The organism is Actinomadura sp. NPDC048032 (genome assembly GCF_040653175.1).
Classification (GTDB): Bacteria; Actinomycetota; Actinomycetes; order Streptosporangiales; family Streptosporangiaceae; genus Spirillospora; species Spirillospora verrucosospora.
In genome coordinates this window covers 1-45,858 of record NZ_JBEZJP010000013.1, presented here as the reverse complement: position 1 = coordinate 45,858, position 45,858 = coordinate 1, and the positions used below count along the sequence as shown (strand labels likewise).

At 73.0% G+C, this 45,858-nt stretch carries 36 protein-coding genes and 1 pseudogene; 13 read left to right on the top strand and 24 right to left on the bottom strand.

What is annotated here, in order from left to right; translation table 11 throughout:
- Positions 1–94: 94 nt before the first annotated feature.
- Complete coding sequence (gene secA, locus AB0C69_RS03735; protein WP_360349317.1) at positions 95–2,962, bottom strand: preprotein translocase subunit SecA; 2,868 nt, start codon at positions 2,960–2,962, stop codon at positions 95–97.
- Between the two features lie 182 nt (positions 2,963–3,144).
- Between secA and AB0C69_RS03730 the strand changes: the two genes are divergently transcribed.
- Positions 3,145–3,483: an HGxxPAAW family protein gene (locus AB0C69_RS03730; RefSeq protein WP_345177780.1), complete on the top strand. Its 339-nt coding sequence runs from the start codon at positions 3,145–3,147 to the stop codon at positions 3,481–3,483.
- A gap of 247 nt (positions 3,484–3,730) precedes the next feature.
- Here the strand turns inward: AB0C69_RS03730 and AB0C69_RS03725 are convergent, their stop codons facing one another.
- The 7 genes from AB0C69_RS03725 to mtrA all read right to left on the bottom strand — a co-directional run bounded on the left by AB0C69_RS03725 (position 3,731) and on the right by mtrA (position 12,530).
- A complete protein-coding gene (locus AB0C69_RS03725) occupies positions 3,731–4,951 on the bottom strand; it encodes a crosslink repair DNA glycosylase YcaQ family protein (RefSeq protein WP_360349314.1) in 1,221 nt (406 codons plus the stop codon).
- Positions 4,952–5,005: 54 nt separating this feature from the next.
- On the bottom strand, positions 5,006–5,662 hold the full coding sequence (locus AB0C69_RS03720) for a response regulator transcription factor (RefSeq protein ID WP_230298685.1): 657 nt from the start codon (positions 5,660–5,662) through the stop codon (positions 5,006–5,008).
- Between the two features lie 373 nt (positions 5,663–6,035).
- Complete coding sequence (gene raiA, locus AB0C69_RS03715; protein ID WP_353832110.1) at positions 6,036–6,713, bottom strand: ribosome-associated translation inhibitor RaiA; 678 nt, start codon at positions 6,711–6,713, stop codon at positions 6,036–6,038.
- 653 nt (positions 6,714–7,366) lie between these two features.
- Positions 7,367–8,032 (bottom strand): phosphoribosyltransferase family protein, encoded by a 666-nt coding sequence (locus AB0C69_RS03710; RefSeq protein ID WP_360349310.1) that lies wholly within the window; start codon positions 8,030–8,032, stop codon positions 7,367–7,369.
- 313 nt (positions 8,033–8,345) lie between these two features.
- Positions 8,346–10,142: an LpqB family beta-propeller domain-containing protein gene (locus AB0C69_RS03705; protein WP_360349307.1), complete on the bottom strand. Its 1,797-nt coding sequence runs from the start codon at positions 10,140–10,142 to the stop codon at positions 8,346–8,348.
- Positions 10,139–11,776, bottom strand: a complete 1,638-nt coding sequence (gene mtrB / locus AB0C69_RS03700; RefSeq protein WP_345177769.1) for an MtrAB system histidine kinase MtrB — start codon at positions 11,774–11,776, stop codon at positions 10,139–10,141. The genes AB0C69_RS03705 and mtrB overlap by 4 nt, the downstream gene beginning before the upstream one ends.
- Positions 11,777–11,852: 76 nt before the next feature.
- Positions 11,853–12,530, bottom strand: a complete 678-nt coding sequence (mtrA, locus tag AB0C69_RS03695) for an MtrAB system response regulator MtrA (protein WP_021598338.1) — start codon at positions 12,528–12,530, stop codon at positions 11,853–11,855.
- Positions 12,531–12,827: 297 nt separating this feature from the next.
- On the opposite strand from mtrA, the gene AB0C69_RS03690 reads away from it, so the two are divergent.
- From AB0C69_RS03690 to AB0C69_RS03670, 5 genes are read left to right on the top strand one after another with little or no spacing between them, the layout of a single operon-like run.
- On the top strand, positions 12,828–13,943 hold the full coding sequence (locus AB0C69_RS03690; RefSeq protein WP_360349302.1) for a hypothetical protein: 1,116 nt from the start codon (positions 12,828–12,830) through the stop codon (positions 13,941–13,943).
- On the top strand, positions 13,940–14,617 hold the full coding sequence (locus AB0C69_RS03685; RefSeq protein WP_353832115.1) for a DUF4129 domain-containing protein: 678 nt from the start codon (positions 13,940–13,942) through the stop codon (positions 14,615–14,617). The genes AB0C69_RS03690 and AB0C69_RS03685 overlap by 4 nt, the downstream gene beginning before the upstream one ends.
- On the top strand, positions 14,611–15,810 hold the full coding sequence (locus AB0C69_RS03680; RefSeq protein WP_360349298.1) for a DUF4350 domain-containing protein: 1,200 nt from the start codon (positions 14,611–14,613) through the stop codon (positions 15,808–15,810). The genes AB0C69_RS03685 and AB0C69_RS03680 overlap by 7 nt, the downstream gene beginning before the upstream one ends.
- A 56-nt stretch (positions 15,811–15,866) precedes the next feature.
- On the top strand, positions 15,867–16,835 hold the full coding sequence (locus AB0C69_RS03675; protein WP_345177884.1) for a MoxR family ATPase: 969 nt from the start codon (positions 15,867–15,869) through the stop codon (positions 16,833–16,835).
- On the top strand, positions 16,835–18,127 hold the full coding sequence (locus tag AB0C69_RS03670) for a DUF58 domain-containing protein (protein WP_345177758.1): 1,293 nt from the start codon (positions 16,835–16,837) through the stop codon (positions 18,125–18,127). Before AB0C69_RS03675 ends, AB0C69_RS03670 begins: the two co-directional genes overlap by 1 nt.
- Before the next feature lie 16 nt (positions 18,128–18,143).
- Here the strand turns inward: AB0C69_RS03670 and AB0C69_RS03665 are convergent, their stop codons facing one another.
- Positions 18,144–19,139, bottom strand: a complete 996-nt coding sequence (locus AB0C69_RS03665) for a stage II sporulation protein M (RefSeq protein ID WP_360349294.1) — start codon at positions 19,137–19,139, stop codon at positions 18,144–18,146.
- 70 nt (positions 19,140–19,209) lie between these two features.
- On the opposite strand from AB0C69_RS03665, the gene AB0C69_RS03660 reads away from it, so the two are divergent.
- Both AB0C69_RS03660 and AB0C69_RS03655 read left to right on the top strand, forming a co-directional pair.
- Complete coding sequence (locus AB0C69_RS03660; protein ID WP_360349291.1) at positions 19,210–20,247, top strand: RDD family protein; 1,038 nt, start codon at positions 19,210–19,212, stop codon at positions 20,245–20,247.
- 63 nt (positions 20,248–20,310) lie between these two features.
- Entirely contained in the window at positions 20,311–21,720 is a 1,410-nt protein-coding gene (locus AB0C69_RS03655; RefSeq protein WP_360349289.1) for a cellulase family glycosylhydrolase, read from the top strand.
- On the opposite strand, the gene AB0C69_RS03650 is transcribed toward AB0C69_RS03655, so the two are convergent.
- The 4 genes and pseudogenes from AB0C69_RS03650 to ahcY (AB0C69_RS03635) all read right to left on the bottom strand — a co-directional run bounded on the left by AB0C69_RS03650 (position 21,717) and on the right by ahcY (AB0C69_RS03635) (position 26,317).
- The gene (locus tag AB0C69_RS03650) at positions 21,717–22,709 is read right to left on the bottom strand and encodes a hypothetical protein (RefSeq protein WP_360349286.1); all 993 of its coding nucleotides are present in this window, start codon (positions 22,707–22,709) and stop codon (positions 21,717–21,719) included. The two genes, AB0C69_RS03655 and AB0C69_RS03650, sit on opposite strands and share 4 nt — an antisense overlap.
- Before the next feature lie 59 nt (positions 22,710–22,768).
- On the bottom strand, positions 22,769–23,344 hold the full coding sequence (locus tag AB0C69_RS03645) for a hypothetical protein (RefSeq protein WP_360349283.1): 576 nt from the start codon (positions 23,342–23,344) through the stop codon (positions 22,769–22,771).
- A gap of 3 nt (positions 23,345–23,347) precedes the next feature.
- Positions 23,348–24,604, bottom strand: coding sequence for an adenosylhomocysteinase (ahcY, locus tag AB0C69_RS03640; protein ID WP_360349280.1), 1,257 nt, complete (start codon positions 24,602–24,604; stop codon positions 23,348–23,350).
- A gap of 283 nt (positions 24,605–24,887) precedes the next feature.
- Positions 24,888–26,317: pseudogene (ahcY, locus tag AB0C69_RS03635) on the bottom strand (adenosylhomocysteinase).
- A gap of 158 nt (positions 26,318–26,475) precedes the next feature.
- Between ahcY (AB0C69_RS03635) and AB0C69_RS03630 the strand changes: the two are divergent.
- Positions 26,476–26,832, top strand: coding sequence for a MerR family transcriptional regulator (locus tag AB0C69_RS03630; RefSeq protein WP_360349277.1), 357 nt, complete (start codon positions 26,476–26,478; stop codon positions 26,830–26,832).
- A 7-nt stretch (positions 26,833–26,839) separates the two neighbouring features.
- Here the strand turns inward: AB0C69_RS03630 and AB0C69_RS03625 are convergent, their stop codons facing one another.
- The 7 genes from AB0C69_RS03625 to AB0C69_RS03595 form a co-directional block, all read right to left on the bottom strand.
- A complete protein-coding gene (locus AB0C69_RS03625) occupies positions 26,840–27,511 on the bottom strand; it encodes a response regulator (RefSeq protein ID WP_353835381.1) in 672 nt (223 codons plus the stop codon).
- Between the two features lie 33 nt (positions 27,512–27,544).
- On the bottom strand, positions 27,545–29,095 hold the full coding sequence (locus AB0C69_RS03620) for a histidine kinase (RefSeq protein WP_360349273.1): 1,551 nt from the start codon (positions 29,093–29,095) through the stop codon (positions 27,545–27,547).
- A gap of 394 nt (positions 29,096–29,489) precedes the next feature.
- Entirely contained in the window at positions 29,490–30,449 is a 960-nt protein-coding gene (locus tag AB0C69_RS03615; RefSeq protein ID WP_360349270.1) for a cation diffusion facilitator family transporter, read from the bottom strand.
- Complete coding sequence (locus AB0C69_RS03610; protein ID WP_360349267.1) at positions 30,450–31,589, bottom strand: SIS domain-containing protein; 1,140 nt, start codon at positions 31,587–31,589, stop codon at positions 30,450–30,452. It lies immediately after the preceding gene.
- Entirely contained in the window at positions 31,586–31,768 is a 183-nt protein-coding gene (locus AB0C69_RS03605; RefSeq protein ID WP_089315918.1) for a Trm112 family protein, read from the bottom strand. Before AB0C69_RS03605 ends, AB0C69_RS03610 begins: the two co-directional genes overlap by 4 nt.
- 42 nt (positions 31,769–31,810) lie before the next feature.
- Positions 31,811–33,166, bottom strand: a complete 1,356-nt coding sequence (locus AB0C69_RS03600; protein ID WP_360349264.1) for a phosphomannomutase/phosphoglucomutase — start codon at positions 33,164–33,166, stop codon at positions 31,811–31,813.
- Between the two features lie 134 nt (positions 33,167–33,300).
- Entirely contained in the window at positions 33,301–33,681 is a 381-nt protein-coding gene (locus AB0C69_RS03595) for a DUF3499 domain-containing protein (RefSeq protein ID WP_179846169.1), read from the bottom strand.
- Positions 33,682–33,853: 172 nt separating this feature from the next.
- Here AB0C69_RS03595 and AB0C69_RS03590 point away from each other — a divergent pair, with 172 nt between their 5' ends.
- Positions 33,854–34,282, top strand: a complete 429-nt coding sequence (locus tag AB0C69_RS03590) for a metallopeptidase family protein (protein WP_345177726.1) — start codon at positions 33,854–33,856, stop codon at positions 34,280–34,282.
- Between the two features lie 8 nt (positions 34,283–34,290).
- On the opposite strand, the gene AB0C69_RS03585 is transcribed toward AB0C69_RS03590, so the two are convergent.
- From AB0C69_RS03585 to AB0C69_RS03570, 4 genes are all read right to left on the bottom strand, one after another.
- Positions 34,291–35,733: a DUF5719 family protein gene (locus AB0C69_RS03585; RefSeq protein WP_360349259.1), complete on the bottom strand. Its 1,443-nt coding sequence runs from the start codon at positions 35,731–35,733 to the stop codon at positions 34,291–34,293.
- The gene (locus AB0C69_RS03580; protein ID WP_360349256.1) at positions 35,733–39,026 is read right to left on the bottom strand and encodes a glycosyltransferase family 2 protein; all 3,294 of its coding nucleotides are present in this window, start codon (positions 39,024–39,026) and stop codon (positions 35,733–35,735) included. The genes AB0C69_RS03585 and AB0C69_RS03580 overlap by 1 nt, the downstream gene beginning before the upstream one ends.
- 180 nt (positions 39,027–39,206) lie before the next feature.
- Positions 39,207–39,470, bottom strand: a complete 264-nt coding sequence (locus AB0C69_RS03575) for a WhiB family transcriptional regulator (RefSeq protein ID WP_021594342.1) — start codon at positions 39,468–39,470, stop codon at positions 39,207–39,209.
- 222 nt (positions 39,471–39,692) lie between these two features.
- On the bottom strand, positions 39,693–40,640 hold the full coding sequence (locus AB0C69_RS03570) for a hypothetical protein (protein ID WP_360349251.1): 948 nt from the start codon (positions 40,638–40,640) through the stop codon (positions 39,693–39,695).
- 117 nt (positions 40,641–40,757) lie between these two features.
- On the opposite strand from AB0C69_RS03570, the gene cofD reads away from it, so the two are divergent.
- From cofD to AB0C69_RS03555, 3 genes are all read left to right on the top strand, one after another.
- The gene (gene cofD / locus AB0C69_RS03565) at positions 40,758–41,711 is read left to right on the top strand and encodes a 2-phospho-L-lactate transferase (RefSeq protein WP_345177717.1); all 954 of its coding nucleotides are present in this window, start codon (positions 40,758–40,760) and stop codon (positions 41,709–41,711) included.
- Positions 41,708–43,039: a coenzyme F420-0:L-glutamate ligase gene (locus AB0C69_RS03560; protein WP_360349247.1), complete on the top strand. Its 1,332-nt coding sequence runs from the start codon at positions 41,708–41,710 to the stop codon at positions 43,037–43,039. The genes cofD and AB0C69_RS03560 overlap by 4 nt, the downstream gene beginning before the upstream one ends.
- A gap of 146 nt (positions 43,040–43,185) precedes the next feature.
- Positions 43,186–45,750, top strand: a complete 2,565-nt coding sequence (locus tag AB0C69_RS03555) for a bifunctional FO biosynthesis protein CofGH (RefSeq protein WP_360349244.1) — start codon at positions 43,186–43,188, stop codon at positions 45,748–45,750.
- Positions 45,751–45,858: the final 108 nt, after the last annotated feature.

Sequence of the window (45,858 nt, the reverse complement as noted above, 5' to 3'; positions counted from 1 at the left end):
CGGCGACGAGTACTCCATCCTGGAGATCCTGCTGCACCAGCTGTCCCGGCAGGGGAGGCCGCTTCCGCGCGTCCTGCTCGTGCTCGCCGGCGCCCTACTTGGCCTTGCTGCGCGGGTCGCCGTGGCAGCGCTTGAACTTCTTGCCGGAACCGCAGGGGCACGGGTCGTTGCGGTTGACGCCCGCGTACTCGTCCGCGGTCTCCTCGCTGTGGTGCTCGACGCCGCCCTCGCCGTCGACGGTCGGGGCCGAGTACTCCAGCTTCTTCGGACGCTTGGGCTGGTCGAGGCCCTTCGCCTTGATCGAGACGGCCTCCTCGGCCTCCTCGACCTCGGCCTCCTCGGCCTTCTCCATGTCCACCGCGGGGGCGGACTCGGCGACCGCCACCGGCTCGGCGCCCACGACCGGGGTCTCCGGCTGCTCCTCCACCTCGACCTCGAGGTTGAACAGGTAGCCGACCGACTCCTCCTTGATGCCGTCGAGCATCGCGTTGAACATGTCGTAGCCCTCGCGCTGGTACTCCACCAGCGGGTCGCGCTGCGCCATGGCCCGCAGGCCGATGCCCTCCTGGAGGTAGTCCATCTCGTAGAGGTGCTCGCGCCACTTGCGGTCCAGCACCGACAGCACGACGCGGCGCTCCAGCTCGCGCATGACCTCCGCGCCGAGCTCCTCCTCGCGCTTGTCGTAGGCCGCCAGGGCGTCCTCGCGGATCTTCTCGGCGAGGGTCTCGGCGTCCAAGCCGGAGATGTCGCCGCCGATGTCCTCGACCAGCTCGTCCACCGTCAGCGAGATCGGGTAGAGCTGCTTGAACGCCTTCCACAGCTTGTCGAGGTCCCACTCCTCGGCGAAGCCCTCGCCGGTGGCGCCCGCGACGTAGCCGGCGACGACCTCGTCGATCATCCGGCGGACCTGGTCGTGCAGGTCCTCGCCCTCCAGCACCTTGCGGCGCTCGGCGTAGATGACCTTGCGCTGCCGGTTCAGCACCTCGTCGTACTTCAAGACGTTCTTGCGCATCTCGAAGTTCTGCTGCTCGACCTGGCTCTGCGCCGACTTGATCGCGTTGGAGACGATCTTGGACTCGATCGGCACGTCGTCCGGGATGTTCAGCCGGGTCATGATCGACTCGACGCGGGCCGAGTTGAACAGCCGCATCAGGTCGTCCTCCAGCGAGAGGTAGAACCGGGACTCGCCCGGGTCTCCCTGCCGGCCGGAGCGCCCGCGCAGCTGGTTGTCGATGCGCCGCGACTCGTGCCGCTCGGTCGCCAGGACGTACAGGCCGCCGACGTCGACGACCTCCTCGTGCTCGCCCTTGACGTCCTCCTTGGCCTTCTCCAGCGCCTCGGGCCAGGCGGCCTCGTACTCCTCGGGCGTCTCCAGCGGCGACAGCCCGCGCTGGTGCAGCGCCAGGTCGGCGCGGAAGTCGGGGTTGCCGCCGAGCATGATGTCGGTGCCGCGGCCCGCCATGTTCGTCGCGACGGTGACGCCGCCCTTGCGGCCCGCCTCCGCGACGATCGCCGACTCCTGCTCGTGGTGCTTGGCGTTCAGCACCGCGTGCGGGATGCCGCGCCGCTTGAGCATCTTGCTCAGCCGCTCGGACTTCTCCACCGACGTCGTGCCGACCAGGACCGGCTGGCCCTTCTCGTGCCGCTCGGCGATGTCGTCGACCACGGCCTCGAACTTGGCCTGCTCGGTCTTGTAGACGACGTCCGCGACGTCCTGGCGGATCATCGGCTTGTTCGTCGGGATCGGCACCACGCCGATCTTGTAGGTCTTGTTGAACTCCGCCGCCTCGGTGTCGGCGGTGCCGGTCATGCCGGACAGCTTGTTGTAGAGGCGGAAGTAGTTCTGCAGGGTGATCGTGGCGAGCGTCTGGTTCTCGTCCTTGATCGCCACGCCCTCCTTGGCCTCGATGGCCTGGTGCATGCCCTCGTTGTAGCGGCGGCCGTGGAGGATGCGGCCGGTGAACTCGTCCACGATCAGGACCTCGCCGTTCATGACGACGTAGTCCTTGTCGCGCTTGTAGAGCTCCTTGGCCTTCAGGGCGTTGTTGAGGAAGCTCACCAGCGGCGTGTTGACCGAGTCGTAGAGGTTGTCGATGCCGAGCCAGTCCTCGACCTTCTCCACGCCGGCCTCGGTGACGCCGACCGTCCGCTTCTTCTCGTTGACCTCGTAGTCGCCGGGCCCGTACTCGTCGACCTGCCCGGCCGTGCTGACCAGCTCGGCGCGCTTCAGCCGCGGGACGATCTTGGCGAACTCCGAGTACCACTTGGAGTTCTGCTCGGCCGGACCGGAGATGATCAGCGGGGTGCGGGCCTCGTCGATGAGGATCGAGTCGACCTCGTCCACGATCGCGAAGTTGTGGCCGCGCTGGACGCACTCCTCCAGGCTCCACGCCATGTTGTCGCGCAGGTAGTCGAACCCGAACTCGTTGTTCGTCCCGTAGGTGATGTCGGCGTTGTAGGCCGCCCGGCGCTCGTCCGGGGTCATCTGCGGGAGGATGACGCCGACCTCGAGGCCGAGGAACTGGTGGATGCGGCCCATCCACTCGGCGTCGCGCTTGGCCAGGTAGTCGTTCACCGTGACCACGTGGACGCCCTCGCCCGACAGGGCGTTCAGGTAGGCGGGGAGCACACAGGTCAGGGTCTTGCCCTCACCCGTCTTCATCTCGGCGATGTTGCCGAGGTGCAGCGCCGCGCCGCCCATCACCTGGACGTCGTAGTGGCGCTGGCCGAGCACGCGCTTGGCGGCTTCGCGTGCGGTCGCGAACGCCTCGGGCAGCAGCTCGTCCAGGGACTCGCCGTCGGCGAGGCGCTCCCGGTACTTGTCGGTCAGCTCGCGCAACTCGGCGTCGCTCATCTCGAGGAAGTCCTCCTCGATCGAGTTGACCTGATCCGCGAGCTTCTTGAGCTTGCGCAGAGTTTTTCCCTCGCCCGCACGAAGGATCTTGTCGATGACTGGCGGCACTCTCGAAGGCTCCTTGCAGATCGTGGGTCACCGCTCCAGGCGGCGCGCACACCACACGTACGATGCCCATCGTAGGCGAGACCCAGAATGGTCTAGGTCACTCCGGAGCGCAATCCACAGAGCACCCCGTTTGACTTTCGGGGCCCCGGAGAAGATGTCTCACACCTCAGGAGGGAGCCGCTATGTCTGAAGAGTCGCACGGTTCGCACGCCGGCAGGCCGAGTTCGTGGATCGCCGTCGCCGTCATCTTCGCCGGTTTCGTGGTAGGCGGCGTCGGCCTCTGCCTGGGCCCCCTGTGGGTCATGTTCTGGGCCGGCGCGGGCATCGTCGTGCTCGGCATGCTCGTCAGCTGGGTCGTCCACCTGTTCTCCGACGTCGTCGTGGACGCGCCCCGCGTCATCCCCGAGATCGTCGACTACTCGCTGTTCGGATCCCACTCCGACAAGCGGCGCGGCGGCAAGTCCGGCGAGGTCCTGGACACCCCCGTGGCCACCGACACCCAGCAGGCCCCCCACGGCTGACCTCTCCGCCCCAGACCCCGAAAGCCGCCCCCGACCACAACCCGGCGGGCGGCTTCCTGCTTCCCACCCACCTTGAGCAGAAGGTGACAAACCGAGGCGGCAGGCTCGGAAGACGACCACGAAGTCAAGGCGGCCACCAGGGTCCCCACGCATAGCCCGGCCCTCGTCCCCGAGCAGGGCCTTTGCGGCGTGCCGCTGTTCTCGTGGAGGGGTTCTGAGCAGGGATTGAGCAGGCTCAGGGGGCCGCTCAGGAGGGGGCTGTCCCGGTCAGGGCGGTTTTGAGGAGGGTGGGAGGCAGGGTGGTGCGCTCTACGCGAACGTCGTCGCAGCCGACCCAGGACGCGGCGCGCCACAGGGCTGTGGCGAGGGCCGTCGTCGACGATTCCGTGCGGGCGGCCGTGCGGGTCGCCCACGGTTCCATGGACACCTGGCGGGCGATGAGCGTGCGGCCCTCCCTCGCGGGGTCGACGCGCCCGATGAGGCGCCCGCCGGCCAGGAGCGGCATCGCGAAGTAGCCGTGGACGCGCTTGGCCTTCGGGACGTACGCCTCCAGGCGGTGGTCGAAGCCGAAGACGCGCGAGGCGCGGGCGCGGTCCCAGACGAGGGAGTCGAAGGGCGAGAGCAGCGCGGTGGCGTGCCTGCCCTTGGGCGGTGAGGCCAGCGCGGCGGGGTCGGCCCAGGCGCGCTGGGTCCACCCGGCGACCTCGACGGGGACGAGCCCGGCCGCCTCGACCACGCGGTCGACCTGGTCCTGCTTGATCCGGTAGTAGTCGGCCAGGTCGCCGCGGGTGGCCACGCCGAGGGCCCGTCCGGCGCGGGCGACGAGGGCGGTCAGGCAGGTGTCGTCGTCGGGGTCCTGCGCGAGGAGGGCGGCGGGGACGGCCCGTTCGGCGAGGTCGTACACGCGGCGCCAGCCGACCCGCTCGACGCAGACGACCTCGCCGATGTCCAGCAGCCACTCGATGCCGATCTTGTGGTCGCTCCAGTCCCACCAGTCGGCGCTCGCCTTGGCGCCGCCGAGCTCCTTGGTGGTGAGGGGGCCGTCCGCGCCGAGCCGGGCGCGGATCTCCTCGCAGACGCCCTCGGGGACCTTGTGCCAGCGCCAGCCGCGGCGCAGGTACGCGCGGCGCCGGAACGCGAACAGCGGCCAGTCGGCCATGGGCAGGATGGAGGCGGCGTGCGCCCAGTACTCGAACGTCCCGCCGGTGGCGGAGCCGGGTTTCGCGGAGCGGCGTGAGCCGACGGCCTGCCCGCCCCAGTAGGCGGCCTCGATCTTGTCGCGCCCGACCGGGCCGAGGCGTGCGTAGGGCACCAGCTCGTGGGACCGGGCCAGCACCGAGATCGTGTCGAGCTGGACGGCGCCGAGCCGTTCCAGCATCGCCGGCACGCCCCCCTTCGGACGCGCCCCCAGGAAGCCCTGGGCGCGCAGCTGGAGCCGTCGTGCCTCGTCCGCGCTGAGTTCCACCACGGCGGCGATGCTACGACACAACACCGACAAACCCGGATTGCCGGTCGCCCCGGGTCAGGTGATCTCCAGGAGTTTCTCGCGGACGGCGTAGACGACGGCCTCCATGCGGGAGTGGAGCTGGAGCTTCTCCAGGATGTTGCGCACGTGGTTCTTCACCGTGTTCTCGGAGATGAACAGCTCCCGCGCGATCTCGCGGTTGCCCAGGCCGCGCGCGACGAGCCGCAGCACCTCCATCTCGCGCTCGGTGAGGCGGGGCGCGGGGACCTGCTGGGTGCGCTCCTCGCTGCGCTTGGCCAGCGAGGCGAACTCGGTGATGAGCTTGGACGCCATCGACGGGCTGATCAGCGACTGGCCGCCGTGCACGGCGCGGACGGCCTGCGGGACCTCGTCGATCGAGATCTCCTTGAGCAGGTAGCCGCTGGCGCCGGCCTTGATCGCCTCGAAGAGGTCCTCCTCCTCGTCGCTGATGGTCAGCATGACGATCTTCGCGCTGGGCGCGGCCTCCTTGATCGCGGTGCAGGCCTCGATGCCGCTGCGGCGCGGCATCCGGATGTCCATGAGGACGACGTCGGGCAGCAGGTCGCCGGCCATCTCCACGGCCTGCTGGCCGTCGCCGCCCTCGCCGATGACCTCGATGTCGTCCTCGCCCTGGAGGACCATCTCCAGGCCGCGGCGGAAGAGCGCGTGGTCGTCGACGATGAGCACGCGGATGGGGTCTGCCGATCCGGACGGCGCTGCCGCCTCCCGGCCGGCGGGGGCGGTGCCGGCGCCTGCCTGACGGGGTACCGCCGCGGCGTCGCGAGGCTCGGGATTCTCGCTCACCAGAGTCGCGGCGTGGAGGAGACGCCGCTTCCCCCCTTCACTATTCAGCGATATGGAACTGCCGGAGGGTCGTTCTCCGACGGGTCGTCCTCGGGAACCTACGGGGTCCGGGGACGAACCCGGGGGATTTCGGACCGGGGTGTCCCCCGGTCAACCGCCGCGCGCCCCGGGAGGTTCCCGGGACGCGCCGCGTCGCGGATCGGCTGATGCGCCTTTTCAGATCATGACATGGTTCGGGCGGTGACGTGACGCGAGTGCCGCATCACTCTTCGACGAGCCTGATGACTCCGTAGTCCCAGCCTCGCCTCCGGTAGACGACCGAGGGGTGCCCCGTGGACTTGTCGCGGTACAGGAAGAAGTCGTGGCCGACGAGTTCCATCTCGAAAAGGGCCTGCTCGATGCCCATCGGCTCGGCCTGGTGGAACTTCTCGCGGACGACCAGGGGGCCGTCGCCGTCCATGGGGATGGGGACGAGGTTCTCCTCTTGCGAGACCGCCACGGTCTCGGCCTCCGCCTCGGCTTCCACGGGCGGTGCGGCCGGCGCGGCGGGCTCGGGCGCCACGGCGGGGAGCGCCTCGGGGAGCGTCTCCATCGTGGCGAGCTTGGCGCGGCCCTTGCCGCCGTGGTTCTTCGCGCCGTGGCCCTTGCGCCGCTCCGAGTCGCGGCGGAGCCGCGACTCCAGCTTGTCCAGCGCCAGGTCGAGGGCTCCGTAGCGGTCGTCGGCGGCGGCCTCGGCCCGGATCACCGGGCCGCGGGAGCGGATCGTGAGCTCCACTCGCTCGCGCTGGTCGGCAAGGCGCGGGTTGCGTTCCTCTGAGACCTCCACGTCCACGCGGATGACCTTCTGGTCGAGCCGCTCGATCTTGGCGAGTTTGCTGTCGACGTGCCGACGGAACCTGTCGTTGACGTCGGTGTGCCGGCCCCTCACGGTGATGTTCACGTGGGACCCCCCTTCTCCCGGTTGCGATTCATGCCCGTTCCGGGACCCCTGACAGCCCCGGACGGGTACCACAGGACGGTGGGTCGCACCCGCCCGGCCGACCTGGTCTTCGTCCCCACATCCGCCTGCTGAGGGGCTCGCGGCGCTTTCGCCACTACTGCCCTTCTCCCGTTACGGGGGATGTCGGATCCCACGACGGGGCAGGACTTACCTCTAAGGCGCACCGTGATCGGTCGACGAGAAGTCGCCTTACGTGGGCCGTTTCGCCTGCGCCTGGCATCGGCTAGCCGGATCGTCTGCCATGCCCCTGACGGGCACTGCGATCCAACGCAACCACGGACCCGGGCGGGTGCCATGTCAGGAACGCTAACCCCTTACGCCACGAATGTCAGGGGGGTGCGGCGAGGAAAAACTCACTGACCGTCATCGTTGACTGCCTCAGCGGGGTCTTCACCCGCCTCTCCGGGACCCCGTCACGGACGCGAAACCCTTGTGTGCGCGCCGTTCACGGGCCTGACGCCCGCCCAGGTCAGCCGGGACTGGCCCCTCGGTAAGTTTCCGAAATCTCTGCCGCCCCATGTCCTCATGTGACTCGATTAACTTCACACTGTCCCCCCACACCACACAGGTCCGACAACTCCCACTACACTGCGTCACCAGAGCCGGTGCCGGGGCGTCGCCGCGATGGTGGCCGCTCCGGCCACGTCGGCGCCGGCCTCCCGCAGGGCTCGCGCGGCCTCGGCCAGGGACGCGCCCGTCGTGACCACGTCGTCCACCAGGACGACGCGGCGCCCGGCGACCTCGGCGCGCGCCTCGATGGCTCCCGCGAGGTTGGCGGCCCGCTCCCTGGCCGAGAGCCCGGCCTGGTCGGCGACACGCCCCCGCTGCCGCAGGGCGCCGAGCGCGGTCACGGGGACACCGCTCGCGCGCAGCCGCCGCACCGCGACGTCCACCGCCCCCCGCAGGGGGTCATGGCCGCGCCGCCGCACGGCTCTGCGCCCCGACGGCACCCACACCACCACCGGCGGCCCGGGGCCGGACGGCAGGGCCGCATGGACGGCCGTCGCCAGAGCCTCTCCCAGAGGGACGGCGAGCGCCGCGCGGCCGCGCTCCTTGTAGGAGGCCAGGATCGTGCGGAGCGGGCCCTCATAGGCCGCCACGGTCCACGGAGGGGGCACCCCGGCGGGCGCCTGCCCCGCCGGACGCGCCTCCGCCCGCAGCGGACGCGCGCACGCGTCGCACAGCAACCCGGGCTGATGCCCGCACCCGGCACAGCGTTGCGGAAGCAGCAGGTCGATCAGATCGGCGAGAGCACTCATGCCCTCGACGATGCCGGGCCCACCTGACCGCCGCCCCGCACTCCCCGAACTGTGGATAACTCTCAGTGACGACGAACGCCACCAAACGATCAACACACCGCCCCTCCCTTCGGCGTGTCGCCCCTGCCCCCAAACCGGGCCCCAGGCAAGAGGAGCGGCAAGCCTTCGGCCGTCTCCTCCAGGCGCTCAGCGGGCGATTCGCGCTTGGTGGCCCCATACGGCTCGGGTCGAGGCGGTCGTCCAGGCTGAGAGGGTGGGCTCTCTTGCAGGGGGTCGGCGGGGTGGGGATGCCGCTTTGGCGGGGCCTGGGGGGTCAGCCTGGGTAGGAGGGGTCCTTGGCAGGTGTGGGGCAGATCCAGGGGCTGTAGGAGTTGCTCGGGGAGCGCTGGCGGCAGACCTGGTCCTTGCCGGACGAGCGGGTTCCGATGAGGATCGGGGCGCCGGGGGCGGCGGCGATCGTGCGGGGTTCGCCCAGGGAGCCGACGCCCAGGGACGTGATGGCGCTGCCGCTGATCGGCATCAGGAACGGGAGGGTCTGCGAGTCGCGCTTGGCGCGGCCCAGGACGGCGAGGGTGCCGTAGTCGCGCCAGGCGAGGTCGACGGCGTCCTGGAGCTCGGAGCTCACGGGCAGGAACGAGCCGACGTCCAGGGCGCCCCCGGAGGACTGGACTATGCGCCCCACCTGGACCTGGGGGCGCCCGTCCACGCGGGCGATCACGGCGGCGCGGACGCCGTCGCGGGCCATGCGGAAGGCGAGGACCTCGCGGCCGCCCAGGCCCCAGTGGGCGGCGCGGACGGGCGGTTTGCCGCGCCGGCGCACCCAGAGCGAGGACTCGTTCTTCTTCGTCTCCACGACCCACAGGGTGCCGTCGTGGCTCCAGGTCGGCGCGGTGAACCGGGCCCCGGGGCGCGCGGTCAGCAGGACGCGGGGCGCGGGCTGGCCGGTGACGGGGGCGGCGACCAGGACCTGGCTCTCGTCGGCGCTCAGGCCGGCGAACTCCTGGTGGTCGGGGGCGACGGCGGGACGGGTGAGGCGGCCGGCGGCGCCGGTCACCACGGGCTGGGCGCGGTCGCTCTCCAGGGTGCCGAGGAAGCCGGAGGGGCCGACGACGTAGGCGCTCTGCTGGACTCCCTCGCTGGGCACCTGGCCGTCGGGCGAGTTGCCCAGCCACCCGTTCACGGGCTGCGTGGCGCCCGTGCCGTCGGGCGCGACGGTCCGGCCCTCGATCGACAGCCGCCACGACTTGATCTCAGAGAGCTGCCGCATCGTCCACGAGAGCTGCGCCGACATCCGCTCGACGTCGCCGCCGCGGGCCTGGCCCGTGAGGTCGACGGTCGCGACGTCCTTGTCGATCTGCACGCTGCGGCGGAGGCGGGTGCCCTCCGGGAAGGCGGTGTCGACCGCGCCGTTCAGCCAGGAGGTCGGGCCGGTCAGCAGGGCCTGGACGAGCTGGGTGGGCAGCGTCTGCCGGTTCACGACCGGCAGGAAGACGCCGTTCGGGACGAGGGTGCGCCGGTCGGGCGCGAAGAAGTACAGGTTGACGGTGCGCATGGCGCGCTCGACGTCGTCCTTGGTGAGCAGCAGGCCGGCCTTGTCGTCGCCGGGCAGGCCGGCGATGCGCCAGACGCCCTGCGGCGTCCTGGTGAGCTGGAACGTGGCGTCGAGCGCCTTCGGGGAGGCGGTGTACTGGCCGTCGGCGGTGATCGTGCCGAGTTCCTCGCCGGTGACGCGGACGGTCGCCTGGTTCCCGGACGACTTGATCACGTGCGGGTCGGTGATGCGGCTCGCCAGCACGGTCACGAAGGGCCGCAGGCCGGGGTTCCAGGACGTCTGGCCGGACAGGTACTGCTTGGCGACCTTGTGGCCGTCGTCGAAGCTCGCGGACGCGGAGAGGAAGCCAGAGACGATCTGAGCGGGGCCCCACTCGGGGCGCGGCTTCACCGGGATCAGCCGGACGTAGGGGTCGTCGACGCGCTCGGCGCGCTCGGCGGGCTTGCCGGAGACGACCTGGCCGCCGCTCGGGACGTTCGCGCAGCCGGCGCCGCCGAGGACCAGCACGGCGACGGCGAGCAGGCACGTGAGCCGCCGGGTTCCGGCGCAGGGGCTCATTCGCCGGCCTCCAGCTCCGCGAACAGCGGGCGGGCGTCACCGGCCCCCGGAGGGACGAGCGGCAGCGGCGAGCCCCGCAGCTCGGCCCCGGCCACGCGCGGCAGCGAGAGGCGGAACTGGGAGCCCGCGCCGGGCTCTCCCCACGCCTGGAGCCAGCCGCCGTGCAGCTGCGCGTCCTCCCGGGAGATCGAGAGGCCGAGCCCGGTGCCGCCGGTGGTGCGGGCGCGGGCCGGGTCGGCGCGCCAGAAGCGGTCGAAGACCATCTGCCCCTCCCCCGGTTTCAACCCGACCCCGTGGTCGCGGACGGCGACGGCGACGGCGTCGCGGTCGGCGCCCACGGAGACGACGATGTCCTCGCCGTCGCCGTGCTCGACGGCGTTGACGAGCAGGTTGCGCAGGATGCGCTCGACGCGGCGGCGGTCGACCTCGGCCATGCAGGGCTCGCCCGGCAGCTGCAGGATGACCTTGCTGCCCTTGCGCTCGGCGAGGCCCTGGATGTCGCCGACGACGCGCAGCACGAGGTCGCGCATGTCGAGGGACTCGGCGTCGAGCGTCGCGGCGCCGGCGTCGTGGCGACTGATCTCCAGCAGGTCGGCCAGGAGCGACTCGAACCGTTCCAGCTGGCTCTGCAGCAGCTCCGCGGACCGCCCGACGGACGGGTCGGAGAAGCCGTCGCGGTTCTCGTAGAGCATGTCGGCCGCGATCCTGATCGTGGTCAGGGGCGTGCGCAGCTCGTGGGAGACGTCCGAGACGAACTGGCGCTGCACCTGCGACAGGTCCTCCAGCTCGCCGATCTTCTCCTGGAGGTTGGCGGCCATGTCGTTGAAGGAGCGGGCGAGCCGGGCCAGGTCGTCCTCGCCGCGGACCCGCATGCGCTCTTCGAGGCGTCCGGCGGCGAGCCGCTGCGCGCCCTGGGCCGCGAGCCGCACCGGGATGACGACCTGCCGGGTGACCAGCGAGGCGATCGCGGCCAGAAGCAGCACCAGGACGATGCCCACTCCGGCGAGGGAGCGGCTGACGTTGGTGAGGGTCTGCTGCTCCTGCGTCAGCGGGAACAGGTAGTACAGCTCGAACTGGCCGGTCTTGCCGCCGACGATGAGGCCGCGCTCGTCCGAGCGGTCGCCGACGTAGGAGAGCTTGCCGTAGGTGTAGGCGCGGGACCCGGCGGGCGCGTTCTTCAACTCCTCGCGGAGCCGCTTGGGGACGCTCTCCTGGCGCAGCTCGTTGGTGGTGTAGCCGTCGAAGTACTGCTCGGTGGTGTCGCGGATGTAGACCTCGTAGAGCCCGGAGGGCCCGCTGCGGGCCTTGAGCCGGTCGATCGTCGAGTTCAGCCTGCTGCCGTCCCCCGTGGAGTTGCCCAGGTCGCGCTGGACCTGCGCCAGGCCGTCGTCCAGCTGGAGACGGGCCGCCTTGACCTTGCCGTCCATCAGCGCGGACGACACCTGCTGCATGAGGAAGGCGCCCAGGATCGCCACCACGATCGCCGAGATGAACAGGGTGGACGTGACGACGCGGACCTGGATCGACCGGCGCCAGCGCAGGTAGCCGGCGCGGGCGGCGCCCTGCAGGACGCGGCGGACCGCGCCCAGCCCGCGCCGGACGAACCGCTTCGCCCTCCTCATGTCGACGTTCATGGGAGGTCCGCGAGGCGGCGCGGCGGTCCGGACGGGCGCGGGTCGGTCATGGGCGTGTCACGGCGGCGGGACGGCGTCAGGCCGGGCCGGCCTTGTAGCCGACCCCGCGCACGGTGACGACGATCTCGGGCCGTTCCGGGTCCTTCTCGATCTTGGCGCGGAGCCGCTGGACGTGCACGTTCACCAGCCGGGTGTCGGCGGCGTGCCGGTAGCCCCAGACCTGCTCCAGGAGCACCTCGCGGGTGAAGACCTGGCGGGGCTTGCGGGCGAGGGCGACCAGCAGGTCGAACTCCAGCGGCGTGAGCGGGATGTGCCGGTCGCCGCGCTTGACCGAGTGGCCGGCGACGTCGATGGTGATGTCGCCGATCTGCAGGGTCTCGGGCGCCGGCTCGTCGGTGCGGCGCAGGCGGGCGCGCACGCGCGCCACCAGCTCCTTGGGCTTGAACGGCTTGACGATGTAGTCGTCGGCGCCGGACTCCAGGCCGAGGACGACGTCCACGGTGTCGCTCTTGGCGGTCAGCATGACGATCGGCACGCCGGACTCGGCGCGGATCTGCCGGCACACGTCGATCCCGTCGGCCCCCGGCAGCATCAGGTCGAGCAGCACGAGGTCGGGCCGGGTCTCCCGGAACGCCTCGAGCGCCTTGTCGCCGTCGTGGACGAACGACGGCTCGAAGCCCTCGCCCCTCAGCACGATGCCGAGCATCTCGGCGAGAGCGAGATCGTCGTCGACGACCAGTACACGTCCTCTCATGGCCCTCATCGTCACAGGTCGGGGTTCGGTGGAGTGGGGCGCGCGACGCTCCGGCGCCACCTCGCCAGGGAGAGTTATGCCTTGGCGTGCAAGGTTACCCGCGTTTGCGCCGTACGGCGGTCCCCCGGATCGTCCGGGCGACCCGCCATGGTAGGCGCGAGTCCCGGAACCGGCGCAAGATGTGCGCCGCACCCGTGACAGGATGACCTGACCGGCGGCCGCTTAACGGTCCGGATCGGGCCAGATTGGGCCAGATCGGACGCACCGCCGACCCGCCGGAGAGCGCAGGGAGACGGGATGCCGGGACCGGACGGCTGGGACGACGACGCCGGCGCCACCGAGGTGGCGCGGGGCGTCCCGTTCCGACCCATGTCCATCTCGGAGATGCTGGACGGCGCGATCGCCGGGATCCGGCTCAGGCCGCGCGCCACGCTGGGCCTGTCGGTGGCGGTCAGCACGGTGATCCAGGTGACGAGCTCGGTCGCCGCCTCCTTCTTCATCGGCGACGAGGCCCGCGACGAGGTCACCCCCGACGTGCTGATGGAGTCGCTGGGCGCCCAGCTGACCCTGTCCCTGCTGGGGCTGGTGCTGTCGGCGTTCGGGATCCTGCTGCTGGCGGGGCTGGTGGCGCCGATCCTGGGGCGCGAGCTCCTCGGCATGCCGCTCGCGCCGAGGCAGGCGTGGCGGGACGCCCGGCCGCGGCTCGGACGGCTGGTCGCCACCGCGTCGGCCGTCATGGGCGTCTCGCTGGGCGCGCTGGTCCTGCCGCTCGCCCCGTGCCTCCTGCTGATCGCCGCCGGGGCGCGCCCGGCGTTCGCCGTGCTCGCGGGGATCTTCGGTTTCCCGGTCGGCGTCGGGCTGATGGTGTGGCTGTACATCCTGTTCGTGCAGGCGGTCCCCGCGGTCGTCCTGGAGCGGCGGACCGTCGGGGGCGCGCTGCGCCGCGCGACGACGCTCTCCAAGGGGCGCTGGCTCCGGACGTGCGGGACGCTCCTGCTGGCGCTGGTCGTGACCGTGTTCATGGGCTTCTTCGCCTTGCGGATCCCGTTCCTGTTCGCACAACTGATCTTCTTCGGCGACTCCTCCGGCAGCGGGGCGACGATGGGCGCGCTCGCCGTGGACACCGTGGGCCGGATCGTGAGCTGGTCGGTGGTCATGCCGTTCGACGCGGGTGTGATCGCCCTGCTCTACATGGACCGGCGGATGCGCCGCGAGGGCTTCGACCTGGACCTGCGCACCCGGGGGCGTTCGGCCGCGGCCGTCGCCGCCCGGGAGCGGGGAGCGGCGGCCGAGCAGGGGGCCGGCGAGCAGGGGGCCGATGAGCAGGACGAGGGGTTCATCGGCCTGTGGCGGACGGGTCCGGCGCCGGCCGGCCCGGCGCGGGGACGTCCGTGGACGGGGGCGGGCACGTGATTCTCGATCCGATCGGCCGCGACGAGGCCCGCGAGATGGCCCGCCGCGAGCTGGAGAAGCAGGTCTACCAGCGCGACAAGCCGTCCTGGCTGGAGCGGGCCTGGGACGACTTCGCCGAGTGGCTGGGCCATCTGTTCCAGAAGGCGCCCGCCCCGGAGTCGCAGGGCAGCGGCGGCGGGTGGACGTCCGTCGCCATCGTCGTCGCCATCGCGCTGGTCGCGGTCGCGCTGGTGGTGTGGCTGATGCGGGGACGCCGGAACCCCCGCTCCCGGAAGGACCCGCTGCTGGAGGACGCGCCGTCCACGGCGCTCGACCACCGGGAGGCGGCGGAGCGGCACGCCGAGGCCGGGCAGTGGGCCGAGGCGATCCGCGAGCGGCTGCGCGCCATCGCCCGCGATCTCGAAGAGCGGGCGGTGCTGTCGGCGCGGCCCGGCCGGACCGCCGACGAGCTGGCCGCCGAGGCGGGTGAGGCGGTGCCGGAGCTCGCCGGCGAGCTGGCCGCGGGCGTGCGGATCTTCGACGACGTCTGGTACGGGGACCGCCCCGGCACCCCCGAGGGGTACGCGCGGATGAAGGAGCTGGACGAGCGGCTGCGGGCGGCGCGGCCGAAGCCGCTGGAGACCGACGACCTCACCCTCGCCGGAAGCGGCGACGAAGGGGGGCCGCGATGGTGACGGCGTCCCCGCCGCGCGGGGGAGCCCCCGCAGCGGAGGCGTCCGCCCGGCAGGTCGCGGGGCGCCGCTGGCGGTCGGCGCGCGGCGTCGTCGCGGCGGTCCTGGCGATGATCGTGATCGCGGTGGCGCTGGCCGCGCTGCGCCCCTCCGCGGGGGCCGAGGCGCTCGACCCGGAGTCGCCGAAGCAGGACGGCAGCCGGGCGCTCGCGGAGATCCTGCGCCGGCACGGCACGCCGGTGACGGTGGCCCGGAGCACCGGCGACGCCATCGGCGCGGCCGGGCCCGGCGCGGTCCTGGTGGTGACCCGCACGGAGCGGCTCACCGAGGAGGACCTCGCCCGGCTGAGCGGCGTCCCGGCGGACGTGCTGCTCGTCCGGCCGACGTCGTTCGCGCTGGAGGCGTTCGCCCCGCAGGTGCGCAGGCGGGGCCCGTCGTTCGAGGAGACCGCCGAGCCGGGCTGCAATCTGCCGGTGGCGTCGCTCGCGGGGGCGGTCGACTTCCACGAGTCGGAGACCTACGAGGTCGCGGGTGCGGGCACGGCCTGCTACCGGACCGGCTCCGGGGACGCGAGGCTCGTCCAGGTCGGCACCGGCACGCACACCGTGACGGTGCTCGGCTCGACGGCGCCGCTGACGAACCGGCGGCTCACCGAGGAGGGCAACGCGGCCCTCGGCATGAACCTGGCCGGGGCGGGCGCCTCGGTGGTCTGGCTCGCCCCGGACCTGCCGAAGGCGGGCTCCGGCGCGGGCCAGCGGTCGCTCGGCGATCTGCTGCCGTTCGGGGTGAAGCTGCTCGTCCTCCAGCTGCTCGTCGCGGTGCTGCTGGTGGCCCTGTGGCGGGCCCGCCGCCTCGGCCCGGTCGTGGCGGAGGCGCTGCCCGTCGTCGTCCGGTCCGCCGAGACCGTCGAGGGCCTCGCCCGCCTCTACCGCGCGGGCCGCGCCCGCGACCGGGCCTCGGACGCGCTGCGCTCCGGCGCCCGCGAACGGCTCGTCCCGCTCCTCGGACTCCCCCGCAGCAGCGCGCAGGATCCCTCCGCCGCGCGGGAGATCGTCACGGCGGTCGCCCGCCGCACGACGTACGACGAGGCGTACGTCGGAGCGGCCCTGTACGGTCCCGAACCCTTGGACGACGCCGGGCTGATCGCCCTCACCGACGTCCTCGACGACCTGGAAAGGCAGGTACGCCAGTCGTGAACCCCCCTGTAGAGCTCGGGAAGGACGACGTGCCCGGCGGCGCGGGGCCGGGCACGATCCCCGAGGACGCCCGGCGCCAGGCCGAGACGGCCCGCGCGGCGCTCACGGCCCTGCGCGGTGAGGTCGCCAAGACGGTCGTCGGCCAGGACTCCGTGGTGACCGGGCTGGTGATCGCGCTGCTCTGCCGCGGCCACGTGCTGCTGGAGGGCGTTCCCGGCACGGCCAAGACGCTGCTGATCAAGACGCTGTCGCGGGCCCTCGACCTGGACTTCAAGCGCGTCCAGTTCACCCCCGACCTGATGCCCGGCGACGTGACCGGCTCGCTGGTGTACGACAACCGGACGGCGGAGTTCGACTTCCGCGAGGGACCGGTCTTCACCAACCTCCTGCTCGCCGACGAGATCAACCGGACGCCTCCCAAGACGCAGGCCTCCCTCCTGGAGGCCATGGAGGAGCGCCAGGTCTCGGTGGAGGGCACCGCGCGCCCCCTGCCCGACCCGTTCGTGGTGTGCGCGACGCAGAACCCGATCGAGTACGAGGGGACCTATCCCCTGCCCGAGGCCCAGCTCGACCGGTTCCTGGTCAAGCTGACGGTGCCCGTCCCCACGCGGGACGAGGAGATCTCCATGCTCCAGCGGCACGCCTCCGGGTTCGACCCCCGCGACCTGTCCGAGGTGAAGCCCGTCGCGGGAGCGGCCGAGCTGGCCGCCGGGCAGGCCGCCGTGAGGACCGTGCACCTGGACCCCAAGGTCGCCGCCTACGTCGTGGACCTGTGCAGGGCGACCCGGCAGTCCCCGTCTCTCCAGCTCGGCGTGTCGCCCCGCGGTGCGACGGCGCTGCTGGCGACGTCGCGCGCGTGGGCGTGGCTGTCGGGCCGCGACTACGTCACGCCGGACGACGTGAAGGCGCTGGCCAGGCCCACGCTGCGGCACCGCGTCCAGCTGCGTCCCGAGGCGGAACTGGAGGGCGCGACCGCCGACGGCGTGCTGGAGGGCATCCTCGCCCACGTCCCCGCCCCGCGCTGATGGCGCTGACCGGGCGCCTCGGGCTGCTGGCCCTCCTCGGCGCGATCGTCCCGCTGTTCGCGCCGAGCTGGTGGACGCTCTTCGCGGTCTGGGGCGTCCTGCTGCTCGGCGTCGCCGCCGACCTGGCCCTGGCGGGGAACGTGCGGGCCCTGCGCTTCCACCGCGACGGCGACACCAACGTGCGCCTCGGCGAGACGGCCCAGGTGTCGCTGATCGTGGAGAACCTCGGCCGGCGGCGCCTCAAGGCCCGGCTGCGGGACGTGTGGCCGCCGAGCGCGGGCGCCACGCCCCGCATGGTGAAGGTGGACGTGCCCGCCGGGGAGCGGCGCCGCGTCGAGATGACGCTGACGCCGACCCGCCGCGGCGACCGGAAGGCCGTCACGGTCGCCGTCCGCTCGGTGGGGCCGCTCGGGCTGGCCGCGCGGCAGCTCTCGCGTTCCGCGCCCTGGACCGTCCGGGCGCTGCCCGCGTTCCCGTCCCGCCGCCACCTGCCCGCCAAGCTCGCCCGGCTGCGGGAGCTGACGGGCGCGCACGTCGCGCTGATCCGCGGGCAGGGCACCGAGTTCGACTCCCTGCGCGAGTACGTGGACGGCGACGACGTCCGGTCCATCGACTGGCGCGCCACGGCGCGGCGCGGCGACGTGGTCGTGCGGACCTGGCGCCCCGAACGCGACCGCCGCATCTACCTCGTCCTCGACACCGGCCGCACGTCCGCGGGCCGCGTCGGCGACGTCCCCCGGCTCGACTGCTCGATGGACGCTGCGCTGCTGCTCGGCGCCCTGGCGTCCCGCGCCGGCGACCGCGTCGACCTGCTCGCCTACGACCGCCGGGTCCGCGCCCGCGTCGAGGGCGCGTCCCGCACCGACCTGCTGCCCGCGATGGTGCACGCCCTCGCGCCGCTGGACCCCGAGCTGCTCGAATGCGACGCCGCCGGGATGGTGTCCACGCTGATGGCGCGCGTCCGGCAGCGGTGCCTCGTGGTGCTGCTCACCGAGCTGAACACCGCCGCGATCGAGGAGGGCCTGCTGCCGCTGCTGCCGCAGCTCACCGCCCGGCACCTCGTCATGATCGCCGCGGTGTCGGACCCGCGGGTGGCGGAGATGGCGGAGGGCCGCGGCGACCTCGCGACCGTCTACGACGCCGCCGCCGCCGAACGCGCGAGAGCCGAACGCCGCCGCCTGACCGCCGAGCTGAGAGGCCACGGCGTGGAGGTGGTGGACGCACCGCCCGCGGAGATAGCCCCGGCCCTGGCCGACGCCTACCTGGCCCTGAAAGCCGCAGGAAGGCTGTAGAGCGTCCTGTGTCCGGTCAACCGGACACGGGAACGAGGTCGGGGTGGAGGTCGGTGTCGCCGGTTTCGCCTTGGCGGACGGCGCGGCGGCCCAGGACGATCACGTAGGTGAGGAAGGCGGCCTCGGCGATGACGCCGATGGCGATGCGCAGCCACGTGATGTGCACCCAGCCGGTCACGAAGCCCTCGATGAGGCCGGACACGAGGAGCACCGCGATGAGGCCGAGGGCGATGCTGACGGCGGCGCGGCCCTCCTCGGCCAGGGCCTGGCCGCGGCGGCGCGGGCCCGGGTCGACGATCGTCCAGCCGAGCTTGAGGCCGCCGGCGCAGGCGAGGTAGACGGCGGTGAGCTCCAGCAGGCCGTGCGGGAGGATCAGCCCGAAGAACACGTCGCCCTTGCCGTAGGCGAACATCAGGCCGCCGCTGATTCCGAGGTTGACCTGGTTCAGCAGCAGGACGTACACGGTCGGGACGCCGAGGAGGATCCCGAAGATGAGCGCGGTCGCCGACACCCAGGCGTTGTTGACCCACACCTTGAACGCGAACGAGGCCGCGGAGTGCTCGGTGTAGTAGTTGGCGAAGTCGTGCTCGACGAGTTCGCGGATCTCGTCGGGCGTCCCGATGGTCGCCTGGACGTCGGGGCTGTGCACGACCCAGATGGCCAGGGCGAGCGACAGCAGGTTGCCGAGGACGGCGCCGCCGAGCCACCACCACCGCATCCGGTACGCGGCCGCCGGGAACGACACGGTCGCGAAGCGGGTGACGTCGCGCCAGAGAGGCGCCTGGGCGCCGCCCACCGCGGCCCTGCCGCGCGCCACGAGCGACGACAGCCGTCCCACGAGCTGCGGGTCGGGCGAGCTGGAGCGGACGACCGACAGGTGCGTCGCCGCGCGCTGGTAGAGATCGACCAGTTCGTCGGCTTCCGCGCCGCTCAGCCTGCGGCCGCGGTTGATGAGCCGTTCGAGGCGCAGCCATTCGGCGTTGTGCGCGGCCACGTAGGCGTCGACGTCCACCCGGCGAGACTAACGCCTCGGCCCGCCGAACCGGCACAATGGGCAATCCGCCCGCATCGGAGGACAGGACATGGCCGATCTCGTCACCGGCGAGGCCGTCGCGCTCGACATCCGGGTCGCGCGGCTGGCCAGCCGTGCCTGCGCCGTCCTCCTCGACCTGCTCCTGCAGCTGGTGCTGCTGAACATCGTCGTCTACGTCACGGCGATGACCTCGCTGGTGGCCGACGACGCCTGGACGGTGGGGCTGACACTGCTCGGCGTCGTCGCGGTGATCGTCGGGTATCCCTGCGCGTTCGAGACGCTGTCGCGGGGGCGGACGCTGGGCAAGATGGCCGTCGGGCTCCGGGTCGTCGGCGACGACGGCGGACCGGTGCGGTTCCGGCAGGCGCTGGTGCGAGCGCTGGCCGGGTTCGTCGAGTTCTGGGTGTTCTACGGCTCGCCCGCGCTGATCACGTCGTTCTGCAACCGGCGCGGCAAGCGGCTCGGCGACCTGTTCGCAGGGACGATCGTCATCCAGGAACGGGTGCCCGCGTCGGCCCTGCTGGGGCCCGTCGCGGTGATGCCGCCGCAGCTCGCCTGGTGGGCGCGGAACCTGGAGCTGTCCATGCTGTCGGACGAGCTGGCGATGACGGCCCGGCAGTACCTGTCGCGGTTCTGGGAGCTGCTGCCGGAGGTCCGCGACTCACTGGGGCAGCGGATCGCCTCGCAGGTCGTCGCGGTGGTGAGCCCGCCACCGCCGCCGGGGGTGCGGCCCGAGATCCTGCTGTCGGCCGTTCTCGCGGAGCGCCGCCACCGCGAGGAGCTGCGGCTCGCCGAGCGCCGGGCGCGCCGGATGCGCCGGCTCGGGCTTCCCGCGTGGGGCACCGCGCCCGCGCCCGTGCCCGTTCCGGCGATGGCGATGGCGGGGCCCGCGCCGTACGGCCCTCCGCGGCAGGGGCCTCCCGCGCCGCCGCCGTTCAGCGCCCCCCAGCCGGGGCAGCCGCGGTTCCTCCCGCCGAACGACTACGGCGCCGGGCCGTACCAGAACGTGCTGAACGCGCCCCGGCCGCCCGCGCCGTATCCGGCGGGGCCCGGCGGGCCGCCGCAGGGCCCGCATCCGGGCTACTGACAAGATTGTCAATAGCAACTCCGGCTCCTAGAATCCGAAGAAATTTCAGATTCAGGAGGCGGCATGCGCGTCCGTACTGCCCTCGGCCGGGTCGCCCTCGCGGCGCTCACCCTGACCCCGCCGGCGCTGGCCGCGGCGCCCGCGCGTGCGGAGACGGCGCCGCTTCCCGCCATCACCGACGACCGGGGCAGGACGCTCCTCCTGCACGGCCTCAACACCGCGGGCAGCGCCAAGGGGCCGGGCGGGCTGCCGTGGGTGAAGCGGGAGGACGTCGTCCGGGAGGCTCGCGAGCTTGGCACGAACTCCGTCCGGTACCTGGTCCAGTGGAAGAACGTGGAGCCGGAACCCGGTCGCTACGACGACGCGTACCTGGACGACGTCGCCGAACGTGTCGCCTGGTACGGCGACCAGGGCATGCACGTCGTCCTCGACATGCACCAGGACATCTACGGGCCGTCCGCTTGCGCGGGCTCCGGTAACGGCGCCCCCGCCTGGGCCACCTTCACCGACGGGCTGCCCTGCACGCCGCAGGACCCATGGGTGCTGACGTATCTCCAGCCCGGCATCCTTCGCGCCTACGACAACTTCTGGAACAACACCGGCAAGCACCCGGAACTGGTGCGGCGCTACACCGCGATGTGGCAGCACGTCGCGCGACGCTTCTCACGCGTCCCGGCCGTCCTGGGCTACGACCTGATGAACGAGCCCTTCGGCGGGACGCGCCAGTTCGGCTTCTTCGAGGGCCCGATCCTGACGCCCTTCTACCAGGGCATCGTCAATGCGATCCGCAGGGTGGACGGCGACAACTGGGTGTTCGTCGAGCCGCAGGCGCTCGGCCCGAACGAAGGCGCGGAAACCTCCCTGGGCACTGTCCGGGACCCGCGCCCCGGCGACCCCCGGATCGTCCTGGCGCCGCACTTCTATCCGGGTGGCGTCGACCTGGGCGGCTCCTACGACGGCGTGGCGAAGATGCTCGTCCAGGCGCAGTTCACGCTCTGGAGGCGGAACATGCCCGCCGCCGCACGGCGCATGAACGCGCCGATGTGGCTGGGCGAGGTCGGCGGCATGGGCCAGGACGCTCCAGGCGCCGCCGAGTTCACCGGCGACTGGCTCTCGATGGCCGACGAACTCGGCATCGGCTGGGCGTACTGGTCGAACGACCCCGGCTCGTCTGGAATCACCGACGGCGAAGGCAAGCCGACCCTCTTCGCGAGGCTGCTCGCCCGGCCCTACCCGCGCGCGGTCGCCGGCACCCTCACGAAGGTCGCCCACGCATCGGGCACGCTCACCGTGACGTGGCGGAACAAGACCGGCGTGTCGGGCCCCACGGAGATCTGGTTCCCGTCCGCCCCGAAGGTCACCTCGTCCGACCCGGACGGGACGTGGCGGACCTCCTGGGACGCGACGCGCCACGTCCTGTCGGTGTGGGCCGACCCCGGCACGCCGTCCCACACCGTCACGGTGAGGCCCTAGCCCGGAAGCGAGCGCAGCTTCTCGGTCAGCGTCGGGCGCAGCTTCTTCAGGCACAGCACCGGCCGGAAGGCGCCCTCGCTGGTCATGTAGCTGGTGGCCTCGGCCGGGCACTCCTTCGTCGTGGCCACCCTGCCGACGACCTTCGCTATGGCGTCGCTGGACTCGCACTGGGCCTTGTCCAGGTCACCGATGGTGAACGAGGGGTCCTTGATGCAGTCGCCCGGGGACAGCACGCCGCCGCCCGCGCCCAGGCACAGCACCGGGTCGGCCGCGTTCCCGCCGCCGAAGGACCGCAGCTTCATCGTCTCCAGCGTCTTCGCCGGGCACGCGCTCTCCGCGCCGACGCGCGCGATCACCTTGCCGTACCAGTCCGGCTTGGAGCAGGGCTGCTCCTTGCCGAAGCCGATGGAGCCGCTGCTCACGCAGTCGCCCGCCGCGAGGAACGCCCCGCCCGCGCCCGGGTCGCCGGGATGCGAGCCCTTGAGGTTGCGCACGCACGCCTCGTAGTAGGTCTTCTCTTCCTTCTTCTCGCGGACGTTCGTGAAGCCGTCCGTGCCGCTCGGGCAGTCGGGCTCGGCACGCGAGCCGAACTGGAAGGCCGACGCCTCCTTCTTGCCGACGACCTTCAGCACCTTGGCCTTCGCCCTGGCGTCGTCGCAGCTCACCCGGAGGCTCGGCGGGATCCTCTTGCCGTCGTCCAGTCCGAACCCGGTGTCCACGCACTGCTCGGCCTTCACCGGGCCGGTCGGCGCGCCCGTCCCGTGGAGCGCCAGGAAGGCCACGCCCGCCAGCACGACCACGCCGGCGACCGCCACGGCCGCCCACACGATCGGCGAGGGGCGCTTCGCCGGCGGCGGCCCCGGCGGCCCCGCGGGCGGGAACGGGCCGCTCATCGGCGGGCCCGGCATCGGCGGCCGGCCCGGCCCCTGCCCTTGCGCCGGCCCCTGCCCCTGCGCCTGGCCCTGCCCCTCCGGAACCTGCCCGTACACGCCGCAACCCCCCATACCTGATCTTGTCGGACGAGTACGAGAAGATACCGCACGCCAGGTCAGGGCAGGTTAGGCGGGGATTCCAGGGCGGTGAGCTCGATCCCGGGCGCGGCCAGCACGACGTCCCCGGCAAGGTGCACCGCTTCGACCTCGCCCGTGGACAGATCGGTGACCTCGTACTCCGACACGGGCAGCGGCTCGGTCTCCGTCTCGTAAGAGGACGTCCCCACCAGCCGCCAGCGCCACGAGGCCGTCAGCGCCGACAGCGACGTCCCGCTCAACCGGACGAGGCGGACATCGGTCTGCGCGCCCTCGTCCAACTCCAGGGAACGGGCGACCGCGACCAGGAAACCCGGCGACTCGTGAAGGAATCCCGACGCCCGCTCGCTGTGCTCGGCGCCCGTCTCACCGGCCGCGCGCACCCAGGCCAGCCCGCGGCCGGTCACGCCGCCGCGCACCCACCAGCCTGGCGTGACGACCTCGACGCGGATCTGGCGCCAGCGCGCGTCCACGACGAGGTCCACGCGGACGCCGTCGGAGCGGGTGGAGGCGTACCGCCACCCGACGGGCCCGGGCGCGCACTGGAAGCGCTCCTCAAGCCCCCCGTCGAGGTGCAGGTACGTCCCGGCGGGCACGGGTCACGACCCGATGCGCCAGGAGTGCAGGTAGTCCTCCTGGTCCGGGGTCAGCAGGTCGATGGAGACCGACATCGAGGCCAGCTTGAGCCGGGCGACCTCCGTGTCGATCTCCTTCGGCACGTCGTGGACGGCCGGGGACAGCGACGCGTGGGACGTGGCGAGCCACGCGCACGTGAGGGCCTGGTCGGCGAACGACATGTCCATCACGGCCGCCGGATGCCCCTCAGCGGCGGCCAGATTGACCAGACGGCCCTCCGCGAGCAGCACCAGGCGCCGCCCGTCGGCCAGCACGTACTCGTCCGTCTGCGGCCGGACCCCGCGGTGCACCTCCACGGCCATGTCACTGAGGGCCCGCACGTCGATCTCGACGTCGAAGTGCCCGGAGTTCGCGAGGATGGCCCCGTCCTTCATCACGGCGAGGTGGCCGGCGTTCACGACGTCGCGGTTCCCGGTGACCGTGATGAAGACGTCGCCCTCCACGGCCGCCTCGGCCATCGGCCGGACGGCGAACCCCTGCATGGTCGCGTCCAGCGCCTTCACCGGATCGATCTCGGTGACGACGACGCGCGCCCCGAGGCCCCGCGCCCGCTCGGCGAGGCCGCGGCCGCAGTAGCCGAAGCCCGCGACGACCACGGTCTTGCCGGCCAGCAGCGTGTTGGTCGCGCGCACGATCCCGTCGAGCGTCGACTGGCCCGTCCCGTACCGGTTGTCGAACATGTGCTTGGTGTCGGTGTCGTTCACCGCCACCACGGGGAACCTCAACGCGCCCTCGCGGGCCATCTGGTGCAGCCGGATGACGCCCGTCGTCGTCTGCTCGCACCCCGCCTTCACGGTGCCGAGCAGATCCGTCCGGTCGGTGTGCAGGGTGTTGACCAGGTCGCACCCGTCGTCCAGGACGAAGTCGGGTTCGGTCTCCAGTGCCTGGTGGATGTGCGCGTAGTACCCCTCGCGGTCGGTGCCCGCGCGCGCGAACACCTCGGCCCCGTATTCCTCCACGAGGGCCGCGGCGGTGTCGTCCTGCGTCGACAGCGGATTGGACGCCGCCAGCGCCACGCTCGCACCGCCCGCCTGGAGGGTGCGGATGAGCCCGGCGGTCTCGGTCGTGATGTGCATGCACGCCGCGACCTTCACCCCGTCCAGCGGCCGCTCGGCGGCGAACCGCTCCCGGATCTGCCGCAGCACCGGCATGCTCCGATCCGCCCACTCGATCCGCTTGACGCCCTCATACGCCAACGACCGATCCGCAATATCGCTCATCAACACCCTCTAGAAGTAACTGCCGGACGGGATCCCCCGCCCGGCAGCGTCAAGCACGTCCACTTCCCTACGGTGCCCAGCGATCGCCATGTCACGACGACCTCAACCACCACCGCCACCCCGCGACGACCTCAATGGTTGCGATCGCGTCCGAAGGCAGATTCGAGCGGAGCGAGAACCTGATCGCGCAGCGAGCCGCAAGGCGAGACGGAGCGATGCCAGCGATCGCCCGCGTTTATCGACGATGGAGGGCCGCCAGGCCCGAAGGAGGAGAGAAACGCAATCAGTAACGGTAGTGGTCGGGCTTGTAGGGGCCCTCTACGTGGACGCCGATGTAGGCGGCCTGCTCCTTGGTGAGCTCGGTGAGCTTGACGCCGAGGGCGTCGAGGTGGAGGCGGGCGACCTTCTCGTCCAGGTGCTTGGGCAGGACGTAGACGCCGATCGGGTACTCGTCGGTCTTGGTGAACAGCTCGATCTGCGCGATGACCTGGTTCGTGAAGGAGTTGGACATCACGAAGGACGGGTGGCCGGTGGCGCAGCCGAGGTTCATCAGGCGGCCCTCGGCGAGGACGATGATGGAGTGGCCGTCGGCGAAGCGCCACTCGTGCACCTGCGGCTTGATCTCGATCTTCTCGATGCCCGGGGTCTTGGCGAGCCCGGCCATGTCGATCTCGTTGTCGAAGTGCCCGATGTTGGACACGATCGCCTGGTGCTTCATCCGGCCCATGTGCTCGGCCGTGATGATGTTGAAGTTGCCGGTGGTGGTGACGAAGATGTCGGCGATGTCGACCACGTCGTCCAGGGTGGTGACCTGGAACCCGTCCATCGCGGCCTGCAGCGCGCAGATGGGGTCGATCTCGGTGACGATGACGCGGGCGCCCTGGCCGCGCAGCGCGTCGGCGCAGCCCTTGCCCACGTCGCCGTAGCCGCAGACGACGGCGACCTTGCCGCCGATCAGCACGTCGGTGGCGCGGTTGAGGCCGTCGATGACCGAGTGGCGGCAGCCGTACTTGTTGTCGAACTTCGACTTGGTGACCGAGTCGTTGACGTTGATCGCCGGGAACGCGAGGGTGCCGGCCTTCGCCATCTCGTAGAGGCGGTGGACGCCGGTGGTGGTCTCCTCGGTGACCCCCTTGATCGCGGCGGCGGCCTCGGTCCAGCGGCCGGGCTTCTCGGCGATCGTGCGGCGGAGGGTGTCGAGGATGATGCCCCACTCCTCGGGGTCGTCCTCGGTGGCGGCCGGCACGGCGCCCGCCTTCTCGTACTCGGCGCCCTTGTGGACGAGGAGCGTCGCGTCGCCGCCGTCGTCGAGGATCATGTTGGGGCCGGTGCCGTCCGGCCACTGCAGGGCCTGGTCGGTGCACCACCAGTACTCTTCGAGCGTCTCGCCCTTCCACGCGAACACCGGGACGCCCTGCGGGTCGTCGACGGTGCCCTCCTTGCCGACGACGACCGCGGCGGCGGCGTGGTCCTGCGTGGAGAAGATGTTGCAGGACACCCAGCGGACGTCGGCGCCGAGCTCGACCAGCGTGTCGACAGCACGGCCGTCTGGATCGTCATGTGCAGCGAGCCCATGATCTTGGCGCCGCGCAGCGGCTTGGCGGCGGAGTACTCCTCGCGCACCGCCATCAGGCCCGGCATCTCGTGCTCGGCGAGCCGGATCTCCCGGCGCCCGAAGTCGGCCAGCGACAGGTCGGCGACCTTGTAGTCCATGCTTTCGTTGCTCCCTTGGTCATGTGCGCGCCGTCGGGTACGCGAGGTCGTGACGGGCGAGTGCACGGCCGCGTCAACGGGGGCGAGTCTACGGGCGGCGACCACCCGAAGGCACGGTCGAGGGCGACTTCCTGACACTGATTTGTCAGAATTGGCCCATGCGTATCACGGAGGCCGCCCGGCGGCTCGGCACCTCGCCCCGGATGCTCCGCTACCGCGAGGCCCTCGGCCTGCTCCCCATCACCCGCGAGACCGCCCTCACCAGGTCCGGGGGCGGCCACCGCCGCTTCGGGGACGCCGAACTGCGGGCGGTCGCGCTGGCGCTGGCCCTGGAGAAGCGCTACGACATCGGCCCCGCCGAACTGGCCTTCGGCCTCAGAGTCCTGGCCGAACCCCAGGTCCAGGCCCACGTCCGCGAACTGGGCGAACGCATAGGCCGCCTCTCCGCCCCGCCCACCCGAGCCCTGGACTTCGAAAAGGAAAAGGCCCTACGCCTCCTCCGTCGACGCCCCTGAGGGCGTCTCAGCTTGCGCTTTCCCCGGGGACGACGACGCCGGATTCGTAGGCGAGCATGACCGCCTGGGCGCGGTCGCGGAGGCCGAGTTTGGTGAAGACGCGCGCCACGTGCGTCTTCACCGTGTGCTCGCTGACGAAGAGGCGCTGCGCGATCTCGCCGTTGGAGAGCCCGCCCGCGATCAGGACGAGCACCTCGCTCTCGCGGGCGGTCAGCGTCGACAGCTCCGACGGCGCCTGCGGGCGGTTGCGCCGCTGCTTGGTGAACTCGCGGATGAGCCGTCCCGTGACCTGCGGGGCCAGCAGGGAGTCGCCGCGCGCCACCACGCGGACCGCCGAGACCAGCTCGTCCGCGGTCGCGTCCTTCAGCAGGAAGCCGCTGGCGCCGACGGCGAGCGCGTCGTAGACGTACTCGTCCACGTCGAACGTGGTGAGCACCAGGACCCGGACGTCCTCCGAGCCGGGCAGCGCGAGGATGCGGCGGGTGGCCTCGATGCCGTCCATGCCGGGCATCCGGATGTCCATCACGACGACGTCCGGGCGGCGGCGCTCGGCGAGCGCGACGGCCTCGCGGCCGTCGCCGGCCTCGCCGATCACGGTGATGTCGTCCTGGGCGGCGAGCAGGGCGGCGAACCCGGCCCGCACGATCGTCTGGTCGTCGACGATCATCACGTTGATCACAGCGGCCGTCCCTGGGGCGGGGGGACGACAGGGTCAGGGGCGGCCGGGCGGCGCCTGCGAACCGTGTCCACGGATGGAATTCCCCTCACTCGTCACCGGAAGCTCGGCCTCCACCAGGAACCCGCCCTGCGTGGCCGGGCCGGCGGAGAACCGCCCGCCCAGCATGGTCGCACGTTCCCGCATCCCCACGAGGCCGTGTCCGTCACCTGATCCGGACGTCTCCAGGCGGGTGCGCCCGGGGTCCGCCGGGGCCGGGCCCGCGGAGCCCGCCTCACCTGTACGGGAGCCGGGATCGCGGGGGTTCAGGACCTGGGTGGCCGCGGAGGCGCCGCTGTCCTGGACGCGGACCGCGAGCCGGTCGGGCAGGAACGTCAGGTCGACGCGGACGCCGGCGCCGGGCGCGTGCCGCCGCGCGTTGGTCAGCGCCTCCTGGACGATCCGGTACGCCGACAGCTCCACCGTGGTGGACAGGGCGCGCGGGTCGCCGTGCACGTTGAGGTCGACGTGGCCGCCGGCGCCGCGGTGCTGGTCGATCAGGTCGGGCAGCCGGTCGAGGCGCGGCTGCGGGGAGTTCGCCGCCTCCGGTTCGGGGGTGGCGTCGGCGCGCAGCACGCTGAGCAGCCGCCGCATCTCCACCAGCGCCTCCCGGGCCGTCTTGGCGATCTCGGTGTAGCCGGCGCGGGCCTCGGGCGAGAGGCTGTCCATCGTGTACGGGGCCGTCTCCGCCTGCACGGCGATCATGGAGACGGAGTGCGCGACGACGTCGTGCAGCTCCCGGGCGATGCGGGCGCGCTCCCGCATGACGGCCTGCTCCCGCTGGACGGCGGTGAGCCGGGTGAGGGTCTCGTTGGTGCGCTCGGCGGCCTCGGCCTCCGTCCGGCCCGCGGACTCCACGACGCGCCGCGCGTCCCCGAGCCCGATGGCGGCGAGGACCGCGACGATCGGCGCCGGCCAGGGGATGTCGTCGAGCGTGCCGGTCGCGAGGTAGACGACCCCGAGGGCGGCGACGCTGCCGACCGCGAGGACGCCGGTGGACTGGCGGGGCAGCCGCCGCCCCAGCGCGTACAGCGTGTAGAGGGCCGCGAAGCTGGTCGTGACCAGCAGGATCTGCCCGGTGAGCAGGCTCGCGGCGACCGCGCTGAGTACGACCGCGGCGACGGCGCGCAGGTTCTCCCGGCGCCACACCAGCGGGAACGTCGCCGCGACCGCGAACCCGCCCGCCAGGCTGAGCGGCGAGTCGACGCGCGGCGCCAGCTCCGCCAGCGCCGCGATCGTCAGCGCGAGGCCGGTCAGCGGCGCGAAGTACCAGGCCGACACGACCTCCCGCCACGTGTTGATCCAGCGGGGCAGCGGCGCCGTGTGCCCGGGCGCGGCGCCGGGACCGCCCCCCGCGCCGCCGTTCAGCCGGGCGCCGAGCCTGACCGCGAGCGGCCGCAGGAGCGTGCCGACGCCGGTGAGGATCCACAGCAGCAGTTGCCCGACCCCCGCAACGATGCGGCCGGACAGCTTCCACGCGTGGTGCGCGACGGCTGGGCCGAACCCCGCGGGGTCGGGTCCGGTCCGGGCCTTGTCATCGGTGGTCACCCCTCAATACTGACCGCTGAGGCGGGCCACGGCCTCACCGTGCGGGTGTATGCCGATCGCGGGAGTCCGCCTGGAGTACCAGCCGCGTTCCCTCCTTGAGGGGGACGTGCGGAGGAGGGCCGCGAACGTAGTGTCTTAACCGTGACCGCGACGGTGGCGTCGCCGACGTAGGGGGTTCGGCGGGGCCGCCGCGGTCACACCAGAACCGCCCGGTTTCAGGGGTCCGGGCGGGGAGGCATGGGAAAGCACCTCGCCGGACGGACGCGGCTCGCCTCCTCGGAGGCACTCGCCGGTCTCGCCTGGGCTGGGGTTCGGCCGGCGCCTGCGGCGGCCGCCCGGCGAGGAGTCCCGTGCCCGGCGCGGCCCGTGGAGCGGGCCGCGCGGAGCGTCGAGATCAGGACGACGCGGGCGTCTCCGGCTGAGCCTCCGCCGCGTGCGCGCGGGACGGCTCGTCCAGCGCCGGCTCCAGGTAGATGAGCTTCGCCTCCGGGATCTGCGCCCGGACCCTCGCCTCCGCCGCGTCGATCCCGCGGGCCACGTCGGCCGCCGTGTCGTCGTGGTTGACGGCGATCTTCGCGGCGATGAGCAGCTCGTCCGGGCCCATGTACTCGGTCCTGATGTGGATGAGGTGGTCGACCTCGTCCACCGACTCCAGCGCCTCGATGATCCGCCGCTCGGTCTGCGGGTCGACGCCCTCGCCGATCAGCAGGCTCTTGGTCTCGATCGCCAGGATCGTCGCGACCGCGCCGAGCAGCAGCCCGATCGCCACGGTGCCGACGCCGTCCCAGACGCCGTCGCCGGTGGCCACGGCCATCGAGACGCCGAGCAGGGCGAGGATCAGGCCGACGAGGGCGGCGAGGTCCTCCAGCAGCACCACCGGCAGCTCGGGGGCCTTGGCGCGGCGGATGAACGTCCACCAGGACTGCTCGCCGCGGACCTCGTTCGACTCCTTGATCGCCGTGCGGAACGAGAACGACTCCAGCACGATCGCGATGATCAGCACCGCGAACGCCCAGATCGGGGACTTGACCTCCTCCGGGTGGGAGATCTTGTGGTAGCCCTCGTAGAGCGAGAAGGCGGAGCCGACGGTGAACAGGACGACCGCGACCACGAACGCGTAGAAGTAGCGTTCGCGCCCGTACCCGAAGGGGTGCTGGGGGGTCCGGTCGCGTTCGGACCGCTTGCGGCCGAGCAGCAGCAGCCCCTGGTTCCCGGAGTCGGCCACCGAGTGGATCGACTCGGCCAGCATCGACGACGAACCCGTGAACGCGAACGCGACGGCCTTCGACGCCGCGATCCCGAGGTTGGCGGCCAACGCGGCGACGATGGCCTTCGTTCCACCCTCAGCACTCATCTACGCAATCCTCGCTCTGAGCTCTTGAACGGCAGGCTCGGACGCGGGGTCCACGCCGAGCGCGATAGCCAAGTAAACCGTGACATAGTCGGCCAGCGCGATCAGCGACGCGATCCTCTCCAGCGGATGGTCGCCCTCCGCCCGCATCTCGGTGACCGCCACGCCCCTGTCGCGGGCCAGCGCGGCGGCCGCCTCGGCGCGCCCGCGCGCCCGCGGGTGCTCCCCCGCGTCCCGCAGGGAGACCAGGTGCAGGCCGTGCTCCGGTTCGTCCAGCCGGTCGCGGAAGAAGTCGTCGGTGTCGGCCGGGGAGCCGGCCCGCGCGAAGAAGCCGTCGAACACCGCGACCTGGTTCCGGCCGGCCTCCGGGAGCTCCCCGAAGATCGCCGGGTACTTGGCGTTCTCGTTGAGCTGGCAGCACATCCGGTACGCCGCCGCGACGGACGGCTCGGACGCGCCCCACACGAGCGGCACGTCGCCCGCCAGGTCGAGCGCGAGGCGCTTGGCGGGGTTGACGAACGGCTCGCTGGACGGGCGGCACCGGTGCGCGACGTCCTCCAGCAGCGACGCCGTGGACTCCAGCACCGCGTCGGGGACGTCGGCCAGCCGCAGCGCCCGCGCCGCCAGGAGCAGGGGGACCGTCAGGCCCCACAGCGTGGAGCGCGGCCGCCCGGCGGACCGGACGGGGACGAAGACGCCGCGGCTCCTGCCGGCCAGGTCCGCCAGCGGCGAGTCCTCCCCGCCGACGGCCAGCAGGCGGCAGCCGCGCCGGGCGGCCTCCGCGGCGACCTCCAGGGTCTCCTCGTCGGTTCCCGAGGACGAGACCGCGACGACCAGGTCGGCGGCGCCCACCCAGCCGGGTAGCCGGGGGCCGCGCACCGTCGAGATCGGGACGGCGCAGCCCGTGCCGCACACCGCCGCGAGCACGTCGCCCGGGACCGCGCCGGAGCCGGTGCCGACGACCACGACCGCGCGGGGCCGGCCGTCCTCGCCCAGCCCGGCGACGCCGACCTCCTCCGCGGCCCGCCGCGCCTCCCGCACCTGGGCCGCCGACGAGGCGACCTGCCGGAGCATGCCGCCGGGATCCGCCGCCTCGGCCGCCTCCGCGCTCTCCAGCCGCGAGGGGTCGAGGGAGGCGCTCACGGGGCGGGGGTCCGCGCCTCGTCCACCAGGAGGACGGGGATGTCGTCGCGCACCGGGTAGGCGTAGCCGCAGGAGCCGGTGCACACGAGCTCGTCGGCCTCCTCGTCGGCGCGCAGGTCGCCGCCGCAGTTGGGGCAGGCCAGGATCTCCAGGAGCCAGGAGTCCAGCTTCATCGTCATGGCAGCGTCACTTCTCCCTTGCAGTCACTTTTCCCTGACCGGTCACTTCTCTCTGACCAGGGCCAGGACCTCGTCGCGGATCGCCGCCATGGTGTCCTCGTCGCCGGCCTCGGCGTTCAGGCGCAGCAGCGGTTCGGTGTTGGACGGCCGCAGGTTGAACCACCATCCGGCGGCGTCGTCGCGGACGGTCAGCCCGTCGAGCTCGTCGACCTCGACGCCGGGCCGCCCGGCGAAGGCGTTCTTGACCTTCGCGGCGGCCGCGGCCTGGTCGTCGACCTCGCTGTTGATCTCACCGGACGCGACGTAGCGGGTGTACTCGCGGAGCAGCTCCGACAGCGGCCCGTCCTGCTGCCCGAGGGCGGCGAGGACGTGCATCGCCGCCAGCATGCCGGAGTCGGCGAACCAGAAGTCGCGGAAGTAGAAGTGCGCCGAGTGCTCGCCGCCGAACACCGCGCCGGTCTCGGCCATCGTCTGCTTGATGAACGAGTGCCCGACCCGCGTCCGGACGGGCGTCCCGCCGTGCTCGGCGATGATCTCCGGGACGGCCCGGGAGGTGATCAGGTTGTGCACGATCGAGGAGCCCGGGTGCTTGGCCAGCTCCCTCGTCGCCACCAGGGCGGTGATCGCGGACGGGGAGACGATCTCGCCTCGCTCGTCCACCACGAAGCAGCGGTCGGCGTCGCCGTCGAAGGCGAGGCCGATGTCGGCGCCGGTCTCGCGGACCTTGGCCTGCAGGTCGCGCAGGTTCTCGGGCTCGATCGGGTTGGCCTCGTGGTTGGGGAAGGTGCCGTCCAGCTCGAAGTACAGCGGGACCAGGTCGATCGGCAGGCCCTCGAACACCGACGGGACGGTGTGGCCGCCCATGCCGTTGCCCGCGTCCACGACGACCTTGAGCGGGCGGATGGACGACAGGTCGACCAGCGTCTTGAGGTGGTCGGCGTAGCCCTTGAGGATGTCGCGCCGCGTCACGGCGCCCGGCTCGCCGTCGAAGGCGGGGACCCCGTTCTCGATCATCTGGCGGATCTCGCCGAGGCCGGTGTCGCGGCCGACCGGCCGCGCTCCGGCGCGGCACAGCTTCAGCCCGTTGTACCTGGCCGGGTTGTGGCTGGCGGTGAACATGGCGCCCGGCAGGTCGAGGCTGCCGCTGGCGTAGTAGAGCATGTCCGTGGAGCCGAGCCCGGCCTCGACGACGTCCGCGCCCTGGGACGTGGCGCCGCGCGCGAAGGCCTCGGCCAGCGGCACCGACGACTCCCGCATGTCGTGGGCGGTGACGATCGCGCGGGCCCCGGTGACGCGGACGAACGCCGCGCCGGCCGCCTCGGCGGTCGCGGGGTCGAGCTCGTCCGGCACCACGCCGCGGATGTCGTACGCCTTGAAGATCTTGGCGAGGTCGCCCACTCCTGCTCCCTGTCCGAAGAACCGTGCGCGGAAAACGGCAGGCTCACGAGCCTACCGGGAAGGGCGGGCGCGACCCGCCGCGGCGTCGGACCGGGGACCGGGGCGGAAGGATCGGGACGGGCGCGAGCCCGCGGTCACTCCTGGCCGGGCTGCGTCCCGGCGGGTTCGGAGCGCAGGACGCGCAGGTGGCCGCGGCGGCCGACCTCGGTGCCCTGGCCGACCGGCTCGTGGCCGGACCCGGGCGCGGGCTTGGCGGCCTCGCGGACCGCGTCGGCGAGGGCCTCCAGGTCGTCGGCGCTGGGCTCGGACTCCTCCTCGACGGGGAGCCGCACCAGCTCCCACCCCATGGGGGCGGTGAGCCGTTCGGAATGCTCGGCGCACAGGTCGTAGCAGTGCGGCTCGGCGTACGTTGCGAGCGGCCCCAGGACCGCGGTGGAGTCGCGGTAGACGTACGTGAGCGTGAACACTGCGGGCGCCTTGCAGGCGGTGCGGGAGCAAGTGCGGACGGGGCTCACGATGGCTGACCGTACCTCCCCCCACCCGGCTCCGCCACCACCCCGGCGCACGTGTCGCCGTTACCGGGCGATTTCCTTGGTAACAACTACATTCCGTGATGACTCCCTTCACGGACCGTGCCGGACGGGGCGTGCGTGAGGGCCGCCGCGCCGGCGGAGGTACTCTTGGGGCGTGCGTTCCCGTGTGGCAGGCGTACGGCGCCGCGATCGGCACGGTCGTGGCCTCCGTGGCCCTCTGACGCCCTCGCAGGCACCGATCTCACGTACCCGCGCGGAACGGTTCGCCGACCTCGTCGACGACGAGGTCCGGCGGCTGGGCGCGCGCTGGGGTCGCGAGCTGGCCCGGGTCGAGTTCGCGGTCGAGGACGTCCCGGGAGTCGACCCGCTGTTCGACGGGCCCGTCCCGCTCGGCCAGACCCTTCCCGGCGACGGCGACCGGCCGGTGCGCATCGTCGTCTACCGGCGCCCCGTCGAGGCCCGCGCCGCCGGCGACGCCGAGCTCTCCCAGATGATCCGCGACCTGCTCGTCGAGGAGGTCGCCGACCTGCTCGGCCTCTCCCCCGAGTCCGTCGACCCGAGCTACGACACCCCCGACGACTAGATCAGGGATCAGTTCGGGGTCAGGGCCGTCTGGGAGTCGGCGGTGGCCGGGAGGCGCAGGGTCGTGGGCGCCGGGACGATCGGCAGCACCGTGAACAGGTGGTCGCCGCCCTTGCCGGTGGCGAGCATGCGGGACGCGTAGACGGGCGCGGAGCCGGGCCTCGGCGTGATCACCACGCCGAAGGAGGCGTCCGCTCCGCCGCCGGGCGAGGTGAGCTCGGTCTCCACGGTCCGTCCGGCGGGGATCTCGACCTGCCGCGGGGAGCCGGCGCCCTGCGCGTTCAGGGTCGTGACCTGGACGCTCGCCGCGCCGGACGGGGCGGTCAGGGAGAGGGACGCGTCGAAGCGGTTGTCGGCGACGACGCCGGGCGCCGTCGCGCTGAGCGGCGGTGTGGCGGCGCCGTAGGCGACGTCGGCGCCCCGGTCGGCGGCGAAGCCCGCCAGGATCGGGCGGTCGGCGACGAGCCGGACGGCGGCGGCCCTGCCGGACAGGGCGCCGTCGAGGGGGACGGAGGTCACGGTCTTGCCGGGGGCGTCCAGGACGTCCTGGCCCTGCGGGGCGAACGCCCCGGCCGAGGCGATCACCTGGACCCTGATCCGGGCGTCGGCCTCGCCGGGGACCGCGACCAGCAGGCGGCGCCCGCCGGAGCCGCCCGGCACGCCGGGGACGAGGGCGGAGGCGGCGGGCGCGGCCGACCGCGGCAGCCACTCGACGCCCTTCTTCTTCCCGATCCGGACGCGCAGGGACGCGGCGACGCGGCCGCTGGTGGTGCGCACGCGCAGGGCGAGGTCGGCGGCGGTCTTCACGATGTCGCCGAGGCCTTCGGGCGACCCGCCGATCCTCACGACGCGGGTGGTGTAGGGCTCGACGGGCGTGCCGCGCCCCTCGGTGGTGTCGAGGGGGCCCTCGCCGGACAGGGCGGAGACGTCGACGGACGCGGGCTGCGCGTCGACGTTGGTCAGGTAGAGGTCGAGTTCGTCGGCGGCGACCGGGCCGGGGCCCAGGAACCACAGGTCGGTGCCGGGAGCGGCGCAGCGTGTCGAGGCGAGGCCGCGGTCGTCGCCGCCGTCCTCGTAGGCGGTCTGCTCCGCCTCCAGCCCGCCGGCGATGGGCCCCGTGGCGCGCAGGGTGGAGGAGTCGCCGCCCGGCTCGGTGTCCTTGCTCCAGCCCTGGCCGGGCGACGTCACGGACCCGAGCGGGGTTCCGCCCTTCGTCGGCGTCAGGTCGACGCGTCCCCCGCCGCTCTTCCGGGCGAGGGTCTGGACGGCGAGGCGGCCGCCCTCGTGTCCGGGGCAGACCGCCAGGGCGTGCGTGACGGGCGTCTCGCGGCCCTTCTCGGACGCCTCGCCCGGACGGGAGAACGTCGCGGCGCCGTAGAGGGCGGCGACGGCGACGAGCATGAGGGCGGCGATGGCGTAGCGCATGCCGAGGAGGCGCAGGACCTTGTCCATCAGGACACCTCCTCCGTGCTGGGTTCCTCCACCGGCTCCGGTGCCTGGGGAGGCTCAGGCGGCTCGGTGGGCTCGGGGGGCGGCAGTGCGCGCTGGGCGCGGGCTCGGGGCGCGCGGCGCCGTCCGCGCCGTCCGCGGCGGCGGCGCTCCCGCTCCCCGGCGGGCGTCAGCGTGTCGGTCTGCGCGCCCGGCAGCGCCAGGACGGCCACGAGCAGGACGGCGATCCCCTGGACGGCGACCCAGATGTGCCGCGTCGTCATCGACCGGGTCAGGTCGAACTCGCCTCCTCCGGTGGGGATGTCGTATCCCTGCGCCCAGCCGTCCACCGTTCGTGCCTTGACGTCGCGGCCGTTGAGAGCGGCCCGCCACCCGCCGTCGGCGGGCTCGGCCAGGAGGAGCGTGCGCGGGCCTGTGCCTGGCGGGATCTGAACGCGGGTGTCGACGCGTCCGGCAGGCAGGGGCGTGACGGTCGAGCCTTGCAGGAGCATCATCCGGGCGGACGTCGCCTGGAGCCGCCACACCGCGAACGTGCCCGTGCGGCTGAGGCGCGTCAGTTCTGGCGACGCGTCCAGGACCTTGGTGAGCGGGTCTTTCGCGGGGTGCGGCACCAGCAGGTACTGGACGCCCATCCGCGTCAGCGCGGGCCCGTCGTCGCCCTCCCGGCCGGCGGCCAGACCGGCGACGAGGTCGTCCATGCGGTCATGGGCCCGGCCCTTGACGGTGACCTCCGCTTCGCCCAGACGGGGCCGCGCGCCCCTGAGCACCGTGTAGGAGACCCGGCCGGTCGGCTCCTGATGCAGGACGAGCGTCCGGACGCCACCCGTCCCCTGGACGAACTGGGGAACCGTGTCGGGGTCGACTCTCCCGAGCGGGCCGGCCGCGCCGCCGGCCACCCAGAACGCGGCCGCGAGGACGGGGGCAGTGAGCGCGGCGACCAGCACGGCCGCCCCGCCGGCCTTGTAGATCAGGTGGCTTCCTGCGAGGACCTCGGTGGCGCGCTGGACGGCGGCGGTCGCGGCGAGCAGTACCCCGGCGCCCGCGAACAGCAGCGCCAGCCCCGGCCACACCGGCGCCTCGTCCGCCCCCTTGGTGACGGTGGCGGCGCTGGTCAGCACCGCGACGAGCAGCCCGAAGACGGCCAGCAGCCAGCCGGCGAGGACGTGGCCCCGGCGGCCGCGGAGCGGCAGCGCGCACACGGCGACCGCGAGCAGCCCGGCGAGCGCCCACCGCGCGGGCGTGCCCGGCCCGCCCGGGTCGAGCGCCAGCAGGTCGGCCGGGGCGGCGGGGGCGAACCGCCGGTGCAGCCCCGCCTCCGTCAGGAAGCGGGACGGGTGGAGCAGCAGGCCGGCGGTCCACGGCAGCGTCAACAGCGGCGGCACGCCGAGCGCGATGGCCAGGCCGCGCAGGCCCTGGCGCCCCGGCCGGTCCAGCAGCGCCCGCACCATCCCGGCGGCCAGCAGCGCGATCGGCCAGACCAGCGGCACGAAGGACATCGCGACGGCGAGGAGCAGCGCGACCGTCCAGGCGGCCCGGCCCGCGCGCTTGCGCCGCGTCCGGGCGTCCAGCCCGGCGGCCTCCGACCGGGGGAAGCCGTAGAAGCGGGCCGCGTGCACGGCGATCAGCGGCAGGAGGACGAGGACGACGCAGGTCCCGATCCGCCCGCCCGCGACGGCGCCGGTCGCGGCGGGGAGCAGCGCGTAGACGGCGGCGAACCAGGCGCGGACGGCCGACACCGGGACGCGGCGGCCGGTCGCGCGGGCGCGCCGCCCCGTCCGCGGCGCCTCCACCACCAGCAGCCGCGACGCGCGGTAGGCGGCGAGCCCGGCCAGCGGGACGCCGCCGAGCAGCAGGACCGACACCGCGAGCCACGGCTTGCCGAACGCCGCGGTGGACAGCACGGCCAGAACCCCGACGTACGGGGGGCTGCCCGCGTCGGTGCCGAGCCCCACCGGATGCCAGCCGGACAGGTACTGCGCCCACAGGTCGCTCGCACCGCCCCACGCGGGGACGAGCGCGCCGCCGCCGAGCCGTCCGGCGGCCGTCGGCAGGGAGCGTTCGGCCGCGACCGCGACGGCGGTCAGCCCGAGCAGGAGCAGCACGCCGGGACGGGCGAGGAACCGGCGGATCGGGCCGGGCTCGTCGGCCGTGAGGTCGTCGTCCCGGTCCTCGCGTTCGCGCTCGTGGACGGCGAAGTACTCCGAGACCGCCTCGCCGGCCCGGCGCAGCACGACCCAGCGGGTCCGGAACCGCCGGACGCTGCGCCGCGCGCGCGTGCGGCCCTCGGCGCGAGCGGCCCGCGCCCGCCGGAGCCGCCCGGGCGAGCGCAGCACGTCGCCGAGCGCGCGCAGCTCCTCGCGGGCCATGCCCGGCCGTTTGGTCGCCACCAGGACGAGGGCGTGCGCGAGCGACGCCCACACGTTGCGGACGAGGGCCCGCGCCATCGCCCCGAGCGGCTGGTTGGCGAGCAGCGTGAGCAGCGCGTTGCGGCGGTCGCGGCGGGCGGGGTGCTCGGCGGTCATGCCGATCTCGCGGAGCCCGCGCCGGGACGCCTCGGCGTGGTAGACGACGGCGTCGCTCGCGGTGACGACCCGGTGCCCGGCGGCGTGGACCCGCCAGCAGAAGTCGAGGTCGTCGCGGAAGATGCCGTACTCGACGTCGAAGCCGCCCAGCTTCTCCCACACGTCGCGGCGGACCAGCATCCCGGCGCTGCCGACCGACAGGACGTCGCGGACGCCGTCGTGCTGGCCCTGGTCGAACTCGCGCCGGTCGAGGCCGGTGTGGCGGCGCCCGGCGGCGTCGACGGTGACGCCGAGCTCGCGCAGGACGCGCCGGTCGTCCCAGTCGCGGACCTTGGGGCCGAGGACCGCCACGTTGGGGTCGGCGTCGGCCGTCCGCAGCAGCCGGTCGAGCGCGTCGCGGTCGGGCGCGCAGTCGTCGTGCAGCAGCCAGATCCATTCGGTGCGGGGCTTGGGCGGCCCCTGGGCCTGGTCGGCGTGGTGGGCGGGGGCGGACTCGTCCTCCGGGACGGGAGCGGACGCGGCGTCCTGCCGCAGCGCCTCGGCGACGGCCTCGCCGTAGCCGGTGGTGCGGGGCAGCGTGAGGACCGCGTCCTCGCCGACGACCTCCGCGAGGACGGCGGGGCCGCGGTCGGCGCTCCCGGTGTCGACGGTCACGAGGCGCTGCACGGGGCGCGACTGCGTGAGCAGCGCCTTCAGCGCCTCCGGCAGCCACCGCGCGCCGTCGTGCGCGACGAGGACGGCGGTGACGACATGGCGATCGAGAGTGGGGGCCAAGGGTCGCTCGATCTGTGGGACGGACGGTGTCGGTGCCGGTCGGACGGGCCGTGCGCGGCGTGCACGCGGTCCCGGACGGACAGCAGCCGTGCCGGCCCTGGGGCCGGCACGGCTGATAACTGTACGCGTGGCCGCGCCGGGCACGCTCCGGATCCACCGATCCGGGACGCGGCCCGCGAGTCAGACGGCCTGCCGCTTCAGCTTCCGGCGTTCCCGCTCGGAGAGCCCTCCCCAGATGCCGAACCGCTCGTCGTGCTGCAGCGCGTACTCAAGGCACTCCGTACGCACCTCGCATGCCCGGCACACCTTCTTGGCCTCGCGAGTGGAGCCGCCCTTCTCCGGAAAAAAAGCCTCCGGGTCCGTCTGCGCGCACAGGGCGCGCTCCTGCCAGCCCAACTCTTCGCCGTCTGTGCCGTGCGCCAGCGGGATGACCACCTCGCTCACAGCGCACCTCCCTGCCCGTGGAACCCCCTGGTCAATGCCCTCCCACGAGTTCCTTCCCCCGAGACGGCATTGAAACTACACCGACGAAATTACACGCGTGTAGCAGTGGCCCCGTCAAGCCGGAGGACATTCCCGGGCGACATAGCGGGTTTTGCCGGGATGTGAATGCCGACCTTTGGATGAAGATCAGTTAATCGGGCGGTCACCGCCGGGACGGCGGCCTCACTGCGGGGGCGGGGGGCGGTTGTCCCGGTACCAGTCGCCGCCCTCCTGGTCACCCGCGGGCGGCGCGGGCTGGGTGCCCTGCGGGTCCTGGCCGGAGCCTCCGCCGCCGCCGTAGGCACGGGTCCACTCGCCCATGTCCTCCTCCTCGGCGGGCGGCTGGCCCTGCTGGCCCTGCTGGCCGCCCTGGTAGCCGCCCTGCTGCCCGTACTGCTGGTACTCCTGCGGCTGGCCGTACTGCTGCTCGTAGCCGGGCTGGCCCTGCTGGCCGGGCTGGCCGTACTGCTGCTGTCCGTACTGCTGCTGGCCGTACCCCTGGGCGGGCTGCTGCGGCTGCCCTTCGCCGTACTGCTGGTACTGCTGGTACTGCTGCTGTCCGTACTGCTGGTCGTAGCCGGGCTGGGCGGGCTGGCCGGGCTGCTGCCCGTACTGCTGCTGGCCCGGCTGGCCCTGCTGGTAGCCGAAGTCGGGGTAGCCGCCCTGCTGCTGCATCTGCGGCTGCGGGCGGGGCGGCTGCATCCCCTTGAAGACCGTGAAGGCGAACCAGCCGCCGACGCCGACCACGGCCAGGTCGCCGGCGCCGACCAGGAAGGTCGTGAGCTTGGTCACCGCGCCCGCGTAGTCCGAGTCGGCGAGCATCCCGCTCAGCCACGAGATCACGCCGAACAGCCCGATGCCGCCGAGGACGCCGAGCGCGCCCATGGTGATCGTCCGGGCCTGCGGGGTCGGGGTCGCGCCCCAGGTCGTCAGCATGATCGCCAGGACGACGAGGCCGACCATCGCGACCTGCAGGAAGGTCCCGTCGTTGGTCTGGCCGAGGGCGCGCAGCGTGAAGCTGCCGTCGCCGCCGAGAAGCGAGATGATGCCCGCGAGAAGGTGGACGCCCGCCGCGGCGAGCAGGACCCAGGCGGCCGGTTCGCGCAGGCGCTGGACGGCTTCCTTGTTCACGGTGGCATCTCCAGACTCGGGGCCGGGTGTTCTCCGATAGCACGCAAAGCTTTGCATAGTGTCGCCCGGAGCGGCGACCCCTCTGCTCTCCTCGGGGATCACCGTAGGGTTGAGGTCATGAAGATCGTGGCGTTGGCGGGCGGGATCGGCGGCGCCCGTTTCCTGCGCGGGCTCCTGGCGGCCGCCCCGGAGGCGGAGATCACCGTCATCGGCAACACCGGGGACGACATCTCCCTGTTCGGGCTGCGGGTCTGCCCCGACCTGGACACCGTGATGTACACGCTCGGCGGCGGCATCAACGAGGAGCAGGGCTGGGGACGGGCGGAGGAGACCTTCACCGTCAAGGAGGAACTGGCCGCCTACGGGGTGGGGCCGGGCTGGTTCGGGCTCGGCGACCGCGATTTCGCGACGCACATCGTCCGGACGCAGATGCTGGCGGCCGGCTACCGGCTGTCCGCGGTGACCGAGGCGCTGTGCGACCGGTGGCGCCCGGGGGTGCGGCTGCTGCCGATGACCGACGACCAGGTCGAGACGCACGTGGTGGTCGAGGACGAGCAGGGGCGGCGCGCGATCCACTTCCAGGAGTGGTGGGTGCGGATGCGCGCCTCGGTCCCGGCGCTGTCGATCGCCGCGGTGGGCGCCGCGGAGTCCGCGCCGGCGCCGGGCGTGCTGGCGGCGATCGAGGCGGCCGACGTGGTGCTGTTCCCGCCGTCCAATCCGGTGGTGAGCATCGGGACGATCCTGGCGGTCCCCGGCATCCGTGACGCGGTCGCGGCCAAGACCGTGGTGGGCGTGTCGCCCATCGTCGGCGGGGCCCCCGTGCGCGGGATGGCCGACGCGTGCCTGACCGCGATCGGGGTGGAGACGTCGGCGCGCGCGGTCGCCGAGCACTACGGCCTCGGGCTGCTGGACGGCTGGCTCGTGGACGAGGCCGACGCGGACGTGCGGGTGGAGGGCATCGACGTGCGCTCCCGGCCGCTGCTGATGCGCGACGCCGAGTCGACCGCCGCGATCGCGCGGGCGGCCCTGGACCTGGCGGTGGAGCTGAAGCGGGCGGGGGTCGCCGAATGAGCGCGGAGCCGGGCGGAGCGGGCCGGGAGACCGTCCCCGCGCAGAGCATCGAGGTCTTCGGCGTGCCGGGGATGCCGGAGGTCGCCGAGGGGGCCGACATCGCCGCGCTGATCCCGGACGGGACGGTCGAGGACGGCGACGTGCTCGTCGTCACCTCCAAGATCGTCAGCAAGGCGGAGGGGCGGGTCCTGGTCGCCGCCGACCGGGAGAAGGCCATCGACGCCGAGACCGTGCGGGTGGTGGCGCGGCGGACGCACGCGCGCGGGGAGACCCGGATCGTGGAGACGCGGCAGGGGCTGGTGCTGGCCGCGGCCGGGGTCGACGCGTCCAACACCCGGCCCGGCACGGTGCTGCTGCTGCCCGAGGACCCGGACGCCTCGGCCCGGCGCCTCCGCGCCGGGGTGCGGGAGCGGACCGGCGCCGACGTGGCCGTGATCGTGTCGGACACGCTCGGCCGGCCCTGGCGCAACGGGCTGACGGACGCGGCGATCGGCGTCGCCGGCCTGGCCCCGCTCAGCGACCTGCGCGGGCGCGACGACGCCTACGGCAACCGCCTGGAGGCCACGATCACGGCGGTCGCCGACGAGATCGCGGCGGCCGGCGAGCTGGTCAAGGGCAAGCTGGAGGGCGTGCCGATCGCGGTCGTGCGCGGGCTGTCCGGCCTGGTCACGCCGGAGGACGGGCCGGGCGCGCGGGCGCTGGTGCGCCCGCCGGAGGAGGACATGTTCCGGTTCGGATCGGCGGACGTGCTGGGCGCGCGGCGCACGATCCGCGAGTTCACCGCCGAGCCGGTGGACCCGGCGGCGGTGCGGCGGGCGGTCGGGGCCGCGATCACCGCGCCGGCCCCGCACCACACCACGCCGTGGCGGTTCGTCCTGCTGGAGTCGGCGGAGTCGCGGACGCGGCTGCTGGACGCGATGCGCGACGCGTGGGAGGCCGACCTGCGCCGCGACGGCTTCTCCGACGCGTCGGTCGCCAAGCGGCTGCGGCGCGGCGAGGTGCTGCGCCGGGCCCCCTACCTCGTCGTCCCGTGCCTGGTCATGTACGGGTCGCACGACTATCCGGACGAGCGGCGGTCGCGCGCCGAGCGCGAGATGTTCGTGGTGGCGGCCGGGGCCGGCGTGGAGAACCTGCTGGTCGCGCTGGCCGTGGAGGGGCTCGGCTCGTGCTGGGTGTCGAGCACGATGTTCTGCCGCGACGTGGTGCGCGACGTCCTCGACCTGCCGGACGAATGGGACCCGATGGGCGCCGTCGGGGTGGGCCACGCGGCCGCGCCCCCGCGCGAGCGGCCGCCGCGCGCCCCGGACGCCTTCATCGAGGTCAGATGAGGGGAACGTCAGGTAAGCGGAACAGAGTGAACGCGCGGGAATAGATCCGGGCGGGCCCCGGCTTCTACGGCCGGGGCCATTCCTTTTGTCCGTTCTTTCGGACCCCGGCGCGGCGCGGAATATGACGATTGGCATAGAGTGCCCGCATGGACGCCACGAGCTCCGCTCTTCGCCGGGCCCTGGCCCGCGCGCGCGACGGCAAGACACTGGACCGATCCGAGGCCGCCACACTGCTGCAGGCGCGGGGTGCGCGGCTCGACGACCTGCTCGCCCACGCGGCGCGCACCCGGGACGCCGGCCTGGAGGCCGCGGGCCGTCCCGGCGTCATCACCTACAGCCGCAAGGTCTTCATCCCGCTGACCCGGCTCTGCCGGGACCGCTGCGGGTACTGCACGTTCGCGACCGTCCCCCACCGGCTCGACTCGCCCTACCTCAGCCCCGACGAGGTGCTGGAGATCGCGCGGCGCGGAGCGGAGATGGGCTGCAAGGAGGCCCTGTTCACGCTCGGGGACCGTCCCGAGGACCGGTGGCGCCCGGCCCGCGAGTGGCTGGACGCGCACGGCTACGACGACACGCTCTCGTACGTACGCGCGATGGCGATCCGGGTGCTGGAGGAGACCGGTCTGCTGCCGCACCTGAACCCCGGGGTGCTGACCTGGCGCGACTTCCAGCGGCTCAAGCCGGTCGCGCCGTCCATGGGGATGATGCTGGAGACGACCGCGACGCGGCTGTTCAGCGAGCGCGGCGGCCCCCACTTCGGGTCGCCGGACAAGGACCCGGCCGTCCGGCTGCGGGTGCTGGAGGACGCGGGCCGCACGAACGTGCCGTTCACGACCGGCATCCTCATCGGGATCGGCGAGACGGTCGAGGAGCGCGCGGACGCGATCTTCGAGATCCGGCGGACGATGCGCGAGTACGGGGCGATCCAGGAGGTGATCGTCCAGAACTTCCGCGCCAAGCCCGACACCAGGATGCGCGACACTCCGGACGCCGAACTGGAGGAGCTCGCCGCGACGATCGCGGTGACGCGCCTCGTCCTCGGCCCGAAGGCGCGCGTGCAGGCGCCGCCGAACCTGGTCGCCGAGCAGTTCGCGCTGATGCTGCGCGCCGGGATCGACGACTGGGGCGGGGTGTCGCCGCTGACGCCCGACCACGTGAACCCGGAGCGGCCGTGGCCGCAGATCGACGAGCTGGCCGCCAGGACCGCCGGGGCGGGCTTCGAGCTGCGCGAGCGGCTCACGATCTACCCCGAGTACGTGCGGCGCGGCGAGCCCTGGCTGGACCCGCGCCTCACCGCGCACGTCGCCGCGCTCGCCGACCCCGCGACGGGGCTGGCGCGGGAGGGCGCCGTCCCCGAGGGGCGTCCCTGGCAGGAGCCCGACGGCGGGTTCGCGGCGTTCGGCCGGACCGACCTGCACACCGAGATCGACACGACGGGCCGCACCGCGGACCGGCGCGACGACTTCGACGAGGTGTACGGCGACTGGGACGCCCTGCGCGACCGCATGGCCGCGCCCCAGCGGTTCGACGCGGACGTCAAGGCCGCTCTGGCGCGCGCGGAACGGGACCCCGCCGGCCTGTCCGACGACGAGGCGCTGGCCCTCCTGCACGCCGAGGGCCCCGAGCTGGACGCGCTCGCCGCGCTGGCGGACGGCCTGCGGCGCGACGCCGTCGGCGACGAGGTCACCTACGTCGTCACCCGGAACATCAACTTCACCAACGTCTGCTACACCGGCTGCCGGTTCTGCGCGTTCGCGCAGCGCCGCACGGACGCCGACGCCTACACGCTGTCCCTGGAGCAGGTCGGGGACCGCGTGGACGAGGCGTGGGAGGCGGGCGCCACCGAGGTCTGCATGCAGGGCGGCATCCACCCTGACCTGCCCGGGACCGCGTACTTCGACCTCGCCCGCGAGGTGAAGCGCCGCGCGCCCGGCATCCACCTGCACTCCTACAGCCCGATGGAGGTCGTGAACGGCGCGTCCCGGACGGACCTGTCGATCCGGGAGTGGCTGGAGGCCGCGAAGGAGGCGGGCGTCGACTCGCTGCCCGGGACGGCCGCCGAGATCCTCGACGACGACGTCCGGTGGGTGCTGACCAAGGGGAAGCTGCCCACGGACCAGTGGGTCGAGGTCGTCACGACCGCGCACGAGATCGGCATCCCGACGACGTCCACCATGATGTACGGGCACGTGGACACCCCCGCGCACTGGGTCGCGCACATCAAGCTGCTGCGGTCCCTCCAGGAGCGGACGGGCGGGTTCAGCGAGTTCGTGCTGCTTCCGTTCGTCCACTACAACTCGCCCATCTACCTCGCGGGGCTGGCGCGGCCGGGGCCGACCGCGCGGGAGAACGTCGCCGTCCACGCCCTGGCGCGCATCCTGCTGCACGGCGCGATCCCCAACATCCAGACGTCCTGGGTGAAGCTCGGGGACGAACTGTGCACGCGCGTCCTCCAGGGAGGGGTGAACGACCTCGGCGGGACCCTCATGGAGGAGACGATCAGCCGGATGGCCGGCTCGGAGAACGGATCGTTCAAGCCCATCAGCGAGCTGGAGGCGATCGCGGCGCGCGCGGGCCGCCCCGCCCGGCAGCGCACCACCCTGTACGGGGACGTTCCCGCCGAGCGCCTGGAGGCGTCCCGCCGCACGGACGGCATCGGGCATTTCGGACGGCAGGCCCTCACCCTGACGCCGCTGTCCCGGCCCGTGTGAGCGTCGCCGCCGCGGCGGGCCCGTACAGCCCGACGAGGAAGTCACGCCGTTAGACGAGCACGCCGAAGAACCAGCCGACGAAGAGCATCAGCCCGCCTAAGGCCAGCT

Coding starts and splice junctions, on each gene's coding strand:
- AB0C69_RS03615 (WP_360349270.1), bottom strand. CDS start 30,449: ATGAGTGCTGAGGGTGGAACGAAGGCCATCGTCGCCGCGTTGGCCGCC.
- mtrB (WP_345177769.1), bottom strand. CDS start 11,776: ATGAACGTCGACATGAGGAGGGCGAAGCGGTTCGTCCGGCGCGGGCTG.
- AB0C69_RS03705 (WP_360349307.1), bottom strand. CDS start 10,142: ATGAGCCCCTGCGCCGGAACCCGGCGGCTCACGTGCCTGCTCGCCGTC.
- AB0C69_RS03555 (WP_360349244.1), top strand. CDS start 43,186: ATGGACGCCACGAGCTCCGCTCTTCGCCGGGCCCTGGCCCGCGCGCGC.
- AB0C69_RS03670 (WP_345177758.1), top strand. CDS start 16,835: ATGGCGCTGACCGGGCGCCTCGGGCTGCTGGCCCTCCTCGGCGCGATC.
- AB0C69_RS03680 (WP_360349298.1), top strand. CDS start 14,611: ATGGTGACGGCGTCCCCGCCGCGCGGGGGAGCCCCCGCAGCGGAGGCG.
- AB0C69_RS03655 (WP_360349289.1), top strand. CDS start 20,311: ATGCGCGTCCGTACTGCCCTCGGCCGGGTCGCCCTCGCGGCGCTCACC.
- AB0C69_RS03605 (WP_089315918.1), bottom strand. CDS start 31,768: ATGACGATGAAGCTGGACTCCTGGCTCCTGGAGATCCTGGCCTGCCCC.
- AB0C69_RS03730 (WP_345177780.1), top strand. CDS start 3,145: ATGTCTGAAGAGTCGCACGGTTCGCACGCCGGCAGGCCGAGTTCGTGG.
- AB0C69_RS03585 (WP_360349259.1), bottom strand. CDS start 35,733: ATGGACAAGGTCCTGCGCCTCCTCGGCATGCGCTACGCCATCGCCGCC.
- AB0C69_RS03690 (WP_360349302.1), top strand. CDS start 12,828: ATGCCGGGACCGGACGGCTGGGACGACGACGCCGGCGCCACCGAGGTG.
- AB0C69_RS03660 (WP_360349291.1), top strand. CDS start 19,210: ATGGCCGATCTCGTCACCGGCGAGGCCGTCGCGCTCGACATCCGGGTC.
- cofD (WP_345177717.1), top strand. CDS start 40,758: ATGAAGATCGTGGCGTTGGCGGGCGGGATCGGCGGCGCCCGTTTCCTG.
- AB0C69_RS03630 (WP_360349277.1), top strand. CDS start 26,476: ATGCGTATCACGGAGGCCGCCCGGCGGCTCGGCACCTCGCCCCGGATG.
- ahcY (WP_360349280.1), bottom strand. CDS start 24,604: ATGAGCGATATTGCGGATCGGTCGTTGGCGTATGAGGGCGTCAAGCGG.
- mtrA (WP_021598338.1), bottom strand. CDS start 12,530: ATGAGAGGACGTGTACTGGTCGTCGACGACGATCTCGCTCTCGCCGAG.
- AB0C69_RS03710 (WP_360349310.1), bottom strand. CDS start 8,032: ATGAGTGCTCTCGCCGATCTGATCGACCTGCTGCTTCCGCAACGCTGT.
- AB0C69_RS03560 (WP_360349247.1), top strand. CDS start 41,708: ATGAGCGCGGAGCCGGGCGGAGCGGGCCGGGAGACCGTCCCCGCGCAG.